Source organism: Type-E symbiont of Plautia stali, assembly GCF_059731115.1.
The window spans coordinates 1839844-1897514 of sequence record NZ_AP035906.1 but is presented as its reverse complement, the minus strand read 5'-3'; the positions used below and the strand labels follow the sequence as shown (position 1 = coordinate 1897514).

Genomic DNA, 57671 nt, shown 5'->3' with positions numbered 1-57671 from the left:
GCTGCGTAAAGAATGGTTATCGACTACGGGCACAAGCAATGATCAGTTTTGTGATTACTCGCACACTACATGATTTAGAGTTTCAAAGCGTGTAGATGCCATTGCTGAACTGTTCGACATAAATCGGCCTAATAAACGTCTTATATGAATGAAAGTCAGGGCACTAAGCCTGATAAAGAATGAAAACTTTCATTTACGATAAAGGTGTGAGCTTTTTTCACATCATGCTGTCCGTCGGGGTTGAATTTGTCTTAATCCCGTCCGGAAATGCGCGTTTATAACGGCAAAATGAAGAAAAAATGTCTTTTGATGAGCGAATTAGCTCATGTGGTCTGATTTTTGAATTTTTTTAATGCTGGCGTATGGACTCTGTCAGTGCACTCCCTATACTTGGGCACTTCCGAGCACTTTATTTTTAGATGGCAATCATGACTGCGCTAGATTACCTGCTGAAATTCCGTAAAGTGAATAATCTTGATAGTCTGGAAAAACTCTATGACCATCTTAATTATTCGCTGACTGATGATAATGACATCATCAATATGTATCGCGCTGCCGATCACCGTCGTGCTGAACTTGTTTCCGGCGGCCGTCTTTATGATATGGGCCGCGTGCCAAAATCAGTCTGGCGCTACGTAATGTAATGGGTTTTCCCCCGCCTTTTTCTGCACTATTGCGTTGTCCATGTCGGGCGTGCCCCGTTTGGACATACAACGCCTTCTTAATTTCGCTACAGGATCCGCAAGATGACCGAATCGGTAAACCCGCCGCGTATTGCTGGCTGGCTGTTGTTGCCGCTAGCCTGGTTGATTATGACGATGCTGACCAGTGCACTGGTGGTGGCCATGTATCTGAGCCCGTTGTTTGATACAGAATTGCGTACCACGTTGTTCACTCATGCCAGCCAATTGTTCACGCAATGGGCGATTTCCCTGCTCACCGCAGGCGTGGTTTGGGTCTACAGTATCTGGGTTTGCTGGATGTTCTGTAAACGTTCGCGCCGTCTACCGCGTCATTACATCCTGTGGTTGCTGATGACGGTGTTACTGGCGTTGAAAACGTTCGCGTTCACCCCGGTGGCGGATAACAAAGCCATTCAAACGCTGTTGTTGTCACTGCTGGCGGCGGCGGTCTTTGTGCCCTACTTCAAACGTTCTCAACGTGTGAAAGAGACGTTTATCCAGCCATAACGGCGCGAGTTTCGTCAGGAATTTAATTCTGCGTGCTCTCAACATCCACAGATTTTGTGTAGAGGTTGAGATGCACCTCTCAATTCCGGATAATAGACGCCTTTCGGCTTCCCAGGTTAAAAAATGACCGATTACTTACTTCTCTTTATTGGCACCGTGCTGGTGAATAACTTCGTGTTAGTGAAGTTTCTCGGCCTATGCCCCTTTATGGGCGTGTCAAAAAAATTGGAAACGGCCATTGGTATGGGACTCGCCACCACTTTCGTGATCACCCTGGCGTCGATTTGCGCCTGGCTGGTGAACCATCTGATTTTGGTGCCGCTCGATCTGGTGTACCTGCGAACCCTGGCGTATATCCTGGTGATCGCCGTGGTGGTGCAATTCACCGAAATGGTGGTGCGCAAAACCAGTCCGTCACTCTATCGACTGCTGGGCATTTTTCTGCCGCTGATTACCACTAACTGTGCGGTGCTGGGTGTCCCTTTGCTGAGCGTCAATCTCAACCATACCTTTATGCAGGCTGCGGTCTATGGCTTCAGTGCCTCGCTTGGCTTCTCCCTGGTGATGGTGCTGTTCGCTGGTATGCGTGAACGCCTGGTGTTAGCCAATGTCCCCGCGCCGTTTAAGGGCAACTCGATTGCATTGGTCACCGCAGGTTTGATGGCGCTGGCCTTTATGGGCTTTACCGGGTTGGTGAAATTCTAATGACCGCGATTTGGATTGCTATTGTGGCTATTGCTGCGCTGGGCCTGGTTTTTGGCGCCCTGCTCGGTTACGCCTCGCGTCGATTCGAGGTAGAAGAAGATCCGATCGTTGAACAGATCGACAGTATTCTGCCGCAAAGTCAATGCGGCCAATGTGGTTATCCCGGCTGCCGCCCGTACGCCGATGCCGTGGGTAATAACGGCGAAGCCATTAATAAATGCGCCCCCGGCGGCGAGCAGACCATGCTCAAGCTGGCCGCACTGCTGAACGTTGAACCGCAACCGCTGGATGGCGGTGAGGAAGTGCAGGAACCGATCCGCACCGTGGCCTGGATTGATGAAGCCAACTGCATCGGCTGCACTAAATGTATTCAGGCTTGCCCGGTAGATGCGATTGTCGGTGCTACCCGTGCCATGCATACCGTGCTGAGCGATGTCTGTACCGGCTGTGATTTGTGTGTTGCTCCCTGCCCGACCGACTGTATTGAAATGCGTCCGGTTGCTACGACCACGGCCAACTGGAAATGGGATCTCGAAACCATTCCTGTACGGGTGATCCCGGTAGAAACTCATGCTTAATTTGTTAAAACTTTTCCGCAAAGAGAAGCTGTGGGATTTTCAGGGCGGCATTCATCCGCCGGAAATGAAAACACAGTCTAACGGCACGCCCTTAAGCCAGTTACCGCTGCCTGAACAATTCATCATTCCGTTAAAACAGCATATCGGCCATGAAGGCGAGATTTGTGTCTCACCGGGCGATCACGTCTTGCGCGGTCAGGCGCTGACGTTTGGCAGCGGACGCATGCTGCCGGTGCACGCACCGACCTCCGGCACCATCGAAGCGATTGCGCCACATATGACCGCGCACCCTTCGGGTCTTTCCGAACTGTGCATTTTCCTGCGCGCCGATGGTGAAGATCGCTGGACTGCACTCGATCCGCAACCTGACTATCGTGCGCTTCCGCGTGAAGATGTCGTCAAGCGCATCCATGAGGCAGGTGTCGCCGGTTTAGGTGGCGCTGGCTTCCCGACAGCCACCAAGCTACGTGGCGGATTGCGCGGCGTCAAAACCCTGATTATCAACGCTGCGGAGTGCGAGCCTTACATCACCGCCGACGATCGCCTGATGCAGGACTGCGCGGCTGAAGTGCTGGAAGGTTGTCGTATCCTCGCCTGGGTGTTGCAGGCTGAGCGCGTGCTGATTGGCATCGAAGATAACAAACCCGAAGCGATTGCGGCGCTGACGCAGGCTTTGGGCGGTGATTGCGAGTTGCAACTGCGCGTCATCCCCACCAAGTACCCATCGGGTGGCGCCAAACAACTGACCCAGATTCTTACTGGCGTTGAAGTACCGCACGGCGGTCGATCCACTGATATTGGCGTACTGATGCAAAACGTTGGTACGGCCTGGGCGGTAAAGCGCGCCATTATCGATGGCGAGCCGATTACCGAACGCGTCGTCACGCTGACCGGCGAAGCCATTGCGCAGCCGCGCAACGTGTGGGGACGTCTGGGCACGCCGGTTAGCCATCTGTTGCATCATGTGGGTTTCGCGCCGGGTTCACGTCAGATGGTGATCATGGGCGGCCCATTGATGGGCTTTACGCTGCCATCACTCAACGTCCCGCTGGTTAAAATTTCCAACTGTATCCTGGCGCCTTCTGCCAGTGAGATGGGCAATAACGAAGAAGAACAGTCTTGTATTCGTTGCAGCGCCTGTGCGGACGCCTGCCCGGCGAAACTGCTGCCTCAGCAGCTGTTCTGGTACAGCCAGGGCGGCGATCATGAGAAGGCGCGCGCTCACAATATCGATGACTGCATTGAGTGCGGTGCCTGTGCGTACGTCTGCCCAAGTAATATTCCGCTGGTGCAATATTATCGCCAGGAGAAGGCCGAGCTGCGCGCTATCGATCTCGAAGCGAAGCGCACCGCTGAAGCTAAAGCGCGCTTTGAAGCGCGTCAGGCGCGTTTAGAGCGGGAAAAACTGGCGCGTGAAGCGCGTCATGAAGAAGCTAAACAGCGTGTGGCACTTAGCGATCAGGGTGAACGTGACGCGGCGATTGCTCGCGTGAAGGCGCGTGCCGCCAAAACACCGGAACAGGAAACCGCCGAGCGCGAGGCGCGCCATGCGCAGGCGTTGGCTCAGCAGGCGGAAAAACAGTCTGAAACGCAGGCGCTGAGCAAGCAGTCTGGCGATCCGCGTAAAGCCGCTGTTGAAGCGGCCATTGCGCGTGCTAAGGCGAAGAAGTCTGGTGTGGCTGAGCAACCGATCAGCGACGTTGCTGAAACACCTGTTGCTGAGGCTGATCCACGCAAAGCCGCGGTTGAAGCCGCCATTGCGCGCGCTAAGGCGAAGAAAGCTGCGGCTGCGGCTGGTGAACAAGTTTCTGAGCCTGCTAAAGCAGCCCCGGCCGCTGAAGTTGATCCGCGTAAAGCGGCAGTTGAAGCTGCTATTGCGCGTGCTAAAGCGAAGAAAGCCGCTGCGGCTGGTGAGCAAGCATCTGAACCTGCTAAAGCAGCCCCGGACGCTGAAGTTGATCCGCGTAAAGCGGCAGTTGAAGCCGCCATTGCGCGCGCTAAGGCGAAGAAAGCTGCGGCTGCGGCTGGTGAACAAGTTTCTGAGCCTGCTGAAGCAGCCTCGGCCGCTCAAGTTGATCCTCGTAAAGCCGCGGTTGAAGCCGCCATTGCGCGCGCTAAAGCTAAGAAAGCCGCTGCGGCTGGCGAACAAGCGTCTGAACCTGCTGATACAGCACCGACCGCTGAGGTTGATCCTCGCAAAGCAGCAGTTGAAGCCGCTATTGCCCGTGCTAAAGCCAAGAAAGCCGCTGCTGCTGGCGAACAAGCGCCTGCATCTGCTGATGCAGCCCCGGCTGCAGAAGTTGATCCGCGTAAAGCGGCGGTTGAAGCCGCCATTGCTCGCGCTAAAGCGAAGAAAGCTGCGGCGGCTTCTGGTGAACAAGTGTCTGAGCTTGCTGACGCAGCACCTGCCGCTGAAGTTGATCCGCGTAAAGCAGCGGTTGAGGCCGCCATTACTCGAGCTAAGGCGAAGAAAGCGGCTGCGGCTGCGGCGGCTGAGCAGATTTCTGAACCTGCTGACGAACCACACGCACCTGAGCCTTCTGATGCAGCACCTGCCGCTGAGGTCGATCCGCGCAAAGCCGCGGTGGAAGCGGCCATTGCGCGCGCTAAAGCGAAGAAAGCTGCAGCGGCTGCAGAGCAAGCTTCTGCGTCTGCTGAAGCCGCACCTGAATCATCTTCTGAAGTAGAGGCTGCTGCCTCTCCTGACTCCGCCGACCCACGTAAAGCGGCCATTGCCGCCGCGGTCGCCCGTGCCAAAGCGCGTAAAGCGCAGCAGCAGCCTTCGACGACTGAGGATTAAATGGCTTTTCGTATCGCAAGTTCCCCTTATACCCACAATCGCCGCAGCACCGGCAACATCATGCTGCTGGTGGTACTGGCTGCGCTGCCGGGTATGGCCGCGCAGTGGTATTTCTTTGGCGTGGGTTTTCTGATTCAGGTATTGCTCGCCACCGCCACTGCGTGGATCACCGAAGGCGCCATTTTGCGTCTGCGCAAAACACCCGTGGTTCCAACACTTGCGGATAACTCCGCCCTGCTCACTGCATTGCTGCTCGGCATCAGTCTGCCGCCGCTGGCGCCCTGGTGGCTGGTGGTCATTGGCACCGTGTTTGCCATTGTTATCGCGAAACAACTGTATGGCGGCCTGGGTCAAAACCCCTTCAACCCAGCGATGGTCGGTTATGTGGTCTTACTGATCTCCTTCCCGGTACAGATGACCAGCTGGTTGCCGCCTGAGTCATTGCAGGCGATCAAACCTGGCCTGCTGGATTCCCTCAGCATGATCTTCACCAATCACACGCTGGCCGGTCAAACCATGCAGCAGTTGCAGCTCGGGGTGGATGGCGTCAGCCAGGCCACGCCGCTGGATACCTTTAAAACCGGCTTGCGCGCCGGACATAGCGCAGAACAGTTGCTGGCGGAACCGATCTATACCGGTGTGCTGGCGGGATTGGGCTGGCAGTGGATCAACCTCGGTTACCTGCTGGGCGGTATGCTGCTGCTGGCAAAAAATGCCATTCGCTGGCACATCCCCGTCAGTTTCCTGGTGTCGCTGGCCTTCTGCGCCACCCTTGGCTGGTTGTTCTCGTCGGAATCGCTGAACTCGCCCCTGATTCATTTGTTCTCCGGCGCGACCATGCTCGGCGCGTTCTTTATCGCCACAGATCCGGTCACCGCCTCGACAACCAACCGTGGTCGCCTGGTGTATGGTGCACTGATTGGTTTGCTGGTGTGGTTGATTCGCAGCTTTGGCGGCTATCCGGACGGCGTGGCGTTCGCCGTTTTGCTGGCAAACATTTGCGTGCCGCTGATTGATTACTACACCCAGCCGCGCGTTTACGGCCATCGCAAGGATTAATGATGTTCGATGCTATTCGTAAAAATGCCGTGACGCTGGCGGCGTTTGCGGTGATCACCACCGGTGTGACTGCCGTGGTGAACTATGTCACCAAGCCCACGGTGGAGCATCAGACGGCACTGCAGCAAAAGAACCTGCTCGATCAGGTGGTGCCCACCGATATGTATGACAATCATATTCAGCAAGAGTGTTTTCTGGTCACCGACGCGGCGGCGTTAGGCAATAACCTGCCGCATCATCTCTATCTGGCGCGTAAAGGCGATCAGCCTGTAGCGGCGGCGCTTGAGACTACCGCGCCAGACGGCTATTCTGGTGCGATTCAGATGCTGGTCGGTGCCGATTTTCACGGCAAAGTATTAGGTGTCCGCGTAGTGGAACACCATGAAACGCCTGGACTGGGCGACAAGATTGAACTGCGCATTTCCGACTGGATCAACAGCTTTAACGGCAAAGTGGTGCACGGTGCCGACGACAAGAACTTTGCGGTGAAAAAAGACGGCGGTGAATTTGATCAATTTACCGGCGCGACCATTACCCCGCGTGCAGTGGTGAATGCCACTAAACGTACCGCATTACTGATTGAAACGTTGCCAGCGAAGCTCTCTTCGCTGCCCGAATGTGGAGATGCACCATGAGTGAAGCAAAATCCCTGCTGGTTGGCGGCCTGTGGAAGAACAACTCCGCCTTGGTGCAACTGCTCGGCTTGTGTCCGCTGCTGGCCGTGACCTCAACCGCCACTAACGCCCTCGGCCTTGGCCTGGCCACCACGCTGGTGTTAACCATCACCAACAGCGCTATCTCCGCCTCGCGTCGTTGGGTGCCGGCGGAAATCCGTATCCCTATTTACGTAATGATCATCGCTTCGGTAGTGAGCTGCGTGCAGATGCTGATCAATGCTTACGCTTACGGGCTGTATCAGTCATTGGGAATCTTTATTCCCCTGATCGTGACCAACTGTATTGTGGTGGGCCGCGCGGAAGCGGTGGCGTCGAAAAGCAGCATCCCGCTCTCGGCGCTGGATGGTTTTGCGATTGGCATGGGCGCGACCTGCGCGATGGTGACGCTAGGTTCGATTCGTGAATTGATCGGTAGCGGCACCCTGTTTAACGGTGCTGACCAACTGCTGGGCCCCTGGGCCAAAGCGCTGCGTATTGAAGTGTTCCATTTCGATTCGCCGATGCTGTTGGCGATGCTGCCGCCTGGGGCTTTTATTGGCTTAGGCATGCTGCTGGCCGGTAAATATCTGATCGACCAGAAAATGAAGCAACGAGCCGCACTGCGCGCTGCTGAAGCTGAAGCTGAAGCCGCGCCACAAGGTGAAACCGGGAAGGCCGTGTGAACAAGGAAAAGCGACTGCAAATTCTCACGCGCCTGCGTGATGACAACCCGCATCCCACAACGGAACTGTACTTCAGTTCACCGTTTGAACTGCTGATTGCGGTGCTGCTGTCCGCACAGGCCACCGATGTGAGCGTGAACAAAGCCACGGCGAAGATGTATCCGGTGGCAAATACCCCCGCCGCTATATTGGCTTTGGGTGTTGATGGCGTGAAAGAGTTCATCAAGACCATCGGCCTGTTTAACAGCAAGGCAGAGAATGTGATCAAAACCTGCCGCATTCTCATCGAGCAGCACGGTGGTGAAGTTCCAGAGGACCGTGCGGCATTAGAAGCCCTGCCCGGCGTCGGACGCAAGACCGCCAACGTGGTGCTGAATACCGCCTTTGGCTGGCCGACCATTGCCGTGGATACGCATATTTTCCGCGTCAGCAATCGCACCCGCTTCGCGCCCGGCAAGAATGTCGAAGAAGTGGAAGATAAGCTGATTAAAGTGGTGCCCTCTGCTTTTAAAGTCGATTGCCACCATTGGTTAATCTTGCACGGCCGCTATACCTGCGTGGCACGTAAACCGCGCTGCGGCTCCTGCCTGATTGAAGATTTGTGTGAGTTTGACGCTAAAGAGTCTTAGTGTCCGCCAGGGGCTTCAGCCACGGCTCCCACAGAGAAACAGACTCCGTGGCCAGCACGCGAAGATGGTCCGCATCCGCACCGCAGGCATTAATCAGGGATTGCAGTGGCATCAGTCTTCCTCGCTGACAAAGGTTTCATCCGGCACGTCCGGGGCGTCACTGATAATGAAAATGTCGGCCGGGAGCGTGAAGTTGCGCAGCTTCAGCAGCGCCAGCGGCCCTTCCCCCGCTTCTGTTCGCAGAATGTAGTTCAGCGGACGACCGTCCGGAGCCTGCCAGGTGAGCCGCCAGCTGCTGCTGATGCCCGGATTGGCGCTGACCTGAGCCTTATCCAGCAGGCGAATCAGACCCCAGCTGCCCGGCATGTCGCCGTACTGGCGGGTGCCGGCCTTCGTGCTTATCCAGCTCAGTGATGCACCCGGCGCTTCTGTGTCGGCAGGCCAGGTGAAGCGTTTCCACACCGGTTGCTGATTCATGTAGGTGAGCTTCTGACTGTCAATAATCAGGTCAGTCTGCATCACGTCTGCTGCCGTACCGGGGCGCAGTTCAAAATGCAGCCCGGCCTCTCCATTGGTGAACACCACGTCGGAAATCCGGCTGAGCTGATTAAGCGCCTGCAGAAAGGCCGGGTTAAACGTCAGCCCCTGGGCGTTGATACTGTCCGGTACCCAGCGGGTGCCTTCGCGGTGCAGCACGCCGCTCAGACGCGACTGCAGGAAGCGGGTGATGCGTCCGTTCTCAACGTTCAGATATTTCGCCAGCAACGGCAGTGACACCTCACTACTGACATTTTTAAACGGATAGCGGCCGCCAAACGCGCTGTTCCACTCGTTCACCACCGCCTGCTGCCACTGGGCGTTCAGGCTGCCCGCAGCCGGCATCAGCACCTGCTGCCAGGCCTGCTCCATCGGGCGCACAAACACCGTCTGCCCGAAACCGCTCCACTCCTGCCCCAGCCCGGCGGCGACCAGGCTGCCGTAATCACGCGTGTCAGTCAGGTCCACGGTTTTCCCCTGAAATACCGTCTGCGCCAGCGTCTGCGTCATGGCCTGCGGGTCTGCCGCGTTGGTGACCTGCTGCAGGCGCAGACGCACCTGAGTCACGCGCGTCAGGAAGGTGCGCAGGCTCATACTGCTGCTGCCCTGACTGTCAGTCAGCGCCAGCAGCGGGCCGAAAGTCGCATCGAGTGGGCCGCTCGGGCCGCTGTTCTGGTCAATGACAGGGCGCTTTTCCCGACTGAGCAGGTTCTGCGCAGACTTCACCAGCGAGTCAGCAATGGCATCCCCACTCTGCCCGGTCCGCCCCTGCACGCTGAGGGTGTTCATCAGCGCCACCAGCGGCGACTGGCGCACATCCGCCATCAGCGTGAGCTGGTCAATTGCGTCGGAAAGCGTCGGTGCAGGCTTCAGGCGCAGGCTGTTGAGGAAGTTCAGCCAGGCTGCGCTGTAGTCGGCAAAGTATCGGCTGGTGAGCCGCGCCTCCAGCGCTTCGGGTGAGGAAGCATCACCAGCGGGGGGCGGCGCATCACTGAGTACCCAGTCCATCTCCTGACGCCGCTCCCGCGCCACCTTTTCAATCGCGGGTTTAACGCCGTCTTCCCACGCCTGACGGGTGAACATGCCGGGCACCACTTCATCGGTGGTAAACAGGCGCCCCGCATCCGTATCGCCGGTCATGTCTGCCAAGCGCATATCGGCATACTGGTGCGCCACCTGCGCCAGCACCCGCTGGTACTGGCGGGTTTCGCTGTTGGTTACTCCCATCTGACGTACCAGCAGGGTGCGCACCTGCCTGACCAGCTCCGGGTCTGCTTTCAGCGCCCATTCAGGGTGAGCATTGAAATTCTCTGCATAGAAAGCCAGCAGCGGACTCCCGGCGCCCTGCCAGTATGCCTGGTCCAGACTCTGCCGCTGCGTCCAGTTTTGCATCAGTGCCTTGCTGAACCAACAGGGGTCCATACGTTCAGGGCGCGTCAGCATCAGATACAACCTGAGCTGCGTGTAGGCCTGCTTTGACTGCGTTTCCCGCAATGGGCTGTCGGGTGGGAGTGCGGCATAGGCTTTCAGTGCGTCAGTAAGCTGCAAGGCTGCTGCATCGCGTAGCAGAGGCAGCGCCGCCTTACTGTAACGAGGCCACAGGGCGGACAGCAGCTCATCGTTCTGACTCAATCCAAGACGACTGTACCAGGGCGTACCATGCTCCTGGCGATACTGTAATTGTCCGATCGTGTCCTGAAGCAAGCCCATCGCAGCAAGCCGTTGTTTTAAAGACTGACTGCTGTCAGAAGCATTTTCAGTCACCTGTACGGCATCACCGATAATGCTGCGATTGGCGGCGAAAGAGACCAGCATTCCTACTCCCCACAGTACCACCAGCACACAGGCGGCTGCGGCGAGAATGCGATTCCACTGCATGCCATAGCGAGACGGGCGAAGATGAGCAGGGAGTTCATTTGAAGACGCAGGCAGCGCATCCCAGCGGTTATCGCGTATCCAATGGTGTGGCACCGTAAGTGCCGTACCTTCCGATTGCGGGCTGAACACTATCCCCGCCAGCGTCAGAGACCGATGAACACTCTGCAGCGGAGAAAGCAGCGCAGTTATCGATTCAGGCACACGCGCCAGCTGGTCCGCGAGGCTCAGCAAAAAGTGATGCTGCGGCGAGCCCGCCACCTGCTGGGTCCCCTGCGCGATGAGATCCGCCGCCAGTGCCGCGAGCAATGCATCGTGATTATTGGTTGTGGAAGTCTGGAACCCAACGGCCTGAGTTATACGGCCAGATTGCTTTCCAGCCCGTGTATGCAATGACCAGACGAACAGCGGCAGTCGCCAGCCGAGCATATTGCAGCGAGCCGATAAGGCATGTGCGGTGGCATCCATCGCGGCACTGGAAGGTTGCGAAGTAGTGGGCAACCCGCCAATGTCGTTAAGCTGGTCAGCAGCAGAAGTCACCCAAATTATCGCGTCTGCAGGACGGTGACGCAGACGCTTTAAAGCAATCAGCCAGTTTTCATCAGTTTGAGAGGCGGGATCGCCGCCCCACAACAACAGCGTACCACTGTCCTCTTGCCAGAGTTGATTGGTCAGGCCAGGTGCCAAGCGTTCAACGTCTGACACGCTGCCCGTGATGAGAAGGATGTGAACTTTGAAATTCCAAAGACGGCCGTGTTGTTGGTGGAGAGCATAATGGAGATGCTGAAGAATAATCCGGTGATTTTCAGTTGAAGTGGTTTTTTTCTTATCTAATTGCTTGTCGTGCCCAATTATTTTTTGAGGTAAATATTGCTCATGCTCTTCGCCAATTGACTTTTTCTGAGAAAAATGAAGAGTAAAGACAACTATTATTAAAGTTATTACACACATCCCCCAGATTAACCAAACATATTCAACATTTACGCCTAAGATATCCATACCACTTCTGAAAGTAGTGATCAGGAATGCACTTACGCATGCAAGCGCCACGACTAATATTGAATATCCTGTTACACTAAAACGCCGAATGACCGGCGAAGCTGTTGATGTCATAAAAAAACTTCCTTGTAATCAGACAAAATGAATAGGCTTTATCCTTGCCACCTGATATTAATAATTGAGTTTCTCCCGTTCTAATTGCAGCATCAACTAATAATGAAATAGAAACAGGAAAGGATAGTGGTCCTGGCGGGCCAAATGAATGATTAACAACCAAAAATGGATATCGAGAAGGAAGTGCCCATTTTTTTTCTTCAGCATAGCGTACAATTGTAATCTTATCAGCCTCCTCAACTCCCGAAAGCCATACATGCTTCATTTCTGAGGCCTCCAACCTGTTATACTCCGTCAGAATATCAAGTGATTTCGTCAGAGAGTTTGAATGCAAAAATCTCCCTACACCTGCTTTGACAAGGAATGAATCACTCTTGATCATTTCTGATGAACATATAAGACTTGCGTTAATGAATTCACTATATCCACATTCAACAGAGTTAGGCCAATCCTGTAAGGTAATAATCAGTGCCATTTCTTTAATCGAACAGAATTCAGAACCTGAAAAGTATTGGTCGGTTAAAGATACAATATTAGGGACAATATCCCATTGTTTAAATACAGCCTCAGAAATGTGAGATGCATCATGCTTTTCTGTTTTGAGTAAAATGATGTCATAAAGACTATTTCGATAACCAGGGCATTGTCTTTCCAGATTTTCATCTAAAAAAATAAACTTAGCGCTTAAATTCATAAAATCGTGGTGTAGATGTCTGCATTTAACTGGATATGCTGGAATATCAGAAGGATCTCCAATTAAAGCTTCGCTTCCATTTTCTTCAGGACACAAGATTATATTTGCTATAACCGGCCTTTGCCACATAGCCCAACGCTGCCAATGAGATTTGGTAAATTGAGTCTGAATATCCCATAATATAGCTGCATTGGAAGATTGATCATAGCGAAACCAAACAACTCCAACGAGACATAGCCATATCATAACTGAAGGTAGCAAACCATTAACCATTACATCTCTGTAGCTATTATCCCTCAAAAATAAAATAGAGACCAATGCCCCCAGGGAAATCAAAACAAGAAAAATAATTGTCAGAAATTTAATGGATGGTTTTTTCAAGATTTTTTTTGATGGAATATCTGGAATTGGCCAATTCATTTTATTTAATCTACCATCTCATTTCGAAAGCTGATAACTTTGCAACCACATTCACATACGCAGTCGTGAACAACCACCTGAACGCCATTATCAAAAACTGTAGGATCGCCTTGCTGAATGTGGTTAGAACCATGCAGTGGGCATGAAACGCTATCTCCTACTAATGCAACTTGTACACCTTCGACATACATGGTTGATGTGGCTGATATAACCTTACCGCCGTGTGTTGTTGCATCGCCTAAGCAAGTCAGTGCTGGCATATACTTTTCTCCTATTTTTAATGGTGAGATACATCATTAAAGGAAATTAACAAATCAATAAATTTCAAAAATTAATAGCTAAAAATTATAAATAACAACCGCGTAACATACCTTACTGCTTAATAACAACCAAAGGATTACTAGTTTAAACTTATAGACTTACTATATCGATCATATACAAAAACGTTATCGCATGAAATTTGAACCGCGGCATTCCTATTAATCATAATTGAACACCCTATTAAATGAGCATACTCTCAACAGAAGGTGCAATGGGTTAAATAAATATGAACAATCTTTAATGGTATAATTCGAATCGGGCGCATCACCGCCCGACAGCCATTACTCCAAAGTATTCTCAGCGTTATTATTAACCGGTATCCCTTGTTCTGTGAATTGGTTATCACGGGTATTCTTCTGCACGGCTACTGCACCAAATAGCGCCATGAAGAATGACACACCGTAAAACCCTTTTTCGCTAGGCATCAGTGTTGCATTCACCAATCCGATAACCAGCAGCGCAACTGAAAGACCAAATGCCAGCAGGCACACTCCGTGATAAAGGCGAGTTGTGGGGATATTTTCCTGGCGATCGCGAACCGTTTTTTGCAATGAAACCGCAGCAAACAGCGCCAAAATCAGCACAGAAAAATAGTAGCCTTTTTCATTTAGCTCCATCTCTGCATGCCACAAACCGGCCAAATAAACCACACTGCCGCCGATCATGGCAATCCAGGAAATAGCGATAAATGCGGGTGAAACAGGGATATTCTGCGTTTTCATAGGATTTCCTTTAATTTATTGAAAATAGGTTAAAATGTTAAAAAGACCTCCCGCCGGAATTAAATCCAGACCAATGCGCCAGGGCATTGCGCCCTGCGTACATTTTTCAAACAGCCGTTGACTAAAAACAGTAAAAATATTTGGATTGAATAGGTGGTTGACATTGCATGGGAGAATGCCTGGCAATAGACAGGCAACACTCAGTACATAAAACAACTTATACGTCATGCAGTTGCACTAATGATTAGGTAAAGCAGGCTATTTTGCTATCGCATTTGGGCGGATACGGATAGTGTCGGTAATCTGCTGCCAGATACTTACAGCTTCGGCCTCTGTAAGACGTCCCTCGCCCTCAAGGCCCTGCTGCAGGAACGTCAGAGATAACATTGGATGCTTGGGCGATGCCGTTTTTTCATTGATATTAATGACAAATCGCAGAGCTTTTTCACCGTAGGTGTCACTAAGCAATCCCTTTGCCAGCCACTGTTCTGCATACAATCCATTAATGTTACGGCGTCCACTGGCGATGGTATTGCCTTCGGCTCGCTTGATGTTGCGCTCCATCATGACGCCTCTCTCCAGCAGGGAATCGTCAGAGTCACTGTAGTTATCGCTATCAAAATAAAATGTAACTTCAGGGTATTTTTGAGAGATGTAGTTAGCACTAATCTCCTCATTTGGCTTAGTTATTCCATCCTTTATAAACAATTCTGGCAGACAGAATCCAGGTTCATTTGGTATTTCATACTCCTGCTTACCGGAAATACGCCTTAGCAAATCAGTTAGCTCAACCAGTTTTTTCGGAACATTGTTACCATAGATCTCAGGGGTATCCTTACGATCTTTATCATAGCGACGCGATAATCCATTTCTGGCTTCTATAGTTATTTCAACTGCTACACCGTTAGTGTAAATGTGAGCCTCAAGCACTCGTGATGAATCGGGCACTTGGAAATATTCATTCCGCTCAAATATCACCCCCTGCATGTCGTCAGATAAGAAATAAACTCTCTTTAGATACGGCATATCCAGTGGATTTAAAGTTTTCGTGGCTGATAGCTCAGCCTCTCTTAACCGAATTTTCTGTTCAAAAGCCGGTCGATAAATTCTTTGATACTTCACCGATGATGTATCAACAAACGCCATGACATCGTCAGACGTAATAGTAAATGTTTCCGGCAGGTCAACCAAATAGCGTCCGACACAACGGGTAGTTCTTTCCTTTAAAAAATGTGTCACGTGTTCACGTTCCTCTGAGGTCAAATTTACTCTGAGTGGCAACCTGCTGTATCCATACCATCCAGCAATACCAGCACAAAACAAAAGCAAAGCAATGGTCTTTTTAACTTTCACTCAAACCTCAGCGTGTTTTTTATCTGCTGAACAATTTTCACTAAGGCCCTTAGAGTAAACTGCTGTGCCTTCAAGTCCTGGAAAGCAGGTTCATGTTCGACAGAAACCTGAAATCGTGCCTTTAGAGAGTTCTCCGCAATACGCCCAGATCGCACAGGAACCGTGCCATCCCCTGCTTCTTCTGCAGGCAATAATTCGTAAGTTTGATAAACTCCTGTTGCCCATCCGCTACCGGACAGTGGAGAGGAAACACTTCGCTTGGCTGACATTTCTGTTTTGTCCAAAGCACGGCCTGCCAGCCCGTCACGCTGACGGTTTCGATTCAGCCACGCTTCTGCACGAGGGGTATTTGCACGCCAGCAGACGTCACCGTAGGCCCGATATGCCTCGTCTCCACTGTAGAAAGCCCAACTTTGAGGATGGTATTTTCCTGAGAGGCCTTCAATAAAAGGCTTAACTTCATCTTTTAATATTATGGCGAATTTTTGCCAGTCCTTGTCCAAATCGACTGAGTTTAGGCTTGTTCCAGGATTAATAAACTGCTCCTCACATAGTCCCCACCACTGGTCCTGTTTTAGATAAATTTCGCTATAGGGACATTCGTTTGGAAGTGCATATATCGTTTTGTCGTCTATTATCTTTAACCAGCCTAGGCCATATTCTCTCCCCGGCAACAATTGCAGAGGTCCGGGAGCCTGAGAGAGTACAGCGGTCATGGTTTCAGCATCTGAGCCCAATACTTTTGCAGCTCCCCAGCCTTTAACGTTACCTGCAGCGTTCTCTGTACCAGCCTTCATTCTTCGATAAGTGGCTGCGGCTCCCAATGCTGGCATCACGCCATGTATCACGCCAAGTACCTTATTTTCTCCACCGAGGATTTGTGTGTAGTGCCGGGCAACAAGGCCCCCCATAGAGTGGGTAATCAAAATCACCTTCTCGCACTGCCGTCCTTTTAGCCGATAGAACTGGATTTTTTCATCAATGTATTTGTTCAACGCATCAGCTGAAACGGCGTTAGACTGAAGCCAGTTATACCCCATAGCAAAGACAGGGAAGAGGTAACGGAAAGTCAAATCTACCTCTTCCTTACTAACTGATGTATCACCCACCTCTAGTTCAAGCGCGGTTTTCAGCAGGTTAGTGCGCTCATTAGAATGTCCATTTTCAAAGTCATTGAGAGTGTTTTGCAACCAGTCAAGAAAAGTACCATAACTTTCATAACCTACTGTTCCCCACCCACGTTCCCGGCGAGTTTTAAGTAAAAAGGGTTCTTTTTTATCATCTATTTTTCCACCATCATCTACAGTTGTCTTTTTGGGATCCAACTTTTTTCTTCGCGTTTTCCCATTTTCACCAAACCAGTACAAAACAAGCTCATCTTTACTATCTAGCCGCCAAATACTTTTTCCTTTCTTATCGTTCATTCTCAAATTGCTACCCATTACTCCCGGTATAAAAATGACTGGAATAACTCGATCTGGATACACGATACATTGCTGAACAATGTTTTTTCCTTTAGGTGTGCTATATAACTGATAACAAGCATTGCCATTATCATCAAATGTAGGTTCAATATTTGATGTGCTATGTTCTTCAGCCATGGTTAACATTCCTTGTTCAAGTTCAAATTAATTATGGCAATGTCAGCGAAATTTTGAGAGGCTATTTTCCCTGCGCCATCTGAAGTAACTAATGTCTTCCCGAGATCACTGCTCACATTCCCTTTATAACTTTTTACCGCTTCTTTGGTACCTGCCCAGATGAATTGCGTGTTGAGTTCATAATTACACTGCTGCCAGGTATTAAACATTTCGCTTGCACTTTGACCTCCGAATTTTTGCCATACTGCTGCGCGCTGAATAATTTTATCCGGGGCACCGCTCTCTACTTCACCGTTTCCTATTCTCAAATAAGCACCACCGCTACCTACCAGTAAAATATCCTGTTTTGCACGAATGATAACTTTACCTTCGCTACTACTGATGCGTACATCCTGGAATGCATCCAGCAACACCTCATCACTCTGAGACTGAATTTCGACTTTCCCCTTAGCCGCTAGTAACTTCAGTCCCAGCTTTTGTGCAAACAGGCTGATTCTTTCTCCCGCTGCCACCGTGAAAGCTTTCATTACGCTGAAGTCAGTGTTTTTACCGCTGGTTGCAATGAGGTTTTCACCTGCTGACAGTTGCAGGCTTTTAGTCGTGGCTTGCGCGATGCCACCAGGCGCTGAGAGTAGTAACGCTGACTGCCTAAGCTCGGTGATGGCATCACTCAAAAGCGATTTCTGGGTTTGTAAATCCGCCAATTCGGCTTTTGCCATCTCTGCTGCACTTCTCAAGGACTCAGTTAACTGCTGCGCCTTTTGAAGTTCGCCAAGAGCATCTTGCATCGACAACATCTTCCCATGTGCCTGCGACTGAATATCCGCACTGATAAACACGCCTTTGCCACCACGGATAGCGATATGATTATCAGTGCGCAGTTCTGCACCTTCGCCACGAAGCTCACGCCGTGCATTGACATTGTGCCCCAAATTAAGCTGCGTCTTACCCCCATACTCCGTGCTGAGTTTGATATGCTCCTCACCACGCTTATCCTCCATGCGCAGTTTATTCAGCCCTGCCGTACGGATAACATTGCGAGTACTGTTTTTTTCGGTAACGTGATCCACATGCCGTGAATCATGCAGCGCATGAGCAATATAAGGCTGATCCGGGTCTCCCTCACGAAACGCTATTGCCACCTCCGTCCCCTGTATCAGCGGGAAGTGGAAGCCGTACATATCCCCGCCGTAAGGTTTCGCGAGGCGAACGGGCATGCTTTCCAGGCCGCGATCCTTGCCATCCTCGTCCGCATCAAACACCACACGATATAACCCGGATGCATCCTGCCAGGCATAGATGTCGTTGTCTTTCGCACTGGTCACACGCGCCGTCATGGTGCCGCTGACTTTAGGACGGGCAAGCAGTGCGGGACGCCAGCATAGCGTTTCGCTGTAAGGCACAGCATTCAGCGTGGCCTGGAAGGCTGAACGTCGGCTCGCACTGACATTGATTTGGGTGATTAAAACGGGACTCTGCAGCTGTGCAGGCAGCGTGGGTATGCCTGTTTCGGTAACAGATAAAACATGTCCGGGGCTGATAAAAGCATCGTTGCAAATACCGGATATCAGCGTCTGCCGGGCAAGAAAACGTTCATGATCGAGACGGGCATAAAAGTTTGCGGTCTCGGTCTCCGGAGCAAACTTATCGCCGCTGTAGGGATGGCGGGGACGATAGTGATAAACCTGCCCGTAAGAGATGTTGTCACCATCACCCCGCGTCATATCGGCCTTCACCGACCGCAGCACGCGTTGTGCCTCACGGTGGTTGTAATCCTTCGCTGTCACACCCGCTTCAACCACGTTATGGGTCAGATTCAGGTTCCAGACAGATTCCTGAGCATTGTCTTCAAGACCCGAGGGACTGTTCAGCGGCAGCGACTTCTGATCGGAATAAGCGCTCTGCGCGTCACCAAAACGGATGACCTCAGTCTGAGTGTCTGGCTGAAGTGTGAAGTAATAGAAAATGCCAATTTCGGACAACAGACGCTGTACAAACTTCAGGTCACTTTCCTGATACTGGTTAATCTGCTCCCTTTTGGGGTAGCCATGCTTCAGGCTGAATTCATATTCCCACCCCTGAAAACCATGCTCATCCAGTATCTGACTGACGACTTCCGGAACGGATTTATTCACAAAGAAACGGTGTGAGCGGAATTGTTTATCCAGAAGCGAGAAGCGAGGTTCAATAATAACAAGATAGCTGACCTGGTCTGCGGAGCCCGTCAGACGACGGAAATCGGTGATATAACCGTGAACAATCTTCTGCGATTCGAATTTCTGCAGAGGTCCAATGCCCATAATCAGCGTCACCGCTTTGCGCAGCATCCGGTCTGGTGAGATGTCATTATCCGGGCTGGTGAACATCACGCTGTAAAGGTAGTTCTCGCTCAGCGCTTCCATGCCCGTAAGATTTTCCACATCAATCGGTGAATTGCAGGCTGGAATCAATAAAGAATATCGATTGAGCGTAGAGGAAATTACCGATGCTGTTTTTTCTATTAGGCCAGAGGGGATCATTGTCATTCTCTCCTTGATGACGAATTGTTATGTCTCCCACTAATTGCAGAGAGAATAACGTCAGTAATATTTTTATTTCTTGATTGCCGATAATTACTTCTTTGTCAAGCTATCAGGGATTAACGTCACCGATATCGCATGCTTTTCCATAGGGAAAAACCGCCCCCCAGTGATTGTTATACGGCTGCTGCGACTACTAAATTTGATAAATTCTCACTCTGTTTCAGGCACGCTACCGCCCGTGGCCGTTAACCGAGGCCTATAAGGTCTGAGGCATCTGTAAATCGGTGTATTTTTCAGAGGCGTATCTGCGCGCAGGCGAACCTCTGAAAAAGCGGACAGTGAACCACCCACACGGGCTTACGCGAAGGCGCGTTCGTGCAATGAATTGGAATGAATGATTTTGACATCCTTGTAAGTCCAGGTTTTTATTCGCTGCGCAATTCAATCTGCTTCAGGTAGTTGCGCTTCTTTTTATAAGTGCCCTTGATGTCGTGCATCACAGGGTTAACCTTCACCACCCTTGCGTTCTCCTTATGAACGAGAGAGTAAGCTCGATTGACTTATGCGCCCCTGCGGTGTGCAGGCACTGGCATAAATTGGAACGGACTTTCAAAGCCCCAGTTTGATAAACCACACTTATGATTCAATCGTATAAATAATGGAGAAAAGCATTAAGACCCGACTTTTCCTGTAAGTTCGCGCACGAATATAAAGTAATCAGTGGACCTAAAGCAACATCCTGATACGATCTCTTATTGCTGATTTCTATAAGGAAATTCTTAAATTTGGCTTTAAGTCATTGTTAGATGGCTCATAATTTAGTCAGAAATATCTGAAAAAAATTTTTGAGAAAATTTATTCTCAGGCGGTCACTTCATTCAAATGAGGACAAACCAGTAAGCAAATATAACAACTTTCTCCGAGGGATTATTTTGGAGGGGCGATTGCCGTGATCGTTGCGCCCGGTACACGTTGCCGAGGTTAAGGGGGGGGGAAAGCGCCACCGCTATCTCTGTTTCACAAATAGCACTCAGTTTGGGACACATTTTCCTCTCTATCAGAGATGCCGGCAGATCTGGGCTTTAACCGAAAGGATATAATTCATTGCATTAGCGGGTTGCTATTAATGGAAAAAAGCAAAAGTGGTCATGTAGAATTATAAGAAATCGTCCTTAAGCTAAAACCTCATGACATTAAATAATGATTATTTAGGACTTCACCATCCTAATTCGACGCCAAAACCGAAGTCTGAGTCCATGCCGATAACGGATCGCAATCTCGCGCTCTGGTATCGGCAGTTTGGCGATCCTGTTGATGTACTGACGCTGGAATCCTCCTCTTTATTCCCTTGTTCCGCTGACCTGCTGCGCGTGCAAATGCACTATGCGCCAGTGAACGCATCTGATCTGATCCCGATTACCGGTGCTTATCGTCATCGTGTCGCGCCGCCACAGGTTGCTGGCTACGAAGGCGTGGGCACCGTGATCGCCGCGCCCTCTGCTTACTCACATTTAGTGGGGCAACGCGTGTTACCGCTGCGTGGTGTGGGCTGCTGGCAACGTTATGTGGATATCGATCCACAGCTCGCTATTCCGGTCCCATCGGATATTACGAATACGCTGGCCGCACGCGCCTATATCAATCCGCTGGCCGCCTGGCTGATGCTGCAGCAATGGCCGGTCAGCGGTAAAAATGTCCTGATCACTGCCGGTGGTTCCGCCTGCGCACTTTTGCTGGCCCAGTGGGCGAAACTGCACGGTGCACGACGCGTGGTGTTGGTGTATCGCTCGTCAGCACATGTAGAAAAGTTGGACGCCCTCGGCCTGACTGCGTTGCAGGAGACTGCGCGGGAAGCGATTGAAGCAGTGAGTGCGCAAACCGATATCGTGTTTGATGCGGTCGGCGGCGATGTGGGGCAGTTGATCTGGCGAACGCTAGCTGAGCACGCACAGTTTGTGACTTATGGAGTATTGAGCGGCACGCCAGTAAAAGTGAATGCTATCCGTCCGGCGCTGCACTGGTTCCATGTGCGGCACACCTTAGGTGATATTGGCGCGGCACTGTGGCAACAGCTTTTCTCAGAAGTCTGGCCGTTGCTGCGCGACAGCGAGTGTGGTGAGGTGGAAATTTTCCCATTGAGCGAGTGGCGCGCGGGTATTGAGAGTTATCACCAGTCGGGTCGTACGCGCAAACCCCTGCTGTGTCTGGACGAGTAAAGAGAGGCTGAGCAGCCTCTCTGTTCAATCGATTATTTGGCCGCAGCCTGCAGCCAGGCGACCACCAGCGGGGATAGCCGATTTTGCAGCGCCGCCCGTTCTGACTGGAACAGCGTCGCGACAAAGAACGGATGATCGGTCAGTTCAACACCGCGTACGTCACGATCCAAATCCCATGAAGTAATCTTTAGATTATTAGTGGCCAGCGCGTCACTGAATTCCGGGTTCACGCCGAAATTGCAGTGATACCCTTCATCACTTTCCAGCGCGCCGTAAGCTTGCGCAATCCGTGAGCCCGGTTCGAAAGTCACCGTGCCACGCTGTTCCACCAGCGAACAGGCCAGCGGCGCAATCACCCAGCGCCCACTTTCATCGGTTTCCGCATGCCCGGCATCTTCCCAACCCAGTACATTGCGGGCGTACTCCACCACCGCATACTGGAAACCGCCACACGAACCGAGGAACGGTTTGTGGTTTTCACGCGCCCAGCGGATCGTCGCAAAGACACCTTCGTCGTTGAGATACGGGCTGCCCGGCACCACCCAAATGGCATCGTAATCGTTCCAGTTGTGTTGATGGATGTCTGGGGTGGCGATCCAGTCGGCGGTGACGTCGAGCGAGAGGGATTTTGCGGCAAACTGTACAGCAGGAGGAATGGCTTGATGTGCAACGGCATTGGCACGGTAATCGCCAACAAGGGCGACACGAACTGACTGCGTCATGGCTACGTCCTTTTAGGGAAAAAACGAGGTTACAGCAAACATCACGACCTGTCTAAGCGCATTTCAGCGCGATATCACTCACTTTCGTTTTCGCGCGTTTTGGTTATAGCCTGCTTTTTATACGGCTAAACATTCATCTTTGTGGTGATTAACTCGACAGATGTTGAACACGAAATCGTTTACTTCTTTTACGGTTTTAATTAATTCGTGATTTTGTGCGCAGGATCAACAAATTAGCCATTTGGATACTTTAGTCAGCCTATTACGCTCAACTATCAAGCAATTGTGCTTAGTAAATGTACATTCACGGTCTTTATATTGGTATAATTTATCATCTATAGCGTTATGTTCTGTAAAATACACCTTAAGCGGTTTATATCAGGAAAATGATCCTAAGGATCTCCAGTTAGCATGATTATTCTGGTATAATGCCACACAGCAATATTTAACACTGATTTACAACTTCTTATAACGGCATTAACCCTACCTGTTACAAGTATTTCAGCGTGCAAAAAATGCTTGCCCTGTTGGCCTGATTCAGCCAAATTAGGCGCCGTTTTTCCTTTCTAATAACAATGTTGCGCGGGATTACTCAGCCCGACGCAGACTTAATTCCTGTCGTAAAACAGGATATGTATAAACTGAGGTACACGTGTCAACTGCAAACAAACACACTGGCGAGGCAGTAAGCCTCAACGCGTTCAAGCAACCGAAAGCGTTTTATCTGATCTTCTCCATCGAACTGTGGGAGCGTTTCGGCTACTACGGTCTGCAAGCCATCATGGCCGTTTACCTGGTGAAACAGCTGGGCATGTCCGAAGCGGACTCCATTACCCTGTTCACCTCGTTCAGCGCCCTGGTTTACGGCATGGTCGCGATTGGCGGCTGGCTGGGCGATAAAGTATTGGGTACCAAACGCGTGATTGTGCTCGGCGTGATCGTGCTGGCGCTCGGTTATGCACTGATCGCTTTCTCAGGTCATGACACTGCGATGGTGTACGTCGGTATGGCGACTATCGCCGTGGGTAGTGGCTTGTTTAAAGCCAACCCTTCTTCTCTGCTGTCTACCTGCTACGAGAAAGATGATCCGCGCATCGACGGTGCGTTCACGATGTTCTATATGTCGATCAACATCGGTTCTCTGTTCTCGATGATGCTGACACCGTGGTTGGCTGCACATTACGGCTGGGGCGCAGCGTTCTCGCTCTCCGTGGTGGGTCTGGTGATTACCTTACTGAACTTCCTGTTCTGCCAGCGCCTGGTGAAAAACTACGGTTCTAAACCGGACTTTGCGCCACTGAATGTCAGCAAATTGCTGATGACGCTGGTAGGTGTGGTGGCGCTGGTTGCCATTGCCGCCTGGTTGTTGCATCACCAAAGCATTGCGCGTATGGCACTGGGCGTGATTGCCATCGGCATCGTGCTGGTGTTCGCGAAAGAAGCCTTTGCCCTGCAGGGTGCAGCACGCCGTAAAATGATCGTCGCCTTCCTGCTGATGCTCGAAGCGATTGTGTTCTTCGTGCTCTACATGCAGATGCCAACCTCATTGAACTTCTTCGCTATTCGTAACGTTGAGCATGCCATTCTGGGCATTACCTTCGAACCTGAACAGTTCCAGGCACTGAACCCGTTCTGGATCATGCTGGCCAGCCCGATTCTGGCAGCGGTTTACAACAAGCTGGGCGACAAACTGCCTATGCCACACAAGTTCGCGATTGGTATGGTGCTGTGCTCTGCTGCGTTCCTGGTGCTGCCATTTGGTGCCAAATTCGCTAACGATGCCGGTATTGTGTCTGTGAACTGGTTGATCATCAGCTATGCACTGCAGAGTGTGGGCGAACTGATGATTTCCGGTCTTGGCCTGGCAATGGTGGCGCAGTTAGTCCCACAGCGTCTGATGGGCTTCATCATGGGTTCCTGGTTCCTGACCACGGCGGGTGCTGCAATGATTGCCGGTAAAGTGGCGAATCTGATGGCCGTACCGAATAATGTGACCGATCCGCATGCTTCACTGGAAGTTTACAGCCATGTGTTCCAGCAGATTGGTATTGCGACCGGTGTGATCGCTATCCTGATGCTGATTACCGCGCCACTGCTGAACCGCATGACGCAGAGTGATGCTTCACAGCCTGAACTGAAAAGCGCTAACGCCAATCAGTAATGAAGGTGATGTGAATAAGCCGGGCAAACGCCCTAATGCCAGTCAGTTAAGCCTGACTGGCATTTTTTCTTCTGGCTGTCGGATATTTATAGGGTCTCTCTTTCACCACCCTTGGGAACGAGCGCTCCCGTCGTCCCGGTAGTCTGACCATCTCTGCTATCGAACTTACGTCCTTTACCAGTTCCGGGATACGCCCAGGCGATGCGCCTTCAAGTGTCCAGAGCAGTTTCATCACCCACGCTGTCGATTCCCTGAAGCTGAGCTGGTTAGGCCAGTATCCCTTCAGCGTTGAGGCCATTCTTATCATCTGATATCTCACCAGATTGTAGGCCAGCAGCACGCCCCACAGCTCCTGTCTTATCATCTCCGGCTTCCTGCTGCGAAGCGTGAGCCTGCTGTCCTGGAGACCCTGCTTTATTTCACGATATCCCAGCTCTATCTCCCAGCGATGACTGTAGAGATCCGCTATTTCTTTACCCGGGTAACGCATCGCATCCGTCATCGACGTCAGGAACCGCCACGTCCGGCCTTTTATTTCCCGGCTTATCATCCTCATCTCTGTGTGCGCCGCCAGATGTGGCCATTTCTTCCGTGAATGAGCGGAGGTTTTTACCCGGATAAGTATGTCTCCCTTCCCCAGACGACGTACCTCTTCGTACTGCAGGTCTTTACGTGCCGCTATCATCCAGTGACGATTTTCGCCGGCCTCATGCCAGGCGCTAAGCAGACCGAATGACGTGTAGCCCTTATCGAAGAGGGTCAGGCTGTTGTCGCACGCGCGTTCAATGAGACCTTCTGCCAGCACCATCTCATTCTCGTTCTGGCAGCCCATCGCGGCGCCGCTGATAAGATGGCTGGTGAGTTCCATCAGGCAGACCATGCGAACCTGCGGATAAGGAGAGGCGCCTGCCACCGTGCCTGAACGGACGAAAGCCTTCTCATTATCAGGTGTTTCTGGCGTGCGCCAGACAACGCCGTCAACAGCGTACAGCGTCAGACCACACCAGTCAGGGTGGGAAGTCTGTGCATTCCAGAGCTCGCTGCTCTGTTCGAAAACCCGCCGTACAGCGTCGTCCCCCAGCCGCTGCCTTGCCTGCACTACGGCACTGGGCGCAACGAAAGGACGGTTTCCCGGTAAAAGAATATCAAGGCGATTAACGATGGCGTGAAGGGGTTCTTTGCGCTCAAGGGCCATGCCGATGAGACACCAGACCATCATATCTGTAGTGAGTCTGCGCTTACGGAGCATGACCGTGCCAGCTTCCTCAAGGCAGCGGCTGATGAGCGCAGGGTCAAGAACATCCGCGAGCGTATTCAGAGGATTACGAAGAGAATCGTAACGAGAGACGATATCAAGGGCCTGACTGAGCTGCATAAAAAAATCCGGAAACGAAGCGTTTCCGGATTCTTACACAGCCACTGGATCGTTCAACTGATCCTTAACTGATCGGCATTAGGGCAAACGCCCGGCTTTTTTATTTCCTGTTACTCATTTCTTTCCACCGCTTTAACGTTTCCTGCTGCCAAAGCTTCGCTTTTTATCCACTTCCCCGCATGATGACGGCTTCCTGTTAAACGTGCTGGAATCATCATGGATAGATTTGAAGAACTTCAGGTATTTGTCGCGGTGATTCAGCAAGGCAGCCTGGCGAGTGCTGCACGTTTTTTACAGCGCTCCCCTCCCGTTATTACCCGCACATTGAATGCCCTCGAGTCCCGGTTGGGCACGACCCTGATTGAACGCACCACTCGTCAACTGGCGCCCACAGAAGCGGGCTGGCAGCTGTTCGAACGGGCTCAGCAAATATTAGGTGATTATCAGCACGCGCTCGATAGCGCGCATCACAGTGGCCTGCAGGGGCTGCTGCGCATCACCGCACCCGTGCCTTTCGGCCGCCGCCATATCATGCCGCTGGTGAATGCCTTCTTGCAGCAACATCCCGAGATGCAAATCGAAGTGGTGCTGAGTGACAGCTATCAGGATCTCATTGAGAACGGGTTGGATATCGCGCTGCGCATTGGCGAATTACAGGATTCTTCAATGGTGGCACGTAAAGTAGGCAGCGTGCGTTCGACCTTGGTGGCGAGCCCAGAATATCTCCGGCTTGCAGGTGCTCCCGTCCATCCGGCAGAGCTACAGCACCATACGGTGGTCACCAGTTTGCGTAACACACGTGAATGGCGCTTTGCCCAGGATTTACGCGTGCGCATTTTGCCTCGTCTGCGCGTAAACGATATTGAAAGCCAGCTGGAAACGCTACGTGGCGGTCAGGGGATTGGACGTTTGCTGTCGTACCAGGTGCTGGATGATATTCGTGATGGCAAACTGATCCGTTTATTACCCGAGTGGGAGCCTGCCCCCTTGCCGGTACAACTGGTCACACAGCGGGTTAAAAACATGACGCCTAAGGTGCGTCAGTTCTGGGACTATGCGCTGGAACAATTGCCTGCGCTACCTTGTTTTACGCAGGAAAAGTTTAAAGCGGACCGTAATTCCTGATCGCGGTCACTGGTAAAAAATTTTCGCAGATTTATGCTAATTCGATCACAACCACACTTCCAGGAGAAGCCATGATGAAACTCTATTGCAAGCCCGGTGCCTGTTCGTTGTCACCGCATATTGTTGCGCGTGAATGCGGGTTGGACTTTACCCAGGTCAATGTTGATCTGCAGAAAAAGGTCACCGAGCAGGGAGAAGATTACTGGCAGATTAACCCCAAAGGACAGGTTCCAGCGCTGCAGTTTGATGACGGCAGCTTGTTAACCGAAGGCGTTGCCATTGTGCAGTATCTGGCGGACCTGAAGCCGGATCGCAATTTACTGGCACCGACCGGCAGCCTGACGCGCTACCACACCCTTGAATGGCTGAGCTTTGTCAGCAGTGAGCTGCATAAAACCTTCTCGCCGCTGTTCCGTCCGGACACGCCGGAAGAGTACAAAGCGATTGTACGGGCGCAGTTAGAGAAAAAATATCAGGCGGTGAATGAAGCGCTGCAGGATAAGCAGTGGCTGATGGGACTACGTTTCACCGTGGCCGATGTCTACCTGTTTGTGGTCACGCGTTGGGCAAAAGCCATCAAGTTGGATTTGAGCGGGTTAACGGCGCTTGAATCCTGGTTTGATCGCGTGGCGGAGCGCCCTGCGGTGCAGGCAGCATTGAAGGCGGAAGGTTTGGTTTAAGCCGATTCAGGCGCACTCTGTGCGCCTGTTTTGCCTCGTGTCTGCAGGCCACCGGGTGGTCGCCTGCAGATTTCGCAGCCGTTACAGCTTCTCAGCAGCAAAGTGCTGAGTCGGTTGTGCAATCGCATCCTGCGCTGCCACCAGTTGCAGCTCGTACTCGCCCATCTCGTGAGTTTTCAGCATCACTTCATAGACTGCAGCGGTAACGTGTTCCAGTGCATCCTGTAACGATTTGCCGTGCAGCAGATCGACCAGCAGCAAACCACTGGTGAGATCGCCCACGCCCACCGGCTGACGAACCCCGAAATCCACCAGCGGACGGCTGATATGCCAGCACTCATCAGCGGTGACCAGCAGCATCTCAAAGCGATCGCTGCGACGTCCGGCACGCGCCAGATGTTTCACCAGCACCACTTTCGGCCCTTGCGCCACTAACGCGCGTGCCGCCACTACCGCCTGCTCAACATTCGTCACTTCGTGGCCGCTGAGCATTTCCAGCTCCAGCAGGTTCGGTGCGATGATATCGCTGGCTGGCATCGCCATCTTGCAATGGAACTCCGCGACGCCAGGCGCCACAATGCAGCCCTTCTCGGGATGGCCCATCACCGGATCGCAGAAGAACCAGGCGTTGGGGTTAGCGGCTTTCACCTGACGCACGATCTCCAGAATCTGCTCGCCCTGCTCAGCAGACCCTAAATAGCCGCTCAGCACCGCATCACAGGTCTTCAGACGGTCAATCGCCGCAATGCCTTTGACGATGTCGGTGAGATGCGTAGCGGGCATCACAGTACCGGTCCAGTGACCGTATTGCGTGTGATTAGAAAACTGTACGGTGTTTAACGGCCAAACGTTTGCGCCCATACGGCGCATGGGGAATTCGGCGGCGCTGTTACCGGCGTGGCCGTAAACCACATGAGACTGGATTGCGAGGATATTTTTCATTATTGCCCTGTACTGCCTTGCCATAAAAAAGGGCCGGAAACCGGCCCTCGAACCTTACTGCCAGTTAATCAGGCAGTAGTGTTTTTTACCGCGACGCAACAGCGTGAAGCGACCAAACAGTTTGTCGCTGTCGCTGAAACGATACTCGGCGTCAGATTGTTTTTCACCGTTTAGCGACACGGCGTTAGAACCGATCATGGTACGTGCCTGACCACGAGATGGCACCAGTTCAGCCGCCACCAGCGCCTGCTGCAGATCGTCTTCCGCTTTCAGGTTAATCACTGGCATACCGTCCTGCGCTAACTGCTCGAAGTCCGCTTCGGTCATCTCGGTCAGGCTGCCTGAGAACAGGCTGTCGGTAATACGTTTTGCCGCCGTCAGACCCGCTTCGCCGTGCACCAGACGTGTTACCTGCTCTGCCAGCACGTATTGGGCGCGTGGCGCTTTACCGCTGTTCTTGTCTTCTTCTTCCAGCGCATTGATCTCTTCAATGCTCATAAAGGTGAAAAACTTCAGGAAGCGATACACGTCAGCATCGGCGGTGTTGATCCAGAACTGGTAGAATTTGTATGGGCTGGTTTTCTTCGCATCGAGCCACACTGCGCCACCTTCGGTTTTACCGAATTTGGTGCCATCAGATTTGGTGATCAATGGAACGGTCAAGCCCCATGCCTGCTGCTGATGCAGACGGCGCGTCAGATCGATACCTGACGTGATGTTGCCCCACTGGTCAGAACCGCCAATCTGCAGCACCACATCGTGACGCTTGTTCAGTTCCGCAAAGTCGTAACCCTGCAGCAGGTTGTAGGAGAACTCGGTGTAAGAAATACCCTGATCTTCACGGTTCAGACGCTGCTTCACCGCTTCGCGGTTGATCATCTGGTTCACCGAGAAGTGCTTACCGATGTCACGCAGGAAAGTCAGCACGTTCATGCCGCCAAACCAGTCGTAGTTGTTCGCTGCGATAGCACTATTATCACCGCAGTCGAAGCTGAGGAAAGGCGCCACCTGGTTGCGGATCTTCTCAACCCATTCGCCCACGGTATCCGCGGTGTTAAGTTTACGTTCTGCTGCTTTAAAGCTGGGATCGCCAATCAGACCGGTGGCACCACCCACCAGCGCGACCGGCTTGTGTCCGGCGTCCTGAAAACGTTTCAGGCAGAGCAGCGGCACCAGATGGCCCAAATGCAAGCTATCAGCGGTCGGATCGAAGCCGCAATAGAGTGCAATTGGCCCTTGCGCCAGTCGCTCTGCTAACGCTTCCTCGTCCGTTACCTGGGCGACTAAGCCCCTTTCTTGCAATTGTTGTATCAGGTTACTGCTGGTCATCACTGACTCCAAATTGATCAGACTGCACCTAGGCTGGTACACAGCTTTCCGCTGAGATGCGGATACGAAAAAAATGAGGGCTATAGCATAAAGCGCTGACGCCAACTGCGCCAGCGTTGAAAGGGGGTAAAACGCAGTTTTACGGCGCTAAACGGTCAATCGTCCAGCCGTTGCCTTCACGTTGGTAGAGGAAGCGGTCATGCAGGCGATGTTCGCCGCCCTGCCAGAACTCCACGGTATGGAATTTGACGCGATATCCGCCCCAGAAACTGGGTAAAGGCACTTCGCCTTGCTGGAATTTTTGCTTAAGTTCAAGGAACTTGCCTTCCAGCACACCACGCGCCGAAATACGGCTTGATTGCTTCGACACCCAAGCACCGATCTGGCTATCCCGTGGGCGGCTGCTAAAGTATTTCAGCACTTCCAGTGGCGACAGTTTTTCCACTTCCCCTAATACCATCACCTGGCGTTCAAGAAAGTGCCATGGGAAATGCAGCGAGATGCGCGGATTGTCCGCCAACTGCAGCGCTTTGCGGCTGCCCAGATTGGTGTAAAACACCATGCCTTGTTCATCGTAATGCTTCAGCAACACAATACGCTGATAAGGCTGGCCGCTGCTGTCAACGGTGGCGACGGTCATTGCTGTAGGATCGGGCAATTGGGCATCGCACGCCTGCTTGAGCCAGTGTTCAAACAACGCCAGCGGATTGTCTGGCAGATCGTTACGTCTAAGCCCGCCGCGAGTGTACTCACGGCGCAAATGGGCAATGTTTTGCAAGCTGTCACTGTCGCTCATGCTGATTCTCTTCGTTACTGGGCGGACGTATCCGCATTTTGCAATTCACAGTCATTAATCACGATTTTGTCATTACGCTCAACAAAAGCGCCATTGCCTTTCGACCAGAAGACATAAGTGCCGTCGCTGTAGCGCGCGCCGGAAGCTGATACGGTTTGGGTTAAGGTGAGCGGTTTACCATCCAGAATAAAGCTCACCTGCTGCTTCGGATTGTCCAGTGTCACCGTTAACGGTAATGTGCCGCACTGATAGCGCAATGTCTGTGGTGTAGGCTGCTCTTTGTGCATCATGCCGCAGCCACTCATCGTGACGACACAGCTCAACAGAATAACGATTTTTTTCATCTTTCACTCCTTAACGTGTCAATCGGGCATTCGCCGGATAAATGGCGCCCAATACACTCATTTCCCGTGCACCGGTGACGGCAGGCAAATTGCCTGGCAAACCGGACAAGGTGCGAAACGCCAGCCAGGCGAAGGCCAACGCTTCCATATCATCACCACTGATCCCGGCGTCATCCGTCGTCCCCACTTCAGTACCCGGCAAATGGGCCGCCAGCCGCGCCATCAGCAATGGGTTGCGACTGCCGCCACCACACACCAGCAGGCGATCGCAGCCATCATTGAGCTGAACTTGTTGAGCAATGGTCAATGCGGTGAGTTCGCTGAGTGTGGCCTGCACATCCTGCGGTGCCAGCGCCGGGAAACGCTGTAATTGACGTTCAACCCAGCCGAGATTGAAGTATTCACGACCGGTACTTTTCGGTGGTGGCAGCGCGAACCAGGGGTCGTTGAGCATTTCCTCCAGCAGTGCAGGCACCACCTGACCACTGCGCGCCCAGCTAGCATCCTTATCATAGGGCACGCCCTTATGACGCCAAATCCAGGCATCAATCAACATATTGCCAGGCCCGGTATCAAAGCCACGCACAGGCTGACCGGGGATCAATAATGACAGATTGGCAATACCGCCAATGTTGAGCACCATGCGCCGTTCAACGCTGTCCATCAACAGCGCCTGATGGAACGCGGGAACCAGTGGCGCGCCTTGTCCGCCTAAGGCCATGTCGCGACGACGAAAATCGGCCACCACGGTAATTCCCGTGGCGGCGGCGATTTGATTGCTGTCCCCAATCTGTAGCGTATTCGGGGCGTCGCTCTGCGGCTCATGCCACACGGTCTGACCATGACAACCTATTGCCATGATGTCGCTGGCTTCCAGCGATTGCTGCTGCATTAGCGTTAACACCGCTTCGGCAAATAGCTTGCCCAGCCGTGTATCCAGTTGGCCGAGTTGCGACAGCGTCAGCGATTGCCCCTGACAGATTGCCAGCACCTGTTGCCGAATCTCCTGCGGCATCGGGTGACAATAGCTGGCCTGCTGCGCGACCATATGATTATCAATCACCGCCAGTACCACATCGACACCGTCGAGGCTGGTGCCGGACATCACACCAATATAGCGTCCTGATTTCATAGCGGTTCCTTACTCACGCGCGAGTCTTCAATTCGATTCTGTTTAGCCTGGCAAATATCAGCGGCTAATTCTATGATAAAATTCCGCTTCTCAACCGCACCGCACACGGCATTTCAGCGATAAAATATTTTCAGCACGAAATTGAATTTTTGTTGAGGGGCAATGGTCTATCCTTCGCCTCAGCCGCGTATTATTTGGACATAGAGTCAATTGCCAGCTTTCTGTCTTATACTCTTGCTGTAGAGGACGAGAACATGGCGTTTTTTTGCATTAAGGAGCTTTCTGATGATTAAGCGTTTTGTAGCCGTGGCACTGACCGGCCTGACGCTGGCAGGTTGTGTCAGCAATGACACCCTTTCCGGTGATGTGTATAGCGCCAATGAAGCCAAACAAGTACAAAGTGTCTCATACGGTACTCTGGTGTCGGTTCGCCCGGTTAAAATCCAGGGTGGCGATGAAAATAACGTGATTGGCGCGATTGGTGGTGCGGTGCTGGGTGGTTTCCTCGGTAACACCATTGGTGGTGGCACCGGTCGCAGCCTGGCCACAGCAGGCGGTGCGGTACTTGGCGGCGTAGCAGGCCAGGGCGTGCAGGGTGCGGTCAACAAGTCTGACGGTGTTGAGCTGGAAATCCGTAAAGACGACGGCAACACCATTATGGTGGTGCAGAAGCAGGCCGCAACCCGTTACTCAGTGGGTCAGCGCGTCGTCATGGCGTCGAATGGCAGCCAGGTGACCGTTTCACCACGCTAAGCGAACAGATAAAAAAAACCGACGCCAGCGCGTCGGTTTTTTTATTTCTCGCGGTTTTGGAACTCGAGAATGTTTTTTTCCAGTCGAGCAATCAGCGTGACCATTTGATTAATCTCTTCGAGGCTGATGCCCGAAAGGATGTCATCGCGGGTCGCATCAATCACATTTTCAACCTGCTCGATAATCGGCTCGGCCTGCTTCGTCAACTTAATGCGTTTGGCACGACGGTCGTTAGCACAGGTGGCACGCGTGATGAGTCCCTTCTCTTCCAACTGATCCAGCGTACGCACCAGCGAAGGTTGTTCAATACCAATGGCTTTGGCCAGCTGGATCTGCGACTGCTCTGGCGGAAGTTGATGAATATTGTGTAACGTCACCCAATGCGTTTGTGTCAACTCAAGCGGCTTCAAACGCTGGTCAATCAAGGCACGCCAGATGCGTACCAGCCGAGACAGGTCTGTACCGAGGGGCGTATCCATTTCATCTCCTTATAATTAGCTTGCTAGCTATCAAGCCAGATTTTACACTATTCTGCGAGTTTACAGGACAAATTACAAATCCCAGGCCAGACGGCACGCTCTCTTCTACGCTAGTTTGAGAGAGAACCTGGGACAATGAAGGATGAAGACACGTGTCCATTACCGCACTTTCCGCCACCGCTCCGCTTACCGACCTGGTATTTGGTGCCTCGCTGTTCTTTCCGCCGCTGTTTAAAGCTGTGCTGCTGGGTTTCTTTTTCTGGTTACTGATTCACCCGTTGCTGCGCGGCTGGATGTACTCCGGCGACATCTGGCATCCCACCTTAATGGATCTTTCCCTGTTTGTTCTGTGCGTCACTGGCGCACTGTGGATACTGAGCCTCGGATAAATCACCATGAAATTCAACCCTTTTAAATACTTTTCAACACTGGTGGTGTTTGCCCTGGCCCTGATTGCCGGCTGGTGGATGTGGAACTACTACATGCAGTCACCGTGGACACGTGATGGCAAAGTGCGCGCTGAGCTGGTGGATATCACACCGGAAGTATCGGGCCGCATCATTGATCTCAAGGTGCATGACAACCAGTTTGTGCATAAAGGGGACATCCTTTTAAAGATCGATCCCGTGCCCTGGCAAATTGCGCTGGATAATGCGGATGCTCAACTGGCGAAGGCGCAATCCGATTTGGCCAAAGCCCAACACGAAGCCAATCGTCGTGCCAGCCTGCCACGTAATGTGATCTCAGCAGAAGATATGGATGCCGCACGACTGACAGCAAACGCCGCCGCAGCAACGGCTAAAGCGGCACAGGCGAGTCTGGATCAGGCGCGCTGGAATCTGCAACAAACCACCCTTACCGCGCCCACCGACGGTTGGATCAGCAACCTGACGCTGCGTCCCGGCAACTACGCCACCGCCGGAACACCGTTGTTCGCCCTGGTGGATAGCCACTCCTATTATGTGATGGGCTATTTCGAAGAGACCAAACTGCGTCACATTCAGCCCGGCGCCGACGCGCAAATCGTACTCTACAGTAATGGCACTCGCTTACAGGGAAAAGTGGAGAGTATCGGGCGCGCTATTTACGATCAGAGCGTTTCAACAGATGGCGGTTTAGTGCCAGACATCAAACCCAACGTGCCTTGGGTGCGCCTGGCACAACGTGTGCCGGTACGCATTCGTTTGGATGCGATCCCTGATGATGTTCCGCTCGTGGCGGGCACCACCTGTACGATTTCCATCGCACATTGAGGCCGTCATGAATCTGCAGTGGCTGGCCTGGCAAAATCTGCCGTGGATTAAAGCAACCGGCGGCGAATGGCGCTATGCCTTGCGTAATGCGATTGCGATGTGTCTGGCGCTCACCATCGCCTATGCGCTGCAACTGGATGAACCCTATTGGGCGATGACCTCCGCCGCCGTGGTGAGTTTTCCCACCGTGGGCGGTGCGATCAGTAAAAGTCTGGGGCGTATTGTCGGCAGTCTGCTCGGTGCCACCGCCGCGCTGCTGATTGCCGGGCATACGCTCAACGAACCCTGGCTATTTGCCTTTTTTATGGCCGGCTGGCTGGCGTTTTGTACCTGGATCGCCAACCACTATCAAAACAATGTCGCCTACGCATTCTCTCTGGCCGGGTACACCGCAGCGATCATTGCCTTTAGCAGCGTCAATATTACCGATGTGACCCAATTGTGGGATATCACTCAGGCGCGCGTTTGCGAGGTGATTTCAGGCATTTTATGTGCCGGACTGATGATGATGGTTTTGCCCAGTACATCAGATGGCAACACCTTGATGACTTCACTGCGGCAGATGCACGCCCGTCTGCTCGACCATGCAGTTTTACTGCTGCAACAAAGCAGTACTGATAACGTGCGCACCGCGCATGAGAATGTCATCAGCCAGATTCTCACTATGAACTTGCTGCGTATTCAGGCCTTCTGGAGCCATTACCGCTATCGCCGTCAGAACAACGTGCTTAACTATGTTTTGCACCAGCAGTTACGCCTGACCAGCGTTCTCTCCAGCCTGCGCCGCATGCTGCTGAACTGGCCGGATGCACCACCGGAACTTTACACCGCCATTCAACAGTTGTTACACGAACTCGCATTGCCGCAGTGTGATAAATATCTTCTGGCGCGCATACTGCGCAGCGTAACACCGGAAGCCACCGGCGATTATCGTCAGCGCGCGTTTGTTCAGCGTTTACGTTATTTCTGCTGGGTTTACCTCAACGTTAATCGCTGGATACGTTTGATTGAGCGCGCAGACGCCGATACGCGCTTTCAACCGCCAAAAGTGCCCTCTCTGGCACGTGAAAGCGACAGCGCTGAAGCCGGCTGGAGTGCGTTGCGCACCTTCAGCGTGATCATGCTGGGCTGCGCTTTCTGGATTGGCACACAATGGGATGCAGGCGCAGCAGCGTTAACGCTGACGGCGATTGCCTGCGTGCTTTACTCTTCCGCTCCCTCCCCCAGCGGCAGCGTGTCACTGTTGCTGAAAACCCTGCTATGGCTGTCGGTGTTTAGTTTTCTGCTGCAATACGGTTTGATGGTACAAATCAGCGCCCTGTGGCAATTTCTGCTGGTGCTGTTTCCGCTGCTGATCACCTTGCAACTGTTTAAGCTGCAGCAGAAAAAACGCGCGGGGATGTGGGGACAATTTATTGTTTTTATGGGTTCATTTATTGCCGTCACCAACCCGCCAGACTGGGATTACCAAAGCTTTCTCAACGATAATCTGGCCAAAGTGTGTGGCGTGCTGCTGGCATGGATGGCTTTTCAGGTACTGCGCCCCAGCTCCGATGCGCGCCGTAGCCGCAGGCATATTCGCGCGTTACGCCATGCATTTCTTGACCAGCTGCGACGCCATCCACGTCTCAGCGAGAGCCACTTTGAATCGCAGATTTACCATCACATCAGCCAGCTGAGTGGTAGCCGTGATGAACAGGCGCGTGTCTGGCTGCTGCGCTGGGGCGTGGTGCTGCTCAACTGTTCCCATATTGTCTGGCAATTACGCGAATGGCGGCCAGCCTCAGCCACTTTGGCGCAAATGCGCGATAGCAGTTTGCAGGATCTGCAACGGATTATGAGCCTGCGCGGCGTGCGTCATACTTCGTTGCAGGCCACGCTGGATGAGCTGGAAGGGATGATTGCGCAACTGCAGCAGCAGCCTGATAGCGAAGCCAATACGCTGGCGGGCATTTTATGGCGCCTGCGCTGTTCGTTAGCACAGTTAAGTCAGGCGGTGCCGGATTAATTACTGGCAATATTGTGTGGTCTGGCGGTTAAAATCGTCCTGCAACTGCTGCAAGGTTTTATGCCCTTCAAAACGGGTTTTGTCTTGCTCGGTCATCGGTTCAATCACCAGGTATCGCTCCTCATACGAATAGATAAAGCGACGATCGAGAAACGTGCCGGTGAAACTTTTCCCCCGGATTGAGCCGCAAACCGTGGTTAACGTGCGGTGAAAAAACTCGGTGTGCAGGAAATTGGTTTCGGTGGCGCTGCGCAGCACATTCTGACAGCCCTGTGCCTGTAACTGTTCGAGCGTGTGCGGGGTAAGCCACTCCCGTCCGCGAGCGATATCTTCACAACTTGCACGCAGCGGGTTGGTATCAATGGTGCGCTGTAACTGGCGGCTGGTGTCTAACCTCAACTGCGTTTCGTTAGGTTGATCACATCCCGCGAGTAATACACATAACAGCAAAATCCCACGCGTTTTCATTCCTGCCCCTGAGAGGTTTTATTCCTGAATCAACATCATAGGACGGATAGCGTGCGGAGTGTAGCGGGAAAGTGGGTCAGAATTTTTCCGGCAGTGAAAAGATGCAGACGGCAGATTGCCTGCCGCCTGAGAGTTTAAATCACACCGCAGGCAAATCGCGCACCGCCTCCCCCTAACGGCTGCGGATGATCTGCATGATTATCGCCACCCACATGAACCATTAACGCCTTCCCTTTCACTTCGCTCAGCGATTTTATACGCGGCGCCACCACCGGGTAATCGGCCTTGCCATCGTCAGTGACATACAGAGCAGGCAGATCGCCCAAGTGACCCTCTGCGTAAGGCCCGAGATGTTTGCCGGTGTTTTGTGGATCCAGATGTCCACCCGCTGCGCCGGCCGCAACAGTTTTGCCATCCGATTGACCAGGCTCACAACTGCCTTTTGCATGCACGTGGAAGCCGTGAACACCCGGTTTCAGGCCGGTTAGCGCGGGAGCGAACTGCAAACCATATGGCGTTTCACTGATGGTGACTTTGCCAATGGCGGCGCCGATACCCTGTGCGGTGACCTCATGCAATGTCACCTCTTCAGAGGCGGCCTGAGCGCCAGCAGCACAGACCAGCGCCAGTGTGGCGATGAGAATTTTTTTCATAACGTCTCCTTACGGTTGAAATGCCCTGTAAGCCTGGACCGGAATAGGCCAGGCTGCCGTAATTTGACGTAGTTTTACGCTTCAGGGCACATCAAAACCGAGTGCCGCTTTGCGAATGCGGAACCACTGCTGACGATCGAGCGTCAGTTGGCAAGCGCCTGCCGCTTCGCTGACGCGCGTGGCTTTACCGGATCCCATGATTGGCAGTGGGCGGCTTGGCAATTTCATCACCCATGCATACACCACCTGTTCAATGCTGCTCGCGCCGATTTCCTGTTTTACCTGCTCAAGCTCATCACGCAGCGGCTGATAATGCGCATCGTTAAACAGACGTCCACCGCCTAAACAGGACCATGCCATCGGCCGGATGCGCACCTGCTGACACTGATCAAGCGTGCCATCGAGCAGCGTTGACTGTTCCAGCGGTGAGATTTCCAGTTGGTTGGTCACCAGGCTAAACGGCAGGCGAGATTGCAGCAGCGTGAACTGGGAAGCGGTAAAGTTTGACACGCCGAAGTGACGCACTTTGCCGCTCTGATGCAGTGCCATAAAGGCTTCGGCCATTTCATCTGCATCCATTAAAGGATCCGGGCGATGAATCAGCAGCAGATCGAGATAATCGGTGTTGAAGTAGCGCAGGGAATTTTCCGCACTGTGCAGGATGTGGCTGGCCTCGGTAATGTAATGGCCAATTTTATGTTCCGGTTTGGCGCGAGTTGCAATGCCGCATTTGGTGACAATCTGCAGTTTTTCACGCAGCCCCGGTGCCAGACGCAGCGCCTCGCCAAAAGCGGCTTCACAACCGTAGTTACCATAAATATCGGCGTGATCGACCGTGGTGATGCCCAATGACAGATGATGCTCGATAAAAGCCACTAACTGCTGCGGCGTCATGCCCCACTCCAGCAGGCGCCAGTAGCCAACGATCAGCGGTGAGAATTGAGGTCCCTGCGGGGCGATAGTTTGCGGTTGTAACATCGGTAAACTCCCTTGAACGCGAAAGCGGAAAGCGAAGCTGGGAGTATAACGGAAAGGCAAATCATCGTTTTCTTAAAACAGTGAGGGTTGTTCCGGATCATGATTCTCATCGACTTTTTGTTGTCGATGCAGGCGCAGCCAGCGTTGGCGACATAACCGCAACACATCACGTTTTTGCGCATCGGTAAACTTCATCCAGTTAAAGCGTTCCTCACGGCTACGCAGACAGCCGCGACAATAGCCGCGCGCATCACTCTGACAGATGCCGCGACACGGGCTGGGAACAGGAAAGAACTCTAATTGCTCGGCCACATCCACTCCGGTTTAACAATAAGCTTTATATTGATAACAGCTTAGTGACATTGTGCAAAGCGTATACGTAGTTCGCCCAGATTTCATCCAGCCATCACCACGGAAATGGATATTTACCATTGTTCTCAGCGCAAGAACCTTTGGTTGGGTACTGTTTAATAAGCGTTAAGGTTTTCCTCATATTGAATTCATACGATTGTCACATTCCATCCTGCTACTGAGTTTTCATGAAATTCCCGAACAAGTTACAGTGCCATGCCAGCAGTTTTAATCTGATTGCCGCCCTGTTTTTTACCCTCGTGCTCAACGCCCTGTTTCTACTGCGGGCGTGGGAAATTATCCCTTACGATCGCCTTCACGATTACCTGTTTGCTGCCAGCATTCCGGTGGTGCTGGCCTCTGCGTTCTATCTGATTTTCTCGTTGCTGGCATGGCCCTATGTTCGCAAGCCGCTGCTTATTCTGTTGGTGCTGGCCAGCGCCGCCGCTAACTACTTTATGCACAGCTTCGGTACGGTGATCGACACCAACATGATCGAAAACGTGTTTGAGTCGGATGCTCAGGAAGCTGGAGCATTGATCAGCAGTGGTTATGTGGTGTGGATGATCTTGATGGGGTTGGTGCCCGTCGCCGCCATTTGCATGGTGCGCATTAAAACGGGCCAACGCTGGTGGTGGAGCCTGCTGCAACGTCTGGCCGGGGCGCTGGGTGCGATTTTGCTGATTCTGCTGATGGCGGTGCTGTTCTACAAAGATTACGCTTCGCTGATTCGCAACAATAAAGGGCTGGTGAAGATGATCACCCCGGCCAATATTGTCAGCGGCACCGGTCATTACGTTGATCAGCGTTATCTGCAAGGCAGCCAGGCGCTGGTCAAAATTGGCCTGGATGCCAAAAAAGGCCCGCTGATCACCGCGGAACCGAAGAAAACGCTGGTGGTATTAGTGGTCGGCGAAACCGGACGTGCTGAGAACTTCTCTCTTGGCGGCTATGCGCGTGAAACCAATCCTGAACTGAAAAAACAGCAGGTTATCTACTATCCCGACGCCAGTTCCTGTGGCACGGAGACCGCCATTTCAGTGCCCTGCATGTTCTCCAACATGCCGCGAGAGCATTACGACGCCAACCTGGCGCATCATCAGGAAGGCGTGCTAGATATTCTCGCCCACGCCGGGGTCAGTGTGTTGTGGCGCGAAAACGATGGCGGCTGTAAAGGCGCCTGCGATCGCGTGCCACACACCGATATGACGCAGTGGAATTTATCGCAATATTGCCACGATGGTTTCTGTCTCGATGATGTTCTGCTGCATCGTTTTGATAACTATGTGGACAGTCTGCACAATGACGGGATTATCGTGTTACATCAAATGGGCAGCCACGGTCCGGCCTATTATCAGCGTTATCCGGTGGAATTCCGTCGCTTCACGCCAACCTGCGATAGCAACCAGATTCAGGATTGCGATCATCAGGCGTTGGTGAATACCTATGATAACTCTCTGTTGTACACCGACGATATGGTGAGCCGCACCATTGATAAACTTAAAGCTTTGAGCGATCGCTTCAACGTAGCGCTGGTCTATCTCTCAGACCACGGTGAATCACTGGGTGAACACGGTATGTATCTGCACGGTGCGCCTTATATGTTTGCGCCCTCACAGCAGACACATATCCCACTGTTGATGTGGATGTCACCAGGCTATGCGTCGGCGTTCCACATTAACGAGACCTGTTTACGCCAGCAGGCCGCGAGTGAGAAAGTGTCGCAAGACAATCTTTTCCATACGGTTTTGGGCATGTTCAACATCCAAACGCAAGAGTACCAACCGCAACTGGACATGATCAGATCGTGCCAAAATGCCGGATAAGGTTTGCATTAGACCGACTGGTCTAATACTGTGTGGCCCATGAACAAGACTGTGCAACGCAACGAAACCCGTGAACATCTGCTCGCTACTGGCGAGCAGGTTTGTCTGCAACGCGGTTTTACCGGCATGGGCCTGAGCGAAATGCTGGCGCTGGCGGAAGTACCCAAAGGATCGTTTTACCACTACTTCCGCTCCAAAGAAGCTTTTGGCGTGGCGTTGCTGGAACGCTATTTCGTTAACTACCTGCAGCAGGTCGATCAACAGTTAAATCAGCCGGGCTTGTCAGCACGGGAACGTTTGCTGGCCCACTTCCGCTATGGCGCCACGCTATTTATCGAGCAAGGCCATATCGTGGGCTGTTTGGGTGTGAAGTTATCGGCGGAAGTCTGCGATTTATCAGAACCGATGCGTGATGCCTTGCAGCATGGTGCCAGCGCTATGATCGCGACTTATGCCCGCTGTTTGAGCGAAGTCGCCGCTGAACAGCCGCTGCCGTATGGACAAACGCCCGAGCAACTGGCACAGCGCTGTTACCTGTTGTGGTTAGGCGCCAGTTTGCAAAGCAAAATTTCGCGAGAGTCAGGCCCGATTACCCTGGCACTTGAAACCATTGAACAGTGGCTGAATGGCCGCTGATTTTTAAAAACCGCAGTTTCTAGACGACCGGTCTACTTATAGGAGTCATCATGGCGAGTAAACAGCTGTTTTCCCCACTCAAAGTGGGCGCGATTACCGTACCTAACCGTGTATTTATGGCACCGCTGACGCGTCTGCGCAGCATTGAGCCGGGCGACATCCCAACCCCGCTGATGGCGGAATATTATCAGCAGCGCGCCAGCGCCGGTCTGATCATTACTGAAGCAACGCAGATCTCTTTCCAGGCGAAAGGTTATGCTGGTGCACCGGGTTTGCATACTCAGCAGCAAATTGCCGCGTGGAAAGTGATCAACGAAAGCATTCATGCGGCGAAAGGTCACAGCGCGGTGCAACTGTGGCACACCGGCCGTATCTCGCATAACAGCGTTCAGCCGGAAGGCAAAGCGCCTGTTGCACCCTCAGCTCTGGCTGCGGGCACGCGTACCTCATTGCGTGCTGAAGATGGCACTGTTTACCGTGAAGATACCTCCCTGCCGCGTGAATTGAGCGTGGCGGAAATTCAGCAGATCGTAAAAGATTTCGGTCAGGCGGCGGCAAACGCGCGTGAAGCCGATTTCGACCTGCTGGAGCTGCATTCTGCCCACGGCTACCTGATGCACCAGTTCCTGGCGCCGGGTTCCAACCAGCGTACCGATGAATACGGTGGTTCGATTGAGAAACGCGGTCGATTCGCGCTGGAAGTGGTGGATGCGGCGATTGCTAACTGGTCTGCCGATCGTATCGGCATTCGCATCTCGCCAATCGGAGCCTTCCAGAATCTGGAAAATGGTGCCGATGAAGAAGCTGCCGCGTTGTGGTACATCTCCGAGCTGGGCCAGCGTGGTCTCGCGTATCTGCACCTGTCTGAACCAGACTGGGCCGGTGGCCAGCCTTACAGCGATGCTTTCCGTGCAAAAGTTCGTGCGCTGTTCCCAGGCGTAATCATCGGTGCGGGTGCTTACAGCGTTGAGAAAGCTGACGACCTGATTGCACGTGGCTTGATTGATGCCGTGGCCTTTGGTCGCGACTTTATTGCTAACCCGGATCTGGTTGAGCGTCTGCAGCAAGACGCACCGCTGAATCCACAGCGTCCGGAAAGCTTCTACGGCGGCGGCGCTGAAGGCTATACGGATTATCCAAGCCTGTAAGAATCAAGCTGCCGCACCGGATGTGCGGCAGTGCTGTTTCTTCAGGGCATTAACTGGCTATACTTGCTAGTCTTTGTCATTCCCTGATGACTTTTCAAAAGAGGATGTTATGCGTTTACTTCACACCATGTTACGCGTTGGCGATCTGCAACGTTCTATCGATTTTTATACCCGTGTGCTGGGCATGCGCGTACTGCGTCAGAGCGAAAACACCGAATACAAATACACCCTGGCTTTCGTGGGTTACACCGAAGAGAGTGAAGGCGCGGTGATCGAACTGACCTACAACTGGGGCGTGGACAAGTACGACCTCGGTAATGCTTATGGTCATATCGCGCTGGGCGTCGATAACGTCGCTGAGACCTGCGAGCGCATCCGCAGTGTCGGTGGCAACGTGACGCGTGAAGCCGGTCCGGTAAAAGGCGGCACCACCATTATTGCCTTTGTTGAAGATCCCGATGGCTACAAAATCGAGCTGATCGAAAACAAACACGCTGGTCACGGCCTCGGTCACTGATGCCGTTAGTCAGTCTGCTAATTTGCAGGCTGACTTCCCTCTCCTGCTGCACCCTCCTGTAATTTTTGCCATAATGCGCGCTGCCCCATTTCTTGCTATGAGATCCTGATGTCTGAATCGAACGCCTTAAACGCTCTTCATCAACGCTTCCGTGGTTTTTATCCTGTGGTTATTGACGTCGAAACCGCCGGCTTTAACGCGCAAACCGATGCACTGCTGGAAATTGCGGCCACCACGCTCAAGATGGATGAGGACGGTTGGTTACACCGTGATGAAACCCTGCACTTTCACGTTGAGCCGTTCGAAGGCGCGATCCTGAATCCTGCGGCGCTGGCGTTTACCGGTATCGATCCCTCCAACCCTTTACGCGGCGCGGTAAGCGAATACGAAGCGCTGCATGCTATCTTCAAGATGGTGCGCAAAGGCACCAAAGATCATGGCTGTAATCGCGCCATTATCGTGGCGCACAATGCAACTTTCGATTTGAACTTTGTGATGGCCGCCGCCGAACGCGCCAGCCTGAAGCGTAATCCCTTCCATCCGTTTGCGACCTTTGATACCGCGGCACTGAGCGGTTTGGTGTTGGGACAGACGGTATTGGCAAAAGCCTGCAAAGCGGCGGGGATGGAGTTTGATAGCACGCAGGCGCACTCCGCGCTGTACGACACCGAGCAAACGGCCACGCTGTTCTGTGAGTTGGTGAACCGCTGGAAACGTTTGGGGGGCTGGCCACTGGCTTTCAGTGAAGAACAGACTGAAGACGATGCCTCTGCCTGATTGGCTGATTGGCTGATTGGCTGATTGGCTGATTGGCTGATTGCCGGATGAGTACGCAAAGAAAAGGCCGACATGTGTCGGCCTTCGCAATTATTCCGCTTCTTTATACTTCTCAGCGGTTTCTTTCACCAGCGGCTGCAATTCGCCACGCTGGAACATCTCAACGATAATGTCGCAACCGCCGACCAGCTCGCCATCCACCCACAATTGCGGGAAAGTCGGCCAGTTGGCGTATTTTGGCAATTCTGCACGGATATCCGGGTTTTGCAGAATATCCACATACGCGAAGCGCTCACCACAGGCAGAAAGCGCCTGCACAGCCTGTGCTGAGAAACCGCAGCTTGGCAGTTTCGGGGAACCTTTCATGTATAACAGAATCGGGTTTTCTGCGATCTGGCGCTGAATTTTTTCAACAGTACTCATTATTGCCTTCCTTAATCCTTCACTTCGTGTTTGTTTATTGTAGCGACTTCAGCCCCGCACTGAAAACGGGATTTTGCGTTACCGACCAGCTGATCGCCATGTTTGTTAAGTGCTGAGGGTACAGATAACATTTTCCTATCATTAATAAGCATGAACAAATTAATAATTAGCAATAATTTCGCTGCGTTAAACAGCTGAAATCGCTCAATTTAGCGACATTATCTACCTGGTAACAGATTAATAGAAAAAGGCCTTACCTTTTGGAAAAAAAGTGGATTAGAATTGCTTCGGCGCTGATCGTTGATCAGATTTCTCTTACTCTGCCGCAGCCTGCTTTTTGCCAGACTGCTTAACCTGTAACCGGACTATGCGTTTACTGATTACGCTTTTCATACTGGCTTTTGCCCAACTGTTCTTTAACGTGGCTTCTGCTTCGCAGCATGCCCCGATTAATGCCAGTTTGCATAATGCCGAGAAAAAAAGTGCGCGCGAAGATGAGCGCCGCAAGCGACGCCCGGTTAAAACAACGGCTAAAAAGTCTCGCCTGACCACCGTGCAGAAGCTCAAGCTGAAAAAGCAGAGTAAAACCGAAACCGCCTTAAACAAATCCAGCCGCAAAAAATCCCTGCTGAAGTCGCCATTGAAAAAGTATGGACATCAACGCCTCGCGAAAAAGTCCCCAGTTGTGGACGATGAAGTTCAGGGACTCACTGGCATCAAGATGAGCAAATCCCACCGCCTGCGCTACCAAAAGGCACGCGAAACCGCGATGACGAAGTTGATGGGACAACTGGGCAAGCCTTACCAGTGGGGTGGCACCTCACCCCATACCGGTTTCGATTGCAGTGGTTTGGTCTGGTATGCCTATAAAGATCTCGTCAAATACAAATTCCCGCGCACGGCGAATGAGATGTATCATCTGCACGATGCCGCGCCCATTAAGCGTGAGATGCTGGAGAAAGGGGATTTGGTATTCTTCCGCATCAATAATCGCGGGACTGCCGATCATGTGGGTGTTTACCTCGGCAACGGTAAATTCATCCAGTCACCCCGCACCGGTAAAGACATTCAGATTAGCGCATTGGGCGAAGACTACTGGCAGAAACACTATGTCGGTGCGCGCCGTATGATGACTCCAAAAACTATTCGCTAATTGTTGCGCAACATCCTGTGGCTCTCCCCACAAAAAAAGCCGGACGCTTAATCAGTGCCGGCTTTTTTTATTGATGCGCTTTGAATTAATGAAGAATGGCGGTGAAGCTAAACGCAATAATCATCAACAGTGCGCCAACCGTGGTCATTAGCGCCAGCTTTAAATCTGTACTCATCACTACTCCTTAGTCACACATTTAATAGGGTTAAAACAATTTTCGCACAGCGGTGGGCAAAAATCTCGTCTTATCCGCGCTGGCTTGCTAGAATCGCCGCCTTTCGTTGCGCAACTGATTTTGCGCATGCTGTATTTACAGCCTGCTGAAGTGATTTTCCCTGCCTGATACGGCAGATTTGCCCCCCCTTTAGGGCATAAAACCCTTCGCAGACGCAAACGTTTAACAATATACTTATCAGTAAGTTGCGATAAGCCGGGGAGTACCTTTTTCATGGCAACAATTAAAGATGTAGCGAAACGCGCGGGTGTATCTACCACCACCGTTTCGCATGTCATCAACAAAACGCGTTTTGTTGCAGAGGAAACGCGTAACGCCGTATGGGAAGCGATTAAAGAGCTGCACTATTCGCCGAGCGCCGTTGCGCGTAGTTTGAAGGTGAATCACACCAAAACGCTGGGACTGTTAGCCACTTCCAGCGAAGCGCCCTACTTTGCCGAAATTATCGAAGCGGTTGAAAACCACTGTTTCGAACGCGGCTATACCTTGATTCTGGGCAACGCACATAACGATTTGCAAAAGCAGCGCGCTTACCTGTCGATGATGGCGCAAAAGCGTGTCGATGGTCTGTTAGTCATGTGCTCCGAATATCCTGACGATTTGCTGCAGATGCTGGAAGACAACCGCAACATTCCGATGGTCGTGATGGACTGGGGCGCCTCTCGCGGCGACTTCACCGATACCGTACAGGATAACGCCTTCCAGGGGGGTTACCTGGCTGGACGCTACCTTATCGAGCGCGGTCACCGAGATATCGGTGCGATTCCGGGTCAAATGGAGCGCAACACCGGCGGCGGGCGCCATGCGGGCTTCCTGCAGGCGATGAGCGAAGGCGGTGTGACCGTGCGGCCTGAATGGGTTGTTCAGGGCGACTTCGAGCCAGAATCGGGTTATCAGGCGATGCAGCAGATCCTTAATCAGAAACAGCGTCCGACCGCCGTGTTCTGCGGGGGCGATATCATGGCGATGGGCGCGATCTGTGCCGCCGATGAGATGGGACTGCGCGTGCCGCAGGACATCTCCGTGATTGGCTATGATAACGTGCGCAACGCGCGCTACTTCACCCCTGCGCTCACTACAGTTCACCAGCCGAAAGCGGAGTTGGGCAAAAAAGCGCTGGAAATGCTGCTGGATCGCATCACCAGCAAACGCGAAGAGCCGCAAACCATTGAGGTCCAGCCTACACTGATTGAGCGTCGCTCCGTGGCGGACGGTCCATTCCGTGATTACCGCCGTTAAAGCTGATTTTCGCTGAGCCACTCGTGGTTCAGCGTTTCAGCATCGCCAAGATAGGCGAGTAACCACTCCAGCGCGGGTGACGCACGCTGTTCTGACCAACTGACGCAGCAGGGACTTTCCGGAAACGGCTGCGGCAGTGATAGCTCCACCAGCGCGCCACTGTCGAGTAAAGGTCGCGCGAGGTGGCCCGGCACCATGCCCACGCACAATCCCGCCTGCAAACAATCCATCCCTGTTTCCCACTCTGGCACCACTAAACGCCGCTGATTATCCAATGTCCAGGTCATGCGTCGTGGTAATGCGCGAGAGGTATCTTCCAGTACCAGCGATGGCCAGGCACGCAGCGCTTCTTCGTTGAGATCGGCACTCGCGGCCAGAGGATGATCAGGACTGACCACACAACGCCAGTTTAGGGCACCCATATCCTGAAAGGCAAAACGTCCACCCACCGGGATCGCCTGGGTGGCGCCAATCGCCACATCGACCCGCCCGTCCGCTAAGGCATCCCATACACCGTTAAATACCTCGTAGCTGATGATCAATTCCATATCCGGGAAATGACGGTAAAAATCCTTTACCAGTTGTCGGGTACGCTGGGGTTTTACAATGCAATCCACGGCAATACTGAGCTGTCCGCGCCAGCCATTCGCCAGTTGCTGGCATTGCCTGCGGGTTGCCAGCATTTTTTTGATAACAGATCGCGCTTCCCGCACAAAATGCTCGCCTGCAGGGGTTAACACCACCTCACGGTGCTGACGCTCAAACAACGGCACGGCCAGCCAGGTTTCCAGCTGACGCACCGTATAGCTGACGGCAGAGGGCACGCGATGTAATTCCTGCGCCGCTGCGCTGAAACTGCCATTGCGCGCGACGGCGTCCACTACTTCCAGCGCATACTCAGACCACATACTTTTGCCTTCAAAAATTTTAACAACACTGCGCAAATATTAGCGTTTCACAAAGAATGACGCACTCTTTTACACTCCCCAACGTTCAATCTGCCAATGAGAATTACTATGTTGTCGTCAAAAGGATTTATGCCCTATCTTGCCGTGCTCAGCATGCTCGGCTTCCTCGCTACGGATATGTATCTGCCTGCTTTTGGCGATATGCAGCGTGACTTCGCCACCGCGCCGGGCACCATCAGCGCCAGCCTCAGTCTATTTCTCGGTGGTTTTGCCTGCGCCCAGGTATTCTGGGGACCGTTGTCAGATCGCTTTGGACGTAAACCCATTTTATTGGCAGGTTTGACGATTTTTGCCCTGGGTTGCCTGGGGATGTTATGGGTGACGGACGTCAATATGATGCTGGCACTGCGCTTTGTGCAGGCGGTTGGCGTGTGCGCCGCCGCGGTCAGCTGGCAGGCACTGGTGGTCGATCGCTACCTCAAAGCCCAGGCCAATAAAGTTTTTGCTACCATAATGCCACTGGTTGCCCTTTCTCCTGCGCTGGCACCTTTGTTAGGTGCATGGCTGATGGGCCATTTCCACTGGCGCAGTATCTTTGTCGTGCTGACGATCATTGCCGTGCTGCTGGTCATCGGCACGCTGCAGCTTGCTGCGCCTAAAAAAGCCAAAGCAGATAATGCTCCGCAACCCGGCTGGCTGAATCTGCTCTCCACGCGTGTCTACAGCGGCAACGTGCTGATCTACTCTGCCTGTTCTGCCAGTTTCTTTGCCTGGCTAACCGGTTCGCCGTTTATCCTGGCGTCTGCGGGTTTAACTCCCGCCGATATTGGTCTGAGCTATATTCCGCAAACCATCGCGTTTTTGATTGGTGGCTTTGGTTGCCGCGCGATGCTGAGCCGATATCAAGGATCGCAACTGCTGCCGTGGCTGTTGGTGCTTTACAGCCTGAGCATATTAAGTCTGTTTGTCGTGGCGATGCTGCCTGCGCCTTCGTTGATTGCTTTGCTGCTGCCTTTCTGTGGCATGGCGCTGGCCAATGGCGCCATTTACCCGATTGTGGTTTCCAGCGCATTAGCGCCTTTTCCGCACGCCACGGGCAAAGCCGCAGGTTTGCAAAATCTGCTGCAACTGGGTTTGTGCTTTATCGCCAGCCTGTTGGTCTCTGCCGGATTACAACAGGCGCTCTACAACACCACACTGGTGATGGTCACCACTGTGGTGCTGGCCTGGGCTGGCTTCATCTGGCAACGCAGCTTAAACGCACAAAGTGATATTGCTCACACCTCCCGTCCCTGCGAAGATAATCACTGATGCAACGATTATCGTTAGCAAACTAACGATAACTCGTTGAATATTGACCCACGTGAGCATATACTCAGTGGGTCAGCATTTCTGCAACAAATCAATAACATAATTGCATTAATTTTAAGCGACTCTGTCGCTGGGATGGCGTCTGCACGATCTTCCTCTCTTGATTGGTGCCAGACATTTCTATTCAGATTCATACCTCTGTAAAACGTCGGATATCTGGCGCACGGATTTTCCGTGAGTTCTCTCACAGGCCTTAGGAAATTGACTATTATTTCCACAGGTTCAAATCGGAAGGGTGATGGAGAAGCTATGAGTTCATCGTGTATAGAAGAAGTGAGCCTTGAAGAAAACCACTGGTTTCGCATCGTCAACGAATTACTGGAACGCGCTGATGTTGCAGTCAATGGCACACGCCCCTGGGATATTCAGGTCAAGCATCCGGATTTTTTTAAACGTGTTTTGCAGGAAGGATCGCTAGGTCTGGGTGAAAGTTATATGGATGGCTGGTGGGATTGCGAACAATTGGATGTCTTTTTCCATCGCGTTCTGCAACAGCATCTGGATAAACAACTCCCGCGTCATTTTAAAGATACCTTGCGTATTGCGGCTGCGCGTTTAACCAATTTACAGTCTAAGAAACGCGCCTGGATTGTCGGGAAAGAACATTACGATCTCGGTAACGATCTTTTTTCACTGATGCTCGACCCCTTTATGCAGTACTCCTGCGGTTACTGGAAAGACGCTGAAACACTGGAACAGGCTCAGTATGCCAAGCTGGATATGATCTGCCGAAAATTGCAGCTTGAACCCGGCATGACGTTGCTGGATATCGGCTGCGGCTGGGGCGGACTGGCTGAATTTGCCGCGCGCAATTATGGCGTCAAAGTGCATGGCGTCACCATCTCGGCTGAGCAGCAGAAGTTAGCCCAGCAGCGCTGTGAAGGGCTGGACGTGACCATTTTGCTGCAGGATTACCGTGATTTGAATTTGCAGTTCGATCGCATTGTATCCGTCGGCATGTTCGAACACGTGGGGCCGAAAAACTATGCCACTTATTTTGACGTTGCCGATCGCAATCTCAAACCAGACGGCATATTTTTACTGCACACCATTGGTGCCATCACCACCGATATGAATGTGGATTCCTGGATTGATAAATATATCTTCCCCAACGGGTGTTTACCGTCTGTGCGTCAAATTGCTGATGCCAGCGAGAAGCATTTTATTATGGAAGACTGGCATAATTTTGGTGCGGATTATGACACCACCCTGATGGCATGGCATGAACGATTCCAGAAGACCTGGCCGCAACTGGAAGAAAAATACGGCGATCGCTTCAAACGGATGTTTAGTTATTATCTCAATGCTTGCGCCGGCGCTTTCCGCGCGCGTGACATCCAATTGTGGCAGGTGGTATTCAGTCGCGGTAAAGAAGGTGGATTACGCGTTGCACGGTAATCAAGGATAAGAATTTAAAAAGGCGCCGCGGCGCCTTTTTTATTGGATTACTCAGCGTCTGCGGCTTGCGCCAGCGCGATAGCCGCGGCTTCACGTTGGGCCAAAACGCGTTCCACCGTCTCGACAATCGCCTGAGTATGGGGATCGATCTCAATGTTCACTTTGTGCCCCAGTTTTTTCGCACCCAGCGTAGTGCGCTCCAGCGTTTCCGGAATCAGGTGCACACAGAATTTGCTTTTGGTGACGTCACCCACGGTCAGGCTGATGCCATCGATACCGACGAAACCTTTATGCAGGATATATTTGATCTGAGAAGCATCCTGTAATTTAAACCACACTTCACGGTTATTTTCAGACTGGATGATTTTGCAGATTTCTGCTGTGGTCATAATATGGCCAGACATTAAATGTCCGCCAATTTCGTCACTGAACTTCGCCGCGCGCTCAATATTCACCACATCGCCCACCGCTAATTCACCCAGGTTGGTAATGCGCAGGGTTTCTTTGATAAGGTCGAAGCTCACGCGATCGCCCTCAATCGCCGTCACCGTCAGGCAGCAGCCGTTGTGCGCCACCGAGGCGCCCAACGCTAATCCCGGTAAAAGTTCTTCCGGCAGACGTACGATATGGGTACGAAACAACTCTTTTTCTTCTACGGCGATAATTTCGGCCGTGCCCTGCACAATTCCAGTAAACATACTCTCAGCCTCTGCGAAGTTTGCGCCAGTTTATCACAGCTTGAGCAGCGCGGTTTAATTTGCCGGAGTTCAAACTTTACACAATTAACTTAACAAAATGCGATCAAAGTTTGGTGGAACGCAGCGCTACCGCTACACTAGCCGCGCATTCTTTGGGGATATCTCCCCTCTTCTCTTCTTAATTTAAGCAGGTGTTACGTGCAGAAGTATTTAACAGAAGCGCGTCAATTGCTGGCCCTCGCGATCCCGGTCATCCTTGCTCAGGTGGCTCAGACGGCGATGGGTTTTGTGGATACCATTATGGCCGGTGCGGTGAGCGCCACGGATATGGCCGCCGTTGCTGTCGGCACCTCTATCTGGCTTCCCGCCATTCTGTTCGGTCATGGTCTTCTGCTGGCGTTGACGCCCACCGTTGCGCAGTTCAACGGTTCAGGACGCCGCGAACGCATCGCGGAACAAGTGCGTCAGGGTTACTGGCTGGCACTGGCCGTCGCATTGCTGATCATGGTGGTGTTGTGGAATGCCGGCTATTTGATTCATGCCATGCACGATATCGATCCGCAACTGGCGGCTAAAGCCGAAGGCTATCTCCATGCATTACTGTGGGGTGCACCCGGCTACCTGTTCTTCCAGGTGGCGCGTAATCAGTGCGATGGTTTATCAAAAACCAAGCCAGCCATGCTGCTGGGCTTTTTGGGTTTGCTGGTTAACATTCCCCTGAACTACGTCTTTATTTACGGTCATTTCGGTATGCCCGCACTCGGGGGCGTAGGCTGTGGTGTCGCCACCGCTTCGGTTTACTGGGTAATGTTTATGGTGATGCGTTTCTGGCTGAAACGCATGGCGAGCATGCGCGATATTCGCATGAACAGCCGCTGGTCACCGCCCTCACGCGTCATCTTGTCTCGGCTGTTTACCCTCGGGTTACCGGTAGCGCTGGCACTGTTCTTTGAGGTCACGTTGTTTGCGGTGGTGGCACTGCTGGTCTCTCCGCTGGGGATCGTAAAAGTTGCGGGTCATCAGATTGCGCTGAACTTCAGTTCGCTGATGTTCGTTCTGCCACTGTCACTCGGTGTCGCGACCACCATCCGCGTGGGCTATCGTCTTGGGCAGGGCTCAACGGAACAGGCGCGCGTGGCGGCATGGACGGGACAAGGTGTCGGTATCAGCATGGCCGCTATCACAGCGATCTTCACCATCACCTTCCGTGAACATATCGCCGCACTGTATACCGCCAATCCAGAAGTGATTACGCTGGCCGCCCAGCTGATGCTGCTCGCTGCCATCTATCAGTTCTCAGATTCCATTCAGGTCATTGGTAGCGGGATTCTGCGCGGCTACAAAGATACGCGCTCCATCTTCTTTATCACCCTGATTGCCTATTGGGTACTGGGTTTACCGGTGGGTTATATTCTGGCGCTGACCGACTGGGTGGTACCGCAACTCGGTCCGGCGGGATTCTGGTGCGGATTTATTGTCGGCCTGACGTCTGCTGCCGTGATGATGATTTGGCGTATTCTTCGGTTGCAACGTTTGCCGGCGCAGATAATTTTGGCGCGCGCGGCCCGCTAAGTGGCTGAACAGGCCGTTATTTGCCCCTGCAATGCCTAAAAAAACAGCGGGTCGCACAGATGCTGGTCAGTCGTCATGGAAAATCATTTTTTCCCTTGCCAGCATCGTGGCCTGCCGTTAATATTCGTCCCCGCTGTCGCCCTGACAGCATGTTGCGCTCTTAGCTCAGTTGGTTAGAGCACCACCTTGACATGGTGGGGGTCGATGGTTCGAGTCCATTAGAGCGCACCAAGTGCGTCCGTAGCTCAGTTGGTTAGAGCACCACCTTGACATGGTGGGGGTCGGTGGTTCGAGTCCACTCGGACGCACCAAATTTCTAAAATGCGCTCTTAGCTCAGTTGGTTAGAGCACCACCTTGACATGGTGGGGGTCGATGGTTCGAGTCCATTAGAGCGCACCACTCTTTGTTTTCTCTCTCTTTGCGCAACACCCTTTTTCTTGATCTGCATCGTTTTCTCTCTCAGCTTTTATATTGGTTTTCGCATACTTAGCGTCTATACTATGCCGCGTTGTCCACCTGAAAGGTTTCAGCGCTAACGTGCCTATGCCAACAACTCAAATGATTTGCGCAACACTGCTCTGCCAGTTCCCTCGCGTACTGCATAACTTCTCTGCACGCTTAGCCTCTGTCACCTATTCTTACTCCTGTACGATCCAAACCAACACCATACACATTTTCACTTCGCTGCCAAACGCCGCGAATCCCGACCTCTATCATCCATCACAACTTACAGAAAACCTGACATGAAAAAGACCAAGATTGTTTGTACTATCGGTCCGAAAACCGAATCTGAAGAGATGCTGACTCAACTGCTGGAAGCGGGCATGAACGTCATGCGCCTGAACTTCTCACACGGGGATTATGCCGAACATGGTCAGCGCATCACCAACATGCGTGCCGTCATGGAAAAAACCGGTCGTCAGGCCGCGATTCTGCTGGACACCAAAGGTCCTGAAATTCGTACCATGAAACTGGAAGGCGGCAACGATGTTTCATTGAAAGCCGGCCAGACTTTCACTTTCACCACCGATCAGTCAGTGATTGGTAACAGCGAACGTGTTGCTGTGACCTATGCAGGCTTCACCGAAGACCTTAAAATCGGCAACACCGTGTTGGTCGATGATGGCCTGATTGGTATGCAGGTTACTGAAGTGACAGAAAACACGGTCGTCTGTAATGTGCTGAACAACGGTGACCTCGGTGAAAACAAAGGCGTTAACCTGCCAGGTGTTTCTATCCAGTTGCCAGCGCTGGCTGAAAAAGACAAACGTGACCTGATCTTCGGTTGCGAGCAAGGCGTTGATTTCGTCGCGGCTTCCTTTATCCGTAAACGTTCGGATGTACTGGAGATTCGCGAGCACCTGAAAGCCCACGGTGGCGAGCATATCCAGATCATCTCTAAAATCGAAAACCAGGAAGGCCTGAACAACTTCGACGAGATTCTGGAAGCGTCTGACGGCATCATGGTTGCGCGTGGTGACCTGGGCGTTGAGATCCCGGTTGAAGAAGTGATCTTCGCGCAGAAGATGATGATCAAGAAATGTAACAAAGCACGCAAAGTGGTCATTACCGCGACGCAGATGCTGGATTCAATGATCAAGAACCCGCGCCCTACCCGCGCGGAAGCAGGCGATGTGGCGAACGCCATCCTTGATGGTACTGATGCGGTTATGCTGTCGGGTGAAAGTGCTAAGGGTCGTTACCCGCTGGAATCTGTGACCATCATGGCAACCATCTGTGAGCGTACCGACCGCGTGATGAAATCTCGCATTGGCGAGCTGCAGGATTCACGCAAACTGCGCATCACCGAAGCGGTTTGCCGTGGCGCAGTGGAAACAGCAGAAAAGCTGGAAGCCCCAGTGATTGTGGTGGCGACCGAAGGCGGTAAGTCTGCTAAAGCGATTCGTAAATACTTCCCGGATGCCACCATTCTGGCGCTGACCACCAATGCGACCACCGCACGTCAGCTGATTCTGAGCAAAGGTGTGGAGACGCGTCTGGTGACTGAAATTGCCTCAACGGATGATTTCTACCGTATTGGCAAGGAAATGGCGCTGGAAAGTGGCTATGCACAGAAAGGCGACGTTGTGGTGATGGTATCAGGTGCACTGGTTCCAAGTGGCACGACCAACACCGCTTCAGTCCACGTACTCTGATTTTTGCCTGAAGTTTTATTTAAAAGCGCCTTTTCGGGGCGCTTTTTTTATTCTTGCGCTAATACAAAATCCAGATTTTTCCAATCGATAATAACTATTCAATATCCCGCACAATTAAGGTTAGTCCGATTAAATCTCTCTGTTTTAGCTAAATATTTTCATCATCTTCTGCGAAACGCTGCTTCTTTGAGCGAACGATCAAATTTAAGCATGTTCTCATCAAAAATTTATTCTCAACTCAAAAAGCTTTGTGTAATACTTGTAACGCTACATGGAGATTAACTCAATTCTAGAGGGTATTAATAATGAATCGTACTAAACTGGTACTGGGCGCGGTAATTCTGGGTTCAACTCTGCTGGCTGGTTGCTCAAGCAACGCTAAAATCGACCAGCTGTCTTCAGACGTTCAGACTCTGAACGCTAAAGTTGACCAGCTGAGCAACGACGTGAACGCAATCCGTTCTGACGTTCAGGCTGCTAAAGATGACGCGGCTCGCGCTAACCAGCGTCTGGACAACCAGGCTCACTCTTACCGTAAGTAAGAGTTCTGGTTTGAAAAATGGTGCCCATGTGGCACCATTTTTTTTGTCCTGATTTTGGTCCTTCCTGAATCAGGGTTTAGCGCCACTCTCACCCATTGCCTGGCTAATGGTCGCTTGTCCTGCCCCAGCGCCACTCTGCTGTGTTTGCAGCACATCCGGCAACACCGTGTCCTGCGTAACGGGTTCGCCGCTGCTCACCAGTACAGGCATCCCTGAACGACGCGCCATCGCCTCTTTGATCAGTGCGGTATCACTCTTCTGACTATTGATAAATGCCTTAGATTTCGCAGTCAACGCAATTGGCATGGTTTGCGGATCGTCCTTCTCATTGCGCGACAACGGCTGATGCACCTCAACGTAACGCTTGCCATCCGGTTCCACCGCATACTTGATCGGCTCGTTAACGATCTGCACCCTCGTTCCCTTTGGCACGCTGTTGAACAGCGCTTCGATATCATCCGGACGCAAACGAATACAGCCTGAGCTCACGCGCATCCCAATACCGAAATCAGCGTTGGTGCCATGGATCAGATACTGGCCGGTACCGCGCGCCAGACGCATCGCAAACAGGCCCATCGGGTTGTCTGGCCCTGCCGGAACGACACCCGGTAAGGTGATGCCCTCTTTCGCGTAGCGTTTGCGGATATTGACGGTAGGCGTCCAGGTGGGATTGGGGATTTTCTGGCTGATGCTGGTGACCATGCTCGGTGTCGCAGCGCCCAACTGGCCAATACCGATCGGATACACCACCACGCGATTCTCCCCTTTCGGATAGTAGTAGAGACGTAGTTCCGCAAGGTTGATGACGATACCTTCACGGGGTGCATCAGGCAGCAGCATTTGTAATGGAACCGTCAGTTGCGTCCCTGCTTTGGGCAGCCAGGGATCGACGCCAGGATTGGCCTCCAGCATGCCGAGCATCCCAATCTTATAATGCGCTGCGATGCTCTCTAAGGGCCGTTTGTCGTCAGGGACAGTGGTCAGGGTATTCTCGCCAATTAAACGGCTGTTATCGGCTGGCAGGGGATATTCCGTTGCAAATGCAGGTGCAGAAAGTCCGAAGCAGGACAACAGCAATGCACCGGCTAAACGTAACGCTGGTTTCATGCAATTTTCTCTTTGTCGGATGGAACAGACCCCGGTCATGCCGGGGTCTGGAGAGTGTAACTTAGCTGAGGCTTTGAGCGTTATGACGGATCGCGCGAATCATCGCTTCCAATCCTTGAGAACGTGTAGGAGTGAGGTGTTGAGTCAACTCTAATTCTGCGAACCAATGACCGACATCCAGCGCGAGAATCTCCTGCGCTTGCAAGCCCTGATAGAGGCTAAATACTACCGCAATCAAACCTTTAACAATGGCGGCATCACTGTCGCCTTCAAAGGCGATGGTGCCATCAGCTTGTGGGGTCATGCGGATCCACACCTGACTCTGACAACCCGAAATCACATACTCTGGCTGCTGTAAGCTTTCAGAGGATTCTGGTAATTTCGCTCCGAGTTCAATGATGTAGAGATACTTCTCTTCCCAGTTTGCGCAACGGTTAAAGTTGCGCACCAGCTTCTCTTTTTCTGGCAAATTCGCCATGGATAACTCCTGAAATCTGCTCAACCGCCCAGCAGACGATGAATACGCGTCAAACCTGCTGCCAGGCGATCGGCTTCTTCTTCACTGTTATACAGCGCAAATGAGGCACGACACATTGCGGGCACCGCATAGTGGCGCATCAGAGGCATAGCGCAATGATGTCCGGTGCGGATGGCAATGCCGTATTGATCGAGGAAACTCCCGACGTCAAAGGCATGATGCTTACCAAGGTTGAATGCCACTACGCCACTGCGTTGTGCCGG

General features: G+C 52.4%; 55 protein-coding genes and 3 tRNA genes (1 of these 58 running past the window's edge). 32 read left to right on the top strand and 26 right to left on the bottom strand.

Annotated elements, in window-relative coordinates; translation table 11 throughout:
* The first annotated feature begins 428 nt into the window (after positions 1-428).
* The 9 genes from ydgT (at position 429) to nth (ending at position 8300) form a co-directional block, all read left to right on the top strand.
* Positions 429-644 (top strand): transcription modulator YdgT, encoded by a 216-nt coding sequence (ydgT, locus tag AC6I8L_RS08745; protein ID WP_034827409.1) that lies wholly within the window; start codon positions 429-431, stop codon positions 642-644.
* Between the two features lie 102 nt (positions 645-746).
* Complete coding sequence (locus tag AC6I8L_RS08740; protein WP_034827411.1) at positions 747-1190, top strand: DUF2569 domain-containing protein; 444 nt, start codon at positions 747-749, stop codon at positions 1188-1190.
* A gap of 123 nt (positions 1191-1313) precedes the next feature.
* Positions 1314-1895, top strand: a complete 582-nt coding sequence (gene rsxA, locus AC6I8L_RS08735) for an electron transport complex subunit RsxA (RefSeq protein WP_034827413.1) — start codon at positions 1314-1316, stop codon at positions 1893-1895.
* The gene (gene rsxB / locus AC6I8L_RS08730) at positions 1895-2473 is read left to right on the top strand and encodes an electron transport complex subunit RsxB (protein WP_034827415.1); all 579 of its coding nucleotides are present in this window, start codon (positions 1895-1897) and stop codon (positions 2471-2473) included. The genes rsxA and rsxB overlap by 1 nt, the downstream gene beginning before the upstream one ends.
* On the top strand, positions 2466-5273 hold the full coding sequence (gene rsxC / locus AC6I8L_RS08725) for an electron transport complex subunit RsxC (protein WP_479402682.1): 2808 nt from the start codon (positions 2466-2468) through the stop codon (positions 5271-5273). Before rsxB ends, rsxC begins: the two co-directional genes overlap by 8 nt.
* On the top strand, positions 5274-6332 hold the full coding sequence (gene rsxD, locus AC6I8L_RS08720) for an electron transport complex subunit RsxD (RefSeq protein ID WP_058962380.1): 1059 nt from the start codon (positions 5274-5276) through the stop codon (positions 6330-6332).
* 2 nt (positions 6333-6334) lie between these two features.
* Positions 6335-6967 carry an electron transport complex subunit RsxG gene (gene rsxG / locus AC6I8L_RS08715; protein ID WP_058962381.1) on the top strand — a complete coding sequence of 211 codons (633 nt, stop codon included), beginning with the start codon at positions 6335-6337 and terminating at the stop codon, positions 6965-6967.
* Positions 6964-7671, top strand: a complete 708-nt coding sequence (locus AC6I8L_RS08710) for an electron transport complex subunit E (protein WP_058962382.1) — start codon at positions 6964-6966, stop codon at positions 7669-7671. Before rsxG ends, AC6I8L_RS08710 begins: the two co-directional genes overlap by 4 nt.
* On the top strand, positions 7668-8300 hold the full coding sequence (gene nth, locus AC6I8L_RS08705; RefSeq protein ID WP_058962383.1) for an endonuclease III: 633 nt from the start codon (positions 7668-7670) through the stop codon (positions 8298-8300). The genes AC6I8L_RS08710 and nth overlap by 4 nt, the downstream gene beginning before the upstream one ends.
* A 111-nt stretch (positions 8301-8411) precedes the next feature.
* On the opposite strand, the gene AC6I8L_RS08700 is transcribed toward nth, so the two are convergent.
* The 7 genes from AC6I8L_RS08700 to AC6I8L_RS08670 form a co-directional block, all read right to left on the bottom strand.
* Positions 8412-11711, bottom strand: coding sequence for an ImcF-related family protein (locus AC6I8L_RS08700; protein ID WP_082678162.1), 3300 nt, complete (start codon positions 11709-11711; stop codon positions 8412-8414).
* Positions 11712-11787: 76 nt separating this feature from the next.
* On the bottom strand, positions 11788-12939 hold the full coding sequence (locus AC6I8L_RS08695; RefSeq protein WP_498014408.1) for a KPHS_23130 family T6SS system protein: 1152 nt from the start codon (positions 12937-12939) through the stop codon (positions 11788-11790).
* Between the two features lie 5 nt (positions 12940-12944).
* A complete protein-coding gene (locus AC6I8L_RS08690; protein ID WP_072226632.1) occupies positions 12945-13199 on the bottom strand; it encodes a PAAR domain-containing protein in 255 nt (84 codons plus the stop codon).
* A gap of 342 nt (positions 13200-13541) precedes the next feature.
* Positions 13542-13982 carry an inner membrane protein YiaA gene (gene yiaA / locus AC6I8L_RS08685; protein WP_058962385.1) on the bottom strand — a complete coding sequence of 147 codons (441 nt, stop codon included), beginning with the start codon at positions 13980-13982 and terminating at the stop codon, positions 13542-13544.
* A gap of 258 nt (positions 13983-14240) precedes the next feature.
* The gene (locus AC6I8L_RS08680) at positions 14241-15335 is read right to left on the bottom strand and encodes a Tli4 family immunity protein (protein ID WP_153012354.1); all 1095 of its coding nucleotides are present in this window, start codon (positions 15333-15335) and stop codon (positions 14241-14243) included.
* Positions 15332-16936 (bottom strand): esterase/lipase family protein, encoded by a 1605-nt coding sequence (locus AC6I8L_RS08675; protein ID WP_479402688.1) that lies wholly within the window; start codon positions 16934-16936, stop codon positions 15332-15334. Before AC6I8L_RS08675 ends, AC6I8L_RS08680 begins: the two co-directional genes overlap by 4 nt.
* 2 nt (positions 16937-16938) lie before the next feature.
* A complete protein-coding gene (locus AC6I8L_RS08670) occupies positions 16939-19455 on the bottom strand; it encodes a type VI secretion system Vgr family protein (protein WP_498014477.1) in 2517 nt (838 codons plus the stop codon).
* 1259 nt (positions 19456-20714) lie between these two features.
* Here AC6I8L_RS08670 and AC6I8L_RS08665 point away from each other — a divergent pair.
* On the top strand, positions 20715-21674 hold the full coding sequence (locus AC6I8L_RS08665) for a zinc-dependent alcohol dehydrogenase family protein (protein ID WP_064511372.1): 960 nt from the start codon (positions 20715-20717) through the stop codon (positions 21672-21674).
* Positions 21675-21706: 32 nt separating this feature from the next.
* Here the strand turns inward: AC6I8L_RS08665 and AC6I8L_RS08660 are convergent, their stop codons facing one another.
* Complete coding sequence (locus tag AC6I8L_RS08660) at positions 21707-22396, bottom strand: CTP synthase C-terminal region-related (seleno)protein (protein ID WP_058962471.1); 690 nt, start codon at positions 22394-22396, stop codon at positions 21707-21709.
* Positions 22397-23048: 652 nt separating this feature from the next.
* Between AC6I8L_RS08660 and dtpA the strand changes: the two genes are divergently transcribed.
* Positions 23049-24557, top strand: coding sequence for a dipeptide/tripeptide permease DtpA (dtpA, locus tag AC6I8L_RS08655; RefSeq protein WP_058962472.1), 1509 nt, complete (start codon positions 23049-23051; stop codon positions 24555-24557).
* A gap of 46 nt (positions 24558-24603) precedes the next feature.
* Here dtpA and AC6I8L_RS08650 read toward each other — a convergent pair whose 3' ends face one another.
* Complete coding sequence (locus AC6I8L_RS08650; protein ID WP_498014405.1) at positions 24604-25932, bottom strand: IS4 family transposase; 1329 nt, start codon at positions 25930-25932, stop codon at positions 24604-24606.
* A gap of 216 nt (positions 25933-26148) precedes the next feature.
* On the opposite strand from AC6I8L_RS08650, the gene AC6I8L_RS08645 reads away from it, so the two are divergent.
* Both AC6I8L_RS08645 and gstA read left to right on the top strand, forming a co-directional pair.
* Positions 26149-27057 (top strand): LysR family transcriptional regulator, encoded by a 909-nt coding sequence (locus AC6I8L_RS08645; RefSeq protein WP_058959767.1) that lies wholly within the window; start codon positions 26149-26151, stop codon positions 27055-27057.
* 74 nt (positions 27058-27131) lie between these two features.
* Positions 27132-27737 carry a glutathione transferase GstA gene (gstA, locus tag AC6I8L_RS08640; protein ID WP_196250085.1) on the top strand — a complete coding sequence of 202 codons (606 nt, stop codon included), beginning with the start codon at positions 27132-27134 and terminating at the stop codon, positions 27735-27737.
* A gap of 81 nt (positions 27738-27818) precedes the next feature.
* On the opposite strand, the gene pdxY is transcribed toward gstA, so the two are convergent.
* From pdxY to anmK, 5 genes are all read right to left on the bottom strand, one after another.
* Positions 27819-28682: a pyridoxal kinase PdxY gene (gene pdxY / locus AC6I8L_RS08635; RefSeq protein WP_201785665.1), complete on the bottom strand. Its 864-nt coding sequence runs from the start codon at positions 28680-28682 to the stop codon at positions 27819-27821.
* A gap of 51 nt (positions 28683-28733) precedes the next feature.
* Positions 28734-30008 carry a tyrosine--tRNA ligase gene (gene tyrS / locus AC6I8L_RS08630; protein ID WP_058959765.1) on the bottom strand — a complete coding sequence of 425 codons (1275 nt, stop codon included), beginning with the start codon at positions 30006-30008 and terminating at the stop codon, positions 28734-28736.
* 139 nt (positions 30009-30147) lie between these two features.
* Positions 30148-30804 (bottom strand): pyridoxamine 5'-phosphate oxidase, encoded by a 657-nt coding sequence (gene pdxH / locus AC6I8L_RS08625; RefSeq protein ID WP_045834198.1) that lies wholly within the window; start codon positions 30802-30804, stop codon positions 30148-30150.
* Between the two features lie 14 nt (positions 30805-30818).
* Complete coding sequence (locus AC6I8L_RS08620; RefSeq protein ID WP_058959764.1) at positions 30819-31148, bottom strand: MliC family protein; 330 nt, start codon at positions 31146-31148, stop codon at positions 30819-30821.
* Between the two features lie 10 nt (positions 31149-31158).
* The gene (gene anmK / locus AC6I8L_RS08615) at positions 31159-32280 is read right to left on the bottom strand and encodes an anhydro-N-acetylmuramic acid kinase (RefSeq protein ID WP_058959763.1); all 1122 of its coding nucleotides are present in this window, start codon (positions 32278-32280) and stop codon (positions 31159-31161) included.
* A gap of 285 nt (positions 32281-32565) precedes the next feature.
* Between anmK and slyB the strand changes: the two genes are divergently transcribed.
* Positions 32566-33033 (top strand): outer membrane lipoprotein SlyB, encoded by a 468-nt coding sequence (slyB, locus tag AC6I8L_RS08610; RefSeq protein WP_034821586.1) that lies wholly within the window; start codon positions 32566-32568, stop codon positions 33031-33033.
* A gap of 41 nt (positions 33034-33074) precedes the next feature.
* Here the strand turns inward: slyB and slyA are convergent, their stop codons facing one another.
* On the bottom strand, positions 33075-33512 hold the full coding sequence (gene slyA / locus AC6I8L_RS08605; protein WP_034821588.1) for a transcriptional regulator SlyA: 438 nt from the start codon (positions 33510-33512) through the stop codon (positions 33075-33077).
* A gap of 152 nt (positions 33513-33664) precedes the next feature.
* Here slyA and AC6I8L_RS08600 point away from each other — a divergent pair, with 152 nt between their 5' ends.
* From AC6I8L_RS08600 to AC6I8L_RS08590, 3 genes are read left to right on the top strand one after another with little or no spacing between them, the layout of a single operon-like run.
* The gene (locus AC6I8L_RS08600) at positions 33665-33901 is read left to right on the top strand and encodes a DUF1656 domain-containing protein (RefSeq protein WP_038647264.1); all 237 of its coding nucleotides are present in this window, start codon (positions 33665-33667) and stop codon (positions 33899-33901) included.
* 6 nt (positions 33902-33907) lie between these two features.
* Positions 33908-34765, top strand: coding sequence for an efflux RND transporter periplasmic adaptor subunit (locus tag AC6I8L_RS08595; RefSeq protein ID WP_058959762.1), 858 nt, complete (start codon positions 33908-33910; stop codon positions 34763-34765).
* A gap of 7 nt (positions 34766-34772) precedes the next feature.
* Positions 34773-36773, top strand: a complete 2001-nt coding sequence (locus AC6I8L_RS08590) for an FUSC family protein (RefSeq protein WP_058959761.1) — start codon at positions 34773-34775, stop codon at positions 36771-36773.
* Here the strand turns inward: AC6I8L_RS08590 and AC6I8L_RS08585 are convergent, their stop codons facing one another.
* The 4 genes from AC6I8L_RS08585 to AC6I8L_RS08570 all read right to left on the bottom strand — a co-directional run bounded on the left by AC6I8L_RS08585 (position 36774) and on the right by AC6I8L_RS08570 (position 39184).
* Positions 36774-37241, bottom strand: coding sequence for a hypothetical protein (locus tag AC6I8L_RS08585; protein WP_034821596.1), 468 nt, complete (start codon positions 37239-37241; stop codon positions 36774-36776).
* 134 nt (positions 37242-37375) lie between these two features.
* Positions 37376-37894 carry a superoxide dismutase family protein gene (gene sodC, locus AC6I8L_RS08580; RefSeq protein ID WP_058959760.1) on the bottom strand — a complete coding sequence of 173 codons (519 nt, stop codon included), beginning with the start codon at positions 37892-37894 and terminating at the stop codon, positions 37376-37378.
* A gap of 81 nt (positions 37895-37975) precedes the next feature.
* Entirely contained in the window at positions 37976-38872 is an 897-nt protein-coding gene (locus AC6I8L_RS08575) for an aldo/keto reductase (protein ID WP_058959759.1), read from the bottom strand.
* 72 nt (positions 38873-38944) lie between these two features.
* On the bottom strand, positions 38945-39184 hold the full coding sequence (locus AC6I8L_RS08570) for a DUF1289 domain-containing protein (protein ID WP_034821614.1): 240 nt from the start codon (positions 39182-39184) through the stop codon (positions 38945-38947).
* A gap of 227 nt (positions 39185-39411) precedes the next feature.
* Here AC6I8L_RS08570 and eptA point away from each other — a divergent pair, with 227 nt between their 5' ends.
* The 5 genes from eptA to rnt all read left to right on the top strand — a co-directional run bounded on the left by eptA (position 39412) and on the right by rnt (position 44127).
* Positions 39412-41049, top strand: coding sequence for a phosphoethanolamine transferase EptA (gene eptA / locus AC6I8L_RS08565; RefSeq protein ID WP_058959758.1), 1638 nt, complete (start codon positions 39412-39414; stop codon positions 41047-41049).
* Positions 41050-41088: 39 nt separating this feature from the next.
* The gene (locus AC6I8L_RS08560; protein WP_058959757.1) at positions 41089-41685 is read left to right on the top strand and encodes a TetR/AcrR family transcriptional regulator; all 597 of its coding nucleotides are present in this window, start codon (positions 41089-41091) and stop codon (positions 41683-41685) included.
* A gap of 50 nt (positions 41686-41735) precedes the next feature.
* On the top strand, positions 41736-42833 hold the full coding sequence (locus AC6I8L_RS08555) for an alkene reductase (RefSeq protein ID WP_058959756.1): 1098 nt from the start codon (positions 41736-41738) through the stop codon (positions 42831-42833).
* Between the two features lie 109 nt (positions 42834-42942).
* On the top strand, positions 42943-43350 hold the full coding sequence (gene gloA, locus AC6I8L_RS08550) for a lactoylglutathione lyase (protein ID WP_034821634.1): 408 nt from the start codon (positions 42943-42945) through the stop codon (positions 43348-43350).
* A gap of 108 nt (positions 43351-43458) precedes the next feature.
* On the top strand, positions 43459-44127 hold the full coding sequence (gene rnt / locus AC6I8L_RS08545; RefSeq protein WP_045813980.1) for a ribonuclease T: 669 nt from the start codon (positions 43459-43461) through the stop codon (positions 44125-44127).
* Between the two features lie 90 nt (positions 44128-44217).
* On the opposite strand, the gene AC6I8L_RS08540 is transcribed toward rnt, so the two are convergent.
* Positions 44218-44553, bottom strand: a complete 336-nt coding sequence (locus AC6I8L_RS08540) for a Grx4 family monothiol glutaredoxin (RefSeq protein WP_176505800.1) — start codon at positions 44551-44553, stop codon at positions 44218-44220.
* 364 nt (positions 44554-44917) lie between these two features.
* On the opposite strand from AC6I8L_RS08540, the gene AC6I8L_RS08535 reads away from it, so the two are divergent.
* Positions 44918-45703: a C40 family peptidase gene (locus AC6I8L_RS08535; RefSeq protein ID WP_058959755.1), complete on the top strand. Its 786-nt coding sequence runs from the start codon at positions 44918-44920 to the stop codon at positions 45701-45703.
* Positions 45704-45788: 85 nt separating this feature from the next.
* Here AC6I8L_RS08535 and cydH read toward each other — a convergent pair whose 3' ends face one another.
* Positions 45789-45878, bottom strand: a complete 90-nt coding sequence (gene cydH, locus AC6I8L_RS08530) for a cytochrome bd-I oxidase subunit CydH (protein ID WP_097119278.1) — start codon at positions 45876-45878, stop codon at positions 45789-45791.
* Positions 45879-46151: 273 nt separating this feature from the next.
* On the opposite strand from cydH, the gene purR reads away from it, so the two are divergent.
* Positions 46152-47177 (top strand): HTH-type transcriptional repressor PurR, encoded by a 1026-nt coding sequence (purR, locus tag AC6I8L_RS08525; RefSeq protein WP_034821643.1) that lies wholly within the window; start codon positions 46152-46154, stop codon positions 47175-47177.
* Here purR and punR read toward each other — a convergent pair.
* On the bottom strand, positions 47174-48085 hold the full coding sequence (punR, locus tag AC6I8L_RS08520; RefSeq protein ID WP_058959754.1) for a DNA-binding transcriptional activator PunR: 912 nt from the start codon (positions 48083-48085) through the stop codon (positions 47174-47176). The genes purR and punR overlap by 4 nt on opposite strands.
* 108 nt (positions 48086-48193) lie before the next feature.
* On the opposite strand from punR, the gene punC reads away from it, so the two are divergent.
* A complete protein-coding gene (gene punC, locus AC6I8L_RS08515) occupies positions 48194-49396 on the top strand; it encodes a purine nucleoside transporter PunC (protein ID WP_058959753.1) in 1203 nt (400 codons plus the stop codon).
* 309 nt (positions 49397-49705) lie between these two features.
* Positions 49706-50854: a cyclopropane fatty acyl phospholipid synthase gene (gene cfa, locus AC6I8L_RS08510; RefSeq protein ID WP_058959752.1), complete on the top strand. Its 1149-nt coding sequence runs from the start codon at positions 49706-49708 to the stop codon at positions 50852-50854.
* Positions 50855-50901: 47 nt separating this feature from the next.
* Here cfa and AC6I8L_RS08505 read toward each other — a convergent pair whose 3' ends face one another.
* Complete coding sequence (locus AC6I8L_RS08505) at positions 50902-51552, bottom strand: riboflavin synthase (protein ID WP_034821656.1); 651 nt, start codon at positions 51550-51552, stop codon at positions 50902-50904.
* Between the two features lie 198 nt (positions 51553-51750).
* Here AC6I8L_RS08505 and AC6I8L_RS08500 point away from each other — a divergent pair, with 198 nt between their 5' ends.
* From AC6I8L_RS08500 to AC6I8L_RS08475, 6 genes are all read left to right on the top strand, one after another.
* Entirely contained in the window at positions 51751-53124 is a 1374-nt protein-coding gene (locus tag AC6I8L_RS08500; RefSeq protein WP_058959751.1) for an MATE family efflux transporter, read from the top strand.
* Positions 53125-53278: 154 nt separating this feature from the next.
* Positions 53279-53355: transfer RNA gene (locus tag AC6I8L_RS08495), tRNA-Val, on the top strand.
* A gap of 3 nt (positions 53356-53358) precedes the next feature.
* Positions 53359-53435: transfer RNA gene (locus AC6I8L_RS08490), tRNA-Val, on the top strand.
* A gap of 12 nt (positions 53436-53447) precedes the next feature.
* Positions 53448-53524 (top strand) — tRNA-Val (locus AC6I8L_RS08485).
* A gap of 344 nt (positions 53525-53868) precedes the next feature.
* Complete coding sequence (gene pykF, locus AC6I8L_RS08480) at positions 53869-55281, top strand: pyruvate kinase PykF (protein WP_034821670.1); 1413 nt, start codon at positions 53869-53871, stop codon at positions 55279-55281.
* Between the two features lie 305 nt (positions 55282-55586).
* Positions 55587-55823: a major outer membrane lipoprotein gene (locus tag AC6I8L_RS08475; protein ID WP_007374746.1), complete on the top strand. Its 237-nt coding sequence runs from the start codon at positions 55587-55589 to the stop codon at positions 55821-55823.
* Between the two features lie 69 nt (positions 55824-55892).
* Here the strand turns inward: AC6I8L_RS08475 and AC6I8L_RS08470 are convergent, their stop codons facing one another.
* From AC6I8L_RS08470 to sufS, 3 genes are all read right to left on the bottom strand, one after another.
* Complete coding sequence (locus tag AC6I8L_RS08470) at positions 55893-56930, bottom strand: L,D-transpeptidase family protein (protein ID WP_058959750.1); 1038 nt, start codon at positions 56928-56930, stop codon at positions 55893-55895.
* Between the two features lie 61 nt (positions 56931-56991).
* Positions 56992-57408, bottom strand: coding sequence for a cysteine desulfuration protein SufE (gene sufE, locus AC6I8L_RS08465; RefSeq protein ID WP_038647304.1), 417 nt, complete (start codon positions 57406-57408; stop codon positions 56992-56994).
* Between the two features lie 20 nt (positions 57409-57428).
* Positions 57429-57671: the end of a cysteine desulfurase SufS gene (sufS, locus tag AC6I8L_RS08460; protein ID WP_058959749.1), read on the bottom strand. It continues 981 nt past the right edge of the window; 243 of the gene's 1224 nt are visible here — the last part of the coding sequence; its start codon lies off the right edge, out of view — the gene reads right to left on this strand; the stop codon is at positions 57429-57431.

Excerpts from the sequence above, each read along its gene's own strand:
- ydgT (WP_034827409.1), top strand. The coding sequence starts at position 429 with ATGACTGCGCTAGATTACCTGCTGAAATTCCGTAAAGTGAATAATCTT.
- AC6I8L_RS08740 (WP_034827411.1), top strand. The coding sequence starts at position 747 with ATGACCGAATCGGTAAACCCGCCGCGTATTGCTGGCTGGCTGTTGTTG.
- rsxA (WP_034827413.1), top strand. The coding sequence starts at position 1,314 with ATGACCGATTACTTACTTCTCTTTATTGGCACCGTGCTGGTGAATAAC.
- rsxB (WP_034827415.1), top strand. The coding sequence starts at position 1,895 with ATGACCGCGATTTGGATTGCTATTGTGGCTATTGCTGCGCTGGGCCTG.
- rsxC (WP_479402682.1), top strand. The coding sequence starts at position 2,466 with ATGCTTAATTTGTTAAAACTTTTCCGCAAAGAGAAGCTGTGGGATTTT.
- rsxD (WP_058962380.1), top strand. The coding sequence starts at position 5,274 with ATGGCTTTTCGTATCGCAAGTTCCCCTTATACCCACAATCGCCGCAGC.
- rsxG (WP_058962381.1), top strand. The coding sequence starts at position 6,335 with ATGTTCGATGCTATTCGTAAAAATGCCGTGACGCTGGCGGCGTTTGCG.
- AC6I8L_RS08710 (WP_058962382.1), top strand. The coding sequence starts at position 6,964 with ATGAGTGAAGCAAAATCCCTGCTGGTTGGCGGCCTGTGGAAGAACAAC.
- AC6I8L_RS08700 (WP_082678162.1), bottom strand. The coding sequence starts at position 11,711 with ATGGATATCTTAGGCGTAAATGTTGAATATGTTTGGTTAATCTGGGGG.
- AC6I8L_RS08695 (WP_498014408.1), bottom strand. The coding sequence starts at position 12,939 with ATGAATTGGCCAATTCCAGATATTCCATCAAAAAAAATCTTGAAAAAA.
- AC6I8L_RS08690 (WP_072226632.1), bottom strand. The coding sequence starts at position 13,199 with ATGCCAGCACTGACTTGCTTAGGCGATGCAACAACACACGGCGGTAAG.
- yiaA (WP_058962385.1), bottom strand. The coding sequence starts at position 13,982 with ATGAAAACGCAGAATATCCCTGTTTCACCCGCATTTATCGCTATTTCC.
- AC6I8L_RS08675 (WP_479402688.1), bottom strand. The coding sequence starts at position 16,936 with ATGGCTGAAGAACATAGCACATCAAATATTGAACCTACATTTGATGAT.
- AC6I8L_RS08670 (WP_498014477.1), bottom strand. The coding sequence starts at position 19,455 with ATGATCCCCTCTGGCCTAATAGAAAAAACAGCATCGGTAATTTCCTCT.
- AC6I8L_RS08665 (WP_064511372.1), top strand. The coding sequence starts at position 20,715 with ATGCCGATAACGGATCGCAATCTCGCGCTCTGGTATCGGCAGTTTGGC.
- AC6I8L_RS08660 (WP_058962471.1), bottom strand. The coding sequence starts at position 22,396 with ATGACGCAGTCAGTTCGTGTCGCCCTTGTTGGCGATTACCGTGCCAAT.
- AC6I8L_RS08650 (WP_498014405.1), bottom strand. The coding sequence starts at position 25,932 with ATGCAGCTCAGTCAGGCCCTTGATATCGTCTCTCGTTACGATTCTCTT.
- AC6I8L_RS08645 (WP_058959767.1), top strand. The coding sequence starts at position 26,149 with ATGGATAGATTTGAAGAACTTCAGGTATTTGTCGCGGTGATTCAGCAA.
- gstA (WP_196250085.1), top strand. The coding sequence starts at position 27,132 with ATGAAACTCTATTGCAAGCCCGGTGCCTGTTCGTTGTCACCGCATATT.
- tyrS (WP_058959765.1), bottom strand. The coding sequence starts at position 30,008 with ATGACCAGCAGTAACCTGATACAACAATTGCAAGAAAGGGGCTTAGTC.
- pdxH (WP_045834198.1), bottom strand. The coding sequence starts at position 30,804 with ATGAGCGACAGTGACAGCTTGCAAAACATTGCCCATTTGCGCCGTGAG.
- AC6I8L_RS08620 (WP_058959764.1), bottom strand. The coding sequence starts at position 31,148 with ATGAAAAAAATCGTTATTCTGTTGAGCTGTGTCGTCACGATGAGTGGC.
- anmK (WP_058959763.1), bottom strand. The coding sequence starts at position 32,280 with ATGAAATCAGGACGCTATATTGGTGTGATGTCCGGCACCAGCCTCGAC.
- slyB (WP_034821586.1), top strand. The coding sequence starts at position 32,566 with ATGATTAAGCGTTTTGTAGCCGTGGCACTGACCGGCCTGACGCTGGCA.
- slyA (WP_034821588.1), bottom strand. The coding sequence starts at position 33,512 with ATGGATACGCCCCTCGGTACAGACCTGTCTCGGCTGGTACGCATCTGG.
- AC6I8L_RS08595 (WP_058959762.1), top strand. The coding sequence starts at position 33,908 with ATGAAATTCAACCCTTTTAAATACTTTTCAACACTGGTGGTGTTTGCC.
- AC6I8L_RS08590 (WP_058959761.1), top strand. The coding sequence starts at position 34,773 with ATGAATCTGCAGTGGCTGGCCTGGCAAAATCTGCCGTGGATTAAAGCA.
- AC6I8L_RS08585 (WP_034821596.1), bottom strand. The coding sequence starts at position 37,241 with ATGAAAACGCGTGGGATTTTGCTGTTATGTGTATTACTCGCGGGATGT.
- sodC (WP_058959760.1), bottom strand. The coding sequence starts at position 37,894 with ATGAAAAAAATTCTCATCGCCACACTGGCGCTGGTCTGTGCTGCTGGC.
- AC6I8L_RS08575 (WP_058959759.1), bottom strand. The coding sequence starts at position 38,872 with ATGTTACAACCGCAAACTATCGCCCCGCAGGGACCTCAATTCTCACCG.
- eptA (WP_058959758.1), top strand. The coding sequence starts at position 39,412 with ATGAAATTCCCGAACAAGTTACAGTGCCATGCCAGCAGTTTTAATCTG.
- AC6I8L_RS08560 (WP_058959757.1), top strand. The coding sequence starts at position 41,089 with ATGAACAAGACTGTGCAACGCAACGAAACCCGTGAACATCTGCTCGCT.
- AC6I8L_RS08555 (WP_058959756.1), top strand. The coding sequence starts at position 41,736 with ATGGCGAGTAAACAGCTGTTTTCCCCACTCAAAGTGGGCGCGATTACC.
- gloA (WP_034821634.1), top strand. The coding sequence starts at position 42,943 with ATGCGTTTACTTCACACCATGTTACGCGTTGGCGATCTGCAACGTTCT.
- rnt (WP_045813980.1), top strand. The coding sequence starts at position 43,459 with ATGTCTGAATCGAACGCCTTAAACGCTCTTCATCAACGCTTCCGTGGT.
- AC6I8L_RS08535 (WP_058959755.1), top strand. The coding sequence starts at position 44,918 with ATGCGTTTACTGATTACGCTTTTCATACTGGCTTTTGCCCAACTGTTC.
- cydH (WP_097119278.1), bottom strand. The coding sequence starts at position 45,878 with ATGAGTACAGATTTAAAGCTGGCGCTAATGACCACGGTTGGCGCACTG.
- purR (WP_034821643.1), top strand. The coding sequence starts at position 46,152 with ATGGCAACAATTAAAGATGTAGCGAAACGCGCGGGTGTATCTACCACC.
- punR (WP_058959754.1), bottom strand. The coding sequence starts at position 48,085 with ATGTGGTCTGAGTATGCGCTGGAAGTAGTGGACGCCGTCGCGCGCAAT.
- punC (WP_058959753.1), top strand. The coding sequence starts at position 48,194 with ATGTTGTCGTCAAAAGGATTTATGCCCTATCTTGCCGTGCTCAGCATG.
- cfa (WP_058959752.1), top strand. The coding sequence starts at position 49,706 with ATGAGTTCATCGTGTATAGAAGAAGTGAGCCTTGAAGAAAACCACTGG.
- AC6I8L_RS08505 (WP_034821656.1), bottom strand. The coding sequence starts at position 51,552 with ATGTTTACTGGAATTGTGCAGGGCACGGCCGAAATTATCGCCGTAGAA.
- pykF (WP_034821670.1), top strand. The coding sequence starts at position 53,869 with ATGAAAAAGACCAAGATTGTTTGTACTATCGGTCCGAAAACCGAATCT.
- AC6I8L_RS08475 (WP_007374746.1), top strand. The coding sequence starts at position 55,587 with ATGAATCGTACTAAACTGGTACTGGGCGCGGTAATTCTGGGTTCAACT.
- AC6I8L_RS08470 (WP_058959750.1), bottom strand. The coding sequence starts at position 56,930 with ATGAAACCAGCGTTACGTTTAGCCGGTGCATTGCTGTTGTCCTGCTTC.
- sufE (WP_038647304.1), bottom strand. The coding sequence starts at position 57,408 with ATGGCGAATTTGCCAGAAAAAGAGAAGCTGGTGCGCAACTTTAACCGT.